The 56887-nt window shown below is 72.7% G+C and carries 49 protein-coding genes, 1 tRNA gene and 1 pseudogene (1 of these 51 cut by a window edge); 34 read left to right on the forward strand and 17 right to left on the reverse strand.

Translation table 11 applies throughout. From position 1 onward, the window contains the following. The first annotated feature begins 483 nt into the window (after positions 1–483). Complete coding sequence (locus tag IG88_RS0115825; RefSeq protein WP_031040703.1) at positions 484–1284, forward strand: sugar phosphate isomerase/epimerase family protein; 801 nt, start codon at positions 484–486, stop codon at positions 1282–1284. A gap of 39 nt (positions 1285–1323) precedes the next feature. On the opposite strand, the gene IG88_RS0115830 is transcribed toward IG88_RS0115825, so the two are convergent. Continuing rightward, entirely contained in the window at positions 1324–2304 is a 981-nt protein-coding gene (locus tag IG88_RS0115830) for an EamA family transporter (protein WP_031040706.1), read from the reverse strand. Positions 2305–2413: 109 nt separating this feature from the next. Here IG88_RS0115830 and IG88_RS0115835 point away from each other — a divergent pair, with 109 nt between their 5' ends. The 5 genes and pseudogenes from IG88_RS0115835 to IG88_RS0115855 all read left to right on the forward strand — a co-directional run bounded on the left by IG88_RS0115835 (position 2414) and on the right by IG88_RS0115855 (position 6909). Next, positions 2414–3355, forward strand: a complete 942-nt coding sequence (locus IG88_RS0115835; RefSeq protein WP_031040711.1) for a LysR family transcriptional regulator — start codon at positions 2414–2416, stop codon at positions 3353–3355. A gap of 26 nt (positions 3356–3381) precedes the next feature. Next, positions 3382–3525: a GntR family transcriptional regulator gene (locus tag IG88_RS43390; RefSeq protein WP_158853962.1), complete on the forward strand. Its 144-nt coding sequence runs from the start codon at positions 3382–3384 to the stop codon at positions 3523–3525. 192 nt (positions 3526–3717) lie between these two features. Next, entirely contained in the window at positions 3718–4053 is a 336-nt protein-coding gene (gene trxA, locus IG88_RS0115845; protein ID WP_031040713.1) for a thioredoxin, read from the forward strand. Between the two features lie 270 nt (positions 4054–4323). Next, positions 4324–6169: pseudogene (locus tag IG88_RS38710) on the forward strand (glycoside hydrolase family 3 protein). A 119-nt stretch (positions 6170–6288) separates the two neighbouring features. Next, positions 6289–6909 (forward strand): hypothetical protein, encoded by a 621-nt coding sequence (locus IG88_RS0115855; protein WP_031040717.1) that lies wholly within the window; start codon positions 6289–6291, stop codon positions 6907–6909. Positions 6910–6932: 23 nt separating this feature from the next. On the opposite strand, the gene IG88_RS0115860 is transcribed toward IG88_RS0115855, so the two are convergent. The 4 genes from IG88_RS0115860 to IG88_RS0115875 form a co-directional block, all read right to left on the reverse strand. Beyond that, a complete protein-coding gene (locus tag IG88_RS0115860; protein ID WP_031040719.1) occupies positions 6933–8357 on the reverse strand; it encodes a S28 family serine protease in 1425 nt (474 codons plus the stop codon). A gap of 64 nt (positions 8358–8421) precedes the next feature. Beyond that, positions 8422–8817: a hypothetical protein gene (locus IG88_RS0115865; RefSeq protein WP_031040720.1), complete on the reverse strand. Its 396-nt coding sequence runs from the start codon at positions 8815–8817 to the stop codon at positions 8422–8424. 127 nt (positions 8818–8944) lie between these two features. Then, the gene (locus IG88_RS0115870) at positions 8945–12676 is read right to left on the reverse strand and encodes an ABC transporter ATP-binding protein (protein WP_031040722.1); all 3732 of its coding nucleotides are present in this window, start codon (positions 12674–12676) and stop codon (positions 8945–8947) included. A 110-nt stretch (positions 12677–12786) separates the two neighbouring features. After that, the gene (locus tag IG88_RS0115875; RefSeq protein WP_031040724.1) at positions 12787–13785 is read right to left on the reverse strand and encodes an esterase-like activity of phytase family protein; all 999 of its coding nucleotides are present in this window, start codon (positions 13783–13785) and stop codon (positions 12787–12789) included. Positions 13786–13875: 90 nt separating this feature from the next. Here IG88_RS0115875 and IG88_RS0115880 point away from each other — a divergent pair, with 90 nt between their 5' ends. Both IG88_RS0115880 and IG88_RS0115885 read left to right on the forward strand, forming a co-directional pair. Then, positions 13876–14250, forward strand: a complete 375-nt coding sequence (locus IG88_RS0115880; RefSeq protein ID WP_031040726.1) for a hypothetical protein — start codon at positions 13876–13878, stop codon at positions 14248–14250. 114 nt (positions 14251–14364) lie between these two features. Beyond that, complete coding sequence (locus tag IG88_RS0115885; protein ID WP_031040729.1) at positions 14365–15177, forward strand: endonuclease I family protein; 813 nt, start codon at positions 14365–14367, stop codon at positions 15175–15177. 325 nt (positions 15178–15502) lie between these two features. Here the strand turns inward: IG88_RS0115885 and speB are convergent, their stop codons facing one another. Continuing rightward, positions 15503–16471: an agmatinase gene (gene speB, locus IG88_RS0115890; RefSeq protein ID WP_031040734.1), complete on the reverse strand. Its 969-nt coding sequence runs from the start codon at positions 16469–16471 to the stop codon at positions 15503–15505. A gap of 221 nt (positions 16472–16692) precedes the next feature. On the opposite strand from speB, the gene IG88_RS0115895 reads away from it, so the two are divergent. Continuing rightward, the gene (locus IG88_RS0115895; RefSeq protein ID WP_031040737.1) at positions 16693–17481 is read left to right on the forward strand and encodes a phosphatase; all 789 of its coding nucleotides are present in this window, start codon (positions 16693–16695) and stop codon (positions 17479–17481) included. Between the two features lie 22 nt (positions 17482–17503). Here the strand turns inward: IG88_RS0115895 and IG88_RS0115900 are convergent, their stop codons facing one another. From IG88_RS0115900 to IG88_RS0115910, 3 genes are all read right to left on the reverse strand, one after another. Next, positions 17504–18376: an acyl-CoA thioesterase gene (locus IG88_RS0115900; protein WP_031040740.1), complete on the reverse strand. Its 873-nt coding sequence runs from the start codon at positions 18374–18376 to the stop codon at positions 17504–17506. A gap of 30 nt (positions 18377–18406) precedes the next feature. Continuing rightward, the gene (locus IG88_RS0115905) at positions 18407–19564 is read right to left on the reverse strand and encodes an acyl-CoA dehydrogenase family protein (protein ID WP_031040741.1); all 1158 of its coding nucleotides are present in this window, start codon (positions 19562–19564) and stop codon (positions 18407–18409) included. Positions 19565–19662: 98 nt separating this feature from the next. Next, a complete protein-coding gene (locus IG88_RS0115910) occupies positions 19663–20328 on the reverse strand; it encodes a TetR/AcrR family transcriptional regulator (RefSeq protein WP_051851925.1) in 666 nt (221 codons plus the stop codon). A gap of 97 nt (positions 20329–20425) precedes the next feature. Here IG88_RS0115910 and IG88_RS0115915 point away from each other — a divergent pair, with 97 nt between their 5' ends. From IG88_RS0115915 to IG88_RS0115960, 10 genes are all read left to right on the forward strand, one after another. Then, positions 20426–22042, forward strand: coding sequence for a carboxyl transferase domain-containing protein (locus IG88_RS0115915; protein ID WP_031040748.1), 1617 nt, complete (start codon positions 20426–20428; stop codon positions 22040–22042). A 25-nt stretch (positions 22043–22067) separates the two neighbouring features. Continuing rightward, entirely contained in the window at positions 22068–24008 is a 1941-nt protein-coding gene (locus tag IG88_RS0115920) for an acetyl-CoA carboxylase biotin carboxylase subunit (RefSeq protein WP_031040751.1), read from the forward strand. Continuing rightward, a complete protein-coding gene (locus IG88_RS0115925) occupies positions 24005–24952 on the forward strand; it encodes a hydroxymethylglutaryl-CoA lyase (RefSeq protein WP_031040754.1) in 948 nt (315 codons plus the stop codon). The genes IG88_RS0115920 and IG88_RS0115925 overlap by 4 nt, the downstream gene beginning before the upstream one ends. 5 nt (positions 24953–24957) lie before the next feature. Further along, positions 24958–26118: an acyl-CoA dehydrogenase family protein gene (locus IG88_RS0115930; RefSeq protein ID WP_031040757.1), complete on the forward strand. Its 1161-nt coding sequence runs from the start codon at positions 24958–24960 to the stop codon at positions 26116–26118. A 128-nt stretch (positions 26119–26246) separates the two neighbouring features. Next, the gene (locus IG88_RS0115935) at positions 26247–27287 is read left to right on the forward strand and encodes an ABC transporter substrate-binding protein (RefSeq protein ID WP_031040759.1); all 1041 of its coding nucleotides are present in this window, start codon (positions 26247–26249) and stop codon (positions 27285–27287) included. Positions 27288–27312: 25 nt separating this feature from the next. Beyond that, positions 27313–28173 (forward strand): siderophore-interacting protein, encoded by an 861-nt coding sequence (locus IG88_RS0115940; protein ID WP_031040763.1) that lies wholly within the window; start codon positions 27313–27315, stop codon positions 28171–28173. A gap of 162 nt (positions 28174–28335) precedes the next feature. Continuing rightward, on the forward strand, positions 28336–29778 hold the full coding sequence (desA, locus tag IG88_RS0115945) for a lysine decarboxylase DesA (RefSeq protein WP_031040766.1): 1443 nt from the start codon (positions 28336–28338) through the stop codon (positions 29776–29778). After that, positions 29762–31042, forward strand: a complete 1281-nt coding sequence (locus tag IG88_RS0115950; RefSeq protein WP_031040767.1) for a lysine N(6)-hydroxylase/L-ornithine N(5)-oxygenase family protein — start codon at positions 29762–29764, stop codon at positions 31040–31042. Before desA ends, IG88_RS0115950 begins: the two co-directional genes overlap by 17 nt. Continuing rightward, positions 31039–31590, forward strand: a complete 552-nt coding sequence (locus tag IG88_RS0115955; RefSeq protein ID WP_031040770.1) for a GNAT family N-acetyltransferase — start codon at positions 31039–31041, stop codon at positions 31588–31590. Before IG88_RS0115950 ends, IG88_RS0115955 begins: the two co-directional genes overlap by 4 nt. Then, the gene (locus IG88_RS0115960) at positions 31587–33359 is read left to right on the forward strand and encodes an IucA/IucC family protein (protein ID WP_031040773.1); all 1773 of its coding nucleotides are present in this window, start codon (positions 31587–31589) and stop codon (positions 33357–33359) included. The genes IG88_RS0115955 and IG88_RS0115960 overlap by 4 nt, the downstream gene beginning before the upstream one ends. A gap of 64 nt (positions 33360–33423) precedes the next feature. Here IG88_RS0115960 and IG88_RS0115965 read toward each other — a convergent pair whose 3' ends face one another. Beyond that, positions 33424–35040: a beta-N-acetylhexosaminidase gene (locus IG88_RS0115965; RefSeq protein ID WP_031040776.1), complete on the reverse strand. Its 1617-nt coding sequence runs from the start codon at positions 35038–35040 to the stop codon at positions 33424–33426. A 116-nt stretch (positions 35041–35156) separates the two neighbouring features. Here IG88_RS0115965 and IG88_RS0115970 point away from each other — a divergent pair, with 116 nt between their 5' ends. The 3 genes from IG88_RS0115970 to glmS all read left to right on the forward strand — a co-directional run bounded on the left by IG88_RS0115970 (position 35157) and on the right by glmS (position 38264). Continuing rightward, a complete protein-coding gene (locus IG88_RS0115970; protein ID WP_031040778.1) occupies positions 35157–36068 on the forward strand; it encodes a DUF4429 domain-containing protein in 912 nt (303 codons plus the stop codon). A gap of 88 nt (positions 36069–36156) precedes the next feature. Then, positions 36157–36414 (forward strand): hypothetical protein, encoded by a 258-nt coding sequence (locus IG88_RS0115975; RefSeq protein ID WP_003976012.1) that lies wholly within the window; start codon positions 36157–36159, stop codon positions 36412–36414. Between the two features lie 32 nt (positions 36415–36446). Then, the gene (glmS, locus tag IG88_RS0115980) at positions 36447–38264 is read left to right on the forward strand and encodes a glutamine--fructose-6-phosphate transaminase (isomerizing) (RefSeq protein ID WP_031040780.1); all 1818 of its coding nucleotides are present in this window, start codon (positions 36447–36449) and stop codon (positions 38262–38264) included. A gap of 15 nt (positions 38265–38279) precedes the next feature. Here the strand turns inward: glmS and IG88_RS0115985 are convergent, their stop codons facing one another. Continuing rightward, positions 38280–38807: a universal stress protein gene (locus tag IG88_RS0115985; protein ID WP_030400077.1), complete on the reverse strand. Its 528-nt coding sequence runs from the start codon at positions 38805–38807 to the stop codon at positions 38280–38282. 295 nt (positions 38808–39102) lie between these two features. Here IG88_RS0115985 and IG88_RS38715 point away from each other — a divergent pair, with 295 nt between their 5' ends. The 4 genes from IG88_RS38715 to IG88_RS0116005 all read left to right on the forward strand — a co-directional run bounded on the left by IG88_RS38715 (position 39103) and on the right by IG88_RS0116005 (position 41917). Further along, the gene (locus tag IG88_RS38715) at positions 39103–39381 is read left to right on the forward strand and encodes a hypothetical protein (protein ID WP_037835999.1); all 279 of its coding nucleotides are present in this window, start codon (positions 39103–39105) and stop codon (positions 39379–39381) included. 386 nt (positions 39382–39767) lie between these two features. Further along, positions 39768–40958 (forward strand): helix-turn-helix domain-containing protein, encoded by a 1191-nt coding sequence (locus IG88_RS0115995; RefSeq protein WP_031040784.1) that lies wholly within the window; start codon positions 39768–39770, stop codon positions 40956–40958. A 162-nt stretch (positions 40959–41120) separates the two neighbouring features. Continuing rightward, a complete protein-coding gene (gene orn / locus IG88_RS0116000) occupies positions 41121–41723 on the forward strand; it encodes an oligoribonuclease (protein ID WP_031040787.1) in 603 nt (200 codons plus the stop codon). A gap of 121 nt (positions 41724–41844) precedes the next feature. Continuing rightward, a tRNA-His gene (locus tag IG88_RS0116005) sits at positions 41845–41917 on the forward strand. Between the two features lie 121 nt (positions 41918–42038). Here IG88_RS0116005 and IG88_RS0116010 read toward each other — a convergent pair. Then, positions 42039–43094, reverse strand: coding sequence for a LacI family DNA-binding transcriptional regulator (locus IG88_RS0116010; protein ID WP_031040790.1), 1056 nt, complete (start codon positions 43092–43094; stop codon positions 42039–42041). Positions 43095–43458: 364 nt separating this feature from the next. Here IG88_RS0116010 and IG88_RS0116015 point away from each other — a divergent pair, with 364 nt between their 5' ends. The 4 genes from IG88_RS0116015 (at position 43459) to IG88_RS0116030 (ending at position 48338) form a co-directional block, all read left to right on the forward strand. After that, positions 43459–44784, forward strand: coding sequence for an extracellular solute-binding protein (locus IG88_RS0116015; protein ID WP_031040793.1), 1326 nt, complete (start codon positions 43459–43461; stop codon positions 44782–44784). Positions 44785–44789: 5 nt separating this feature from the next. Further along, positions 44790–45803, forward strand: a complete 1014-nt coding sequence (locus IG88_RS0116020; RefSeq protein ID WP_031040796.1) for a carbohydrate ABC transporter permease — start codon at positions 44790–44792, stop codon at positions 45801–45803. Between the two features lie 12 nt (positions 45804–45815). Continuing rightward, complete coding sequence (locus tag IG88_RS0116025; RefSeq protein ID WP_031040798.1) at positions 45816–46733, forward strand: carbohydrate ABC transporter permease; 918 nt, start codon at positions 45816–45818, stop codon at positions 46731–46733. Between the two features lie 165 nt (positions 46734–46898). Continuing rightward, positions 46899–48338, forward strand: a complete 1440-nt coding sequence (locus tag IG88_RS0116030) for a GH1 family beta-glucosidase (RefSeq protein WP_031040801.1) — start codon at positions 46899–46901, stop codon at positions 48336–48338. A 129-nt stretch (positions 48339–48467) separates the two neighbouring features. On the opposite strand, the gene IG88_RS0116035 is transcribed toward IG88_RS0116030, so the two are convergent. Continuing rightward, on the reverse strand, positions 48468–49916 hold the full coding sequence (locus tag IG88_RS0116035) for a sensor histidine kinase (protein WP_031040804.1): 1449 nt from the start codon (positions 49914–49916) through the stop codon (positions 48468–48470). Beyond that, positions 49913–50617 (reverse strand): response regulator transcription factor, encoded by a 705-nt coding sequence (locus IG88_RS0116040; RefSeq protein ID WP_031040806.1) that lies wholly within the window; start codon positions 50615–50617, stop codon positions 49913–49915. Before IG88_RS0116040 ends, IG88_RS0116035 begins: the two co-directional genes overlap by 4 nt. A 119-nt stretch (positions 50618–50736) precedes the next feature. Here IG88_RS0116040 and IG88_RS0116045 point away from each other — a divergent pair, with 119 nt between their 5' ends. Further along, on the forward strand, positions 50737–51306 hold the full coding sequence (locus tag IG88_RS0116045; protein WP_031040809.1) for a hypothetical protein: 570 nt from the start codon (positions 50737–50739) through the stop codon (positions 51304–51306). 22 nt (positions 51307–51328) lie between these two features. Here IG88_RS0116045 and IG88_RS0116050 read toward each other — a convergent pair whose 3' ends face one another. After that, entirely contained in the window at positions 51329–52198 is an 870-nt protein-coding gene (locus IG88_RS0116050; protein ID WP_031040811.1) for a spermidine synthase, read from the reverse strand. Between the two features lie 187 nt (positions 52199–52385). After that, complete coding sequence (locus IG88_RS0116055) at positions 52386–52766, reverse strand: hypothetical protein (protein ID WP_051851931.1); 381 nt, start codon at positions 52764–52766, stop codon at positions 52386–52388. Between the two features lie 282 nt (positions 52767–53048). On the opposite strand from IG88_RS0116055, the gene IG88_RS0116060 reads away from it, so the two are divergent. Beyond that, positions 53049–54470, forward strand: a complete 1422-nt coding sequence (locus tag IG88_RS0116060; protein ID WP_031040814.1) for a hypothetical protein — start codon at positions 53049–53051, stop codon at positions 54468–54470. A 146-nt stretch (positions 54471–54616) separates the two neighbouring features. On the opposite strand, the gene IG88_RS0116065 is transcribed toward IG88_RS0116060, so the two are convergent. Next, positions 54617–55213 carry a histidine phosphatase family protein gene (locus tag IG88_RS0116065; RefSeq protein WP_031040816.1) on the reverse strand — a complete coding sequence of 199 codons (597 nt, stop codon included), beginning with the start codon at positions 55211–55213 and terminating at the stop codon, positions 54617–54619. 204 nt (positions 55214–55417) lie between these two features. On the opposite strand from IG88_RS0116065, the gene IG88_RS0116070 reads away from it, so the two are divergent. Then, complete coding sequence (locus IG88_RS0116070; RefSeq protein ID WP_031040818.1) at positions 55418–56407, forward strand: phosphatase PAP2 family protein; 990 nt, start codon at positions 55418–55420, stop codon at positions 56405–56407. Continuing rightward, a protein-coding gene (locus IG88_RS0116075; protein ID WP_078861506.1) for a hypothetical protein crosses the window boundary here: on the forward strand, positions 56304–56887 show its 5' portion. The gene runs 760 nt beyond the window's last position; the window shows 584 of its 1344 coding nt (coding positions 1–584); the start codon lies at positions 56304–56306; its stop codon lies beyond the right edge, outside the window. Before IG88_RS0116070 ends, IG88_RS0116075 begins: the two co-directional genes overlap by 104 nt.

The raw sequence follows: 56887 nt of genomic DNA on the forward strand, positions 1-56887 counted from the left end.
GGGCGGGTCGCGATGGGGCGGGAGGACGCGCCGGTGGGGGGAATCGCCACGGTGCGGGGGGAGTTGATGGTGCGGGGGTCCTCCGGACGGCCGCGGGGGTGAAACGGACCGTTGGTGACGCGGTGGGCCCGCGTCGGTGTGGGCCGCCCTGGGGGCTGCGCCCCCAGACCCCCCTTTCGGCCTGAACGGCCTCGTCCTCAAACGCCGGACGGGCTGAGAGTAGCGGCCCGCGTCCATCGGCGACCGGGCTGAGGGTGGCGGCTCGTGTCAGCAGTCGGTGCGGGCCGGCCCTCGGGGCTGCGCCCCCAAACCCCCTTTCGGCCTGAACGGCCTCGTCCTCAAACGCCGGACGGGCTGAGAGTGGCGGCCCGTGTCGACGGGCGACCGGGCTGAGGGTGGCGGCCCGTGTCCCCGGGCGACCGGGGTGGATTCGCGGCACGCGTCGACAGGTGAACGCGGTCATCGCGGGTACGCTCCGTGGGCATGAAGCTGGCGTTCTCCACTCTCGGTGTTCCCGGAATGCCCCTGGCCGACGTGCTGGGGCTCGCGACCGCGCACGGCTACCACGGGGTCGAACTGCGCGCCCACCCGGAGGAACCGGTCCACCCGGGCCTGGGCCCCGACGAACGGGCCGCCGTGGCCGCCCGGTTCAAGGCGGCCGGGGTCGAGCCGCTGGGGGTCGCGGGGTACGCGCGGGTCGCCGCGCCCGGGGACGACGACGCCGTACTCGCCGAGATCCGGGGGCTGCTCGACCTCGCCCGCGACCTGGGCGCCCCGTACATCCGCGTCTTCCCCGGCGGCGGCAGCGAGCAGAGTCCCGAAGAGGCCGACGCGACGGCCGCGCGGCGGCTGGGCACGGCCGCCGAGTACGCCGCCGGAGTCGGCGTGCGCATCCTGCTGGAGACCCACGACTCGCACCGCACGGGCGCCGACGCGATGCGCGTCCTCGGGCTGGTCGGACACCGGCAGGCGGGCGCCCTGTGGGACGTGATGCACACCTGGCTGGGCGGGGAGCAGCCCTTCGAGTCGTACGCGGCGCTCGCCCCGCACCTGGGCTACGTCCAGGTCAAGGACATCGCCTCCGCCGAGGACACCACGCCGCTGGCGCTGGGCGCCGGGGTGCTGCCGCTGACCGAGGTGGTCGACGTGCTGTCCCGGCACGGGTGGGACGGCTGGCTGTGCTGGGAGTACGAGAAGCGGTGGTACGAGTCGGCCGCCCCGCTGCCCGGGCTGCTCACCGAGGGCCGCGAGCACCTCGCCCGGCTGCTCACGGACGCGGCGTGAGCGGACCTTCCAGACCCGGCCTGCCCGGCGGCGCGGACGTCACCCGACGGATTCTTCGGCCGGGACGGGGGGCCGTCCAGCTTCGGGCTGCGGGCGGGCCCCGGTGATCACCTTCCGGGTCCCGTGGGGGGAGCGGGCCGCGAGCCGGTCCGGCGTGCGCACGCGGCCGGCGCGGGTGAGTGTCGTCAGCGCCACCCCGCCCACCAGCAGCGCCGCCGCGCACCAGCGCAGGGGCGTCACCGGCTCGCCGAGGAAGAGGGCCGCCGAGGACATGCCGAAGACCGGGACCAGGAGGGAGAACGGCGCGACCGTCGAGGCGGGGTGACGGCGCAGCAGCAGACCCCAGGCGCCGAAGCCGAAGACGGTCGAGACCCAGGCGACGAAGAGGATCGTGCCCGCCCCCTGCCAGTCGAGCGAGCGCAGGGCGGCGAGGTCCGCGGTGGGACCCTCGGTGAGCAGGGAGAGGGCCAGCAGGGGCAGCACGGGGACGGTGGAGACCCACACCATGAAGTTGAGCGCGTCGGGCGGGGACGCCTTGCGGGTCAGGACGTTGGACACGCCCCAGGCCGCCGCGGCGCCGACCACCATCAGGAACGCTCCCAGGGGTCCCGAGGTGCCCTCGTCGACCGCCGCCACGCCGATGCCGGCCAGCGCGACCAGCATGCCCAGGGCCTGGACGCGGGAGGGGCGTTCCCGCAGGACCGCGGCGGCGATCACCGCGGTGAACACCGCCTGGATCTGCAGCACCAGGGAGGACAGCCCGGCCGGCATGCCGGCGTCCATGCCCACGAAGACCAGGCCGAACTTGGCCACGCCGAGGACCAGTCCCACCGCCACGGTCCACTTCCAGGCCACCTTGGGAGGGCCCACCAGGAAGACGGCGGGCAGCGCGGCGGCCAGGAAGCGCAGGGCGGAGAAGAGGAGCGGCGGGAAGTGGTCGAGGCCGATCTCGACGACCGTGAAGTTGACGCCCCAGACGGCGGCGACGAGCACGGCGAGGAGGAGGTGGGAAGGTCGCATGGGTCGAGGATCGGCCCGAGGGACCGTGTAGCACCAGCGATGATTGCTGCATGGTTGGATGAAGCACCGCTAATGCTTCCCCACCCTCGTCTCGCCCCGGGAGCCCCTCGTGCTCGACCTCCAGCGACTGCGCGCCCTGCACGCCGTGTCCGTGCACGGGACCGTCGGGGCGGCCGCCGCCGCGCTCGGTTTCACCCCGTCCGCCGTGTCCCAGCAGATCGCCAAGCTGGAGCGGGAGACCAGGACGGTGCTCCTGGAGCGGGAGGGGCGCGGGGTGCGGCTCACCGACGACGCCTGGCACCTGGTCGCCACGGCGGGTGAGCTGCTGGCCATCGTGGAGCGGGCGGAGACCCGGCTGGAGGAGCGGCGCGGGGTGCCCTCGGGGCGGCTGACGATCGCCGCGTTCGCGTCGGCGGCGCGCGGACTGATGCCGTCCGTCCTGGCCGACCTGGCGGCACGCCACCCCGCGCTCGACGCACGGCTCACCGAGGTCGACCCGCACCTGTCCGTGGACCTGGTGGCCAAGGGCGCGGTCGACCTGGTGGTCGCGCACGACTGGGACATCGCCCCGCTGCCGGCCCCGGCCGGGGTGGAGCAGGCGCCGATCGGGGAGGACCTGTGCGACCTGCTGGTGCCCGAGGGACACCGCCTCGCGGAGCGGAGGGCGGTACGGCGATCGGAGCTGGGCGGGGAGCGGTGGATCTGCCAGCCGCCCGGGCGCGTGTGCCACGACTGGCTGATGCGGACGCTGCGGGGCGCCGGACACGAGCCGGACATCGTCCACCAGGCGGACGAGAACCCCACGCTCGTCGCACTGGTCGCCGCCGGTCTCGGCGTCGCGCTCATCCCCCGGCTGGGGCGCGGCCCGCTGCCCGCGGGGGTGGTGGAGGTGCCGCTCGACCCGATGCCGGTACGGCGGCTGTACGCCCTGTGGCGCACGGGCGCCGCACGCCGCCCGGCGATCGCGGAAACGGTGCGCACCCTGCGGTCCCACTGGCCGGCGGTCTCCGCCCACGACACCCCGGGCCCCCGACCCCTGGCCTCCAACTGACCCGGCGCTGCCCCCTGCCCCGGTCGGTGCCCACCGCGCGGATCGCCGACGAGTTCGGCGTCTCCCGGCCGACGGCTCGCGCCGCCGTGCAGTTGCTCGTCGACCGCACCCTGGTCCGGACCGTCCGGGACAAGGGCTCGCACGTGGTTGACGAGCCGCCCCGAGCATGACTCCGAGTGGGCTGCGGACTACGCGGGCCAGGTCCTGGCGGTGTTGGAGGAGGGGAAGCCGGGCACGGTGCGGAAGCTTGGCCGTCGGCTGCGTGTGGCCTGACGGCCAGTCCGTGACGACGCGACTACTCTCTGTCCCCCAAGCCTCTTCTCTCTGGGGGAGAGGTTCATCGCCGAGCGGCAAGGAGTCTCATGCCTTCTTCTCCCGACAAGTTCAAACCGGTCACCGATGCATCGTTCCAGGGCGATGTCCTGGATGCTCCGGGCCCTGTCCTCGTGGACTTCTGGGCGCCGTGGTGCGGTCCCTGCAGAGTCCTTGCCCCGACGTTGGATGCTCTTGCCGCGGACTACGACGGGAAGGTGGCCATGGTGAAGATGAACGTCGATGAGAACCCGGCGACCGTGGCCAGGTACGGCGTGCGCAGTATCCCCACCCTCCAGCTCTTCAAGGGCGGCCAGACGGTAGACGTCGTGGTCGGAGGTGCCCCCAGATCTCACCTCACGGCCATGCTCGAGAAGCACGTCTGATCGAAGGCGTAGGCGTGGACCGCCGAATGCGTCCCGACTACCCCAGAACTGCCCCGGGACCGGCGTACGTTGCACAGGGGGCCGAAGGACTACCCCGGGGCGGTCACCTTCGCCCCGGCGCCCCGGCGCCCCGGCGCCCCGGTGTCTCCAGCCCCTCGCCTCCGGCCGCCCCTCGTGCGACTCCTGTGCGGTCCCTTGACTGGCAGAAACTTCCCGGATATTGGTGACCCCTTGGCAGTTTCCTTCACCAGCCCTCCGGAAGGAGCGCACGTGCACCACAGCAGCACGGCCGGCACGGGAAGCACCGCACAGCCCTCCAGACGCACCGTCCTCACCGCCACCGCGGTCGTCACCGCGGCCCTCGCGGCCGGGGGCGGCACGGCGTACGCCGACGCCCGCAGGCCCGACGACGACAAGCTCCGCGCCCTCATCTCCCGCATGACGCTGGAGGAGAAGGTCGGCCAGCTCTTCGTCATGCGGGTCTACGGCCACTCCGCCACCGACCCGGACCAGGCGGACATCGACGCCAACCTCAAGGAGATCGGCGTCCGCACCGCGGCCGAGCTGATCGCCAAGTACCGGGTCGGCGGCATCATCTACTTCGCCTGGGCGCACAACACCCGCGACCCGCACCAGATCGCCGACCTGTCCAACGGCATCCAGAAGGCGTCCCTGGAGCAGCCGCGCGGTCTGCCCGTGCTGATCTCCACGGACCAGGAGCACGGCATAGTGGCCCGCGTGGGCGCCCCCGCCACCCTCTTCCCCGGCGCGATGGCCGTCGGGGCGGGCGGGTCGCACTCCGACGCCCGTGCCCTCGGCAGGATCGCGGGCGCCGAGCTGCACGCCCTGGGCATCCGCCAGGACTACTCCCCCGTGGCCGACGTGAACGTCAACCCGGCCAACCCCGTCATCGGCGTACGGTCCTTCGGTGCCGACCCGGACGCGGTGGCGGGGCTGGTGGCCGCCGAGGTGACGGGGTACCAGGGCTCCGGCGTCGCCGCGTGCGCCAAGCACTTCCCCGGACACGGCGACACCGCCACCGACAGCCACACCGGTTTCCCGGTCATCACGCACAGCCGTGAGCAGTGGGAGAAGCTGGACGCCCCGCCCTTCCGCGCGGCGATCGAGGCCGGCATCGACGCGATCATGACCGCCCACCTGATGGTCCCCGCGCTCGACGACTCCGGCGACCCCGCCACCCTCTCCCGCCCCATCCTCACCGGCATCCTCCGCGAGGAGCTGGGCTACGACGGGGTCGTGGTGACCGACTCGCTCGGCATGGAGGGCGTGCGCACGAAACGGCGACGCGCGGGTGCCGGTGCTGGCGCTGCGGGCGGGCGTCGACCAGTTGCTCAACCCGCCGGACCTGCCGCTCGCCTGGAACGCCGTGCTGACGGCCGTGAAGGACGGCGAACTCACCGAGGCGCGGCTGGACGAATCGATCCTGCGCGTGCTGCGCCTGAAGGCCAAGCTGGGCCTGTTCCGGGACGCGTACACCAGCCGCCGGGACGTCGACCGGACCGTCGGCACCCGGGGCCACCTGGCCGCGGCCGACCGCATCGCCGAGCGGACCACCACCCTGCTGGTCAACGAGGGGCGGCTGCTGCCGCTGTCGCGCCGGACCCACCGCAAGCTGCTGGTGGTGGGCGCCGATCCGGCCTCGCCGTCCGGCACGACCGGGCCGCCCACCCAGGTCCTCGCGGACGCGCTCGCGGAGCTGGGCTTCACGGCCACCGCCCTGTCCACCGGCACCGCCCCCTCCGCCGCCGTGACCGACCGCGCCGTCGCCGCGGCGGGGGACGCCGACGCGGTGGTCGTCGCCACCTACAACGTGACCGCGGGCAGCAGCCAGCGCACGCTGGTCACGCGGCTGCTGGAGACGGGGAAGCCGGTCGTCGCGGTCGCCGTGCGCAACCCGTACGACGTCGCGCACCTCCCCGGCGTCCCCGCCGTCCTGGCCGCCTACTCCTGGACCGACGTGGAGGTGCGGGCGGCGGCCCGCGTGATCGCCGGGCGGGTGCGGCCGCGCGGGAAGCTGCCGGTGCCGGTGGTGCGCGCGGACGACCCGGACACGGTGCTCCTCCCGCTCGGGCACGGGCTCACCTACCGGTCGTAGCGCGGCCCGCGGCACGCGCCGGGGGCGCTCCCGTCCCCCGTGCGCGGCGCCTCCCGCGCGTCTGGCGTGCGCCCGCCCCGGCGGGTCACGCTGGGCCGGGGAGCGCAGGGGGGGCGGCGATGCGTGTGCGAAGGGCCGGCGGGGTGCCGTGCGCGGTCTCGGTGGCGCTGGCGGGCGCGGTGCTGGCGGGCTGTCGTGGACTGCCGGGGCCGGGGCACGGGGGAACGGACACCGCCGGGGTCCGACCGTCCGGATACGGGGCGGTGTTCCTGGCGGCCGGTGAGTGCAGTTCGTCCGGTCCGGCCGGGGTGGGCGAGGTGCCGTGCGGGAGCGAACGGGCGGTGGCCCGGGTGGTGGCGCGGGAGGACGGCCGGGCGAGCGACGGACCCCCGTGCCCCGGCACCACCGACTTCGTCCTGCACCTCAGCGAGCACCGGCCGTCCGCCGACGAGGACGGCGACGGGATCGTGCCCCGGGGCTACGCCTGCATGCGCCGGCTGCGGCCCCCGCACCCCGGCGATCCGGGCGCCGGGGGCGGCCCGCGCACCGTCGTCGGCGACTGCGTCCGCGACGTCGGCGGCGGCAGGGTCCGCGAGGTGGCCTGCGCCGCCCCGGGCGGGCGCGGGCGCGGGTTCCAGGTGGTCGAGGCGGTCGCCGTCCGCGCGGACTGCCCCGCCTCGACCGTGCTCTACGTCCGGCTCGGCGGGGACCGCCCGGTGGGCTGTGCCCGGCCCCGGTGAGCGGCCGGGCACAGACCGCCGTGCTACGGGCGCAGCGCCGGCTCGCGTTCGATGTCCCGCTTGTCCAGCCTGGCGTCGAACGCCGCCAGCGGCTCGGCCGCCGACGGGTTCTCCCGGACCTCGGCAGAGGCGACGCCCGCCCACTCCAGGATGCGGGCGGTGGCGAACGCCTTCTGGTCGGGCACCAGGCCGGCCACGTTCGCCCCGTGGTTCATGCCGGGCGCGGTCATGACGTAGGAGTCGCGCGCGCCGTGGCCGAGCCGGAAGGGCTCGGCGCCCCACGGGTCGTTCTCGCCGTAGACGAACAGCATCTGGCGGGCGTTGTACCGCACCCACGTGTCGACGTCCCGCATCGCCGACGGCTCGAACTTCATCGGGATCGAGCGGGGCACGAAGTTGCGCGGCGGCTGGTAGCCGTAGCGGACGTACTTCTTCTCGATGTGCGGGAAGTGGATGGTGGGCGCGCCCAACTGGGTGCCCGCCTGGTAGTAGTACGGCGTGTACGTCTCCAGGCCCTGGTCGGTGTAGGCGGAGAAGCCGGAGATGGTGTCGACGGAGTCCCAGATCGCCTCGTCGGTGGCGTTCTCGGCGTCGGCCGGGATGCCGTCGCAGTCGGCGAGGGTGCTGTACTGCCAGAAGCCCCACACGTAGTCGAGGACGACGGCCTCGTAGGCGCGGTCGAGGCTGCCGATGGTGGAGAAGGTGTAGCCGTTCTCGGCCGCGTACGCCGCGTACTTCTTCTCCAGCGGCGCCCGGCGCACCAGTGCCTCGCGCTGCACGCCGTTCAGCTTGTCGCGGCACTCCTTGGTGCCGACGCGGGCGAAGAAGCGGTCGTAGGCCGAATCCTCCTTGTTCACCACGTCGTTGGGGGCGACGTAGGCGACGACGCCGTCCATGTCGCGCGGGTAGAAGCGCTCGTAGTAGGTGGCGGTCATGCCGCCCTTGGAGCCGCCGGTGGAGATCCAGTTCTTCGGGTAGACGGGCTTGAGGGCCTCGAAGATGCGGTGCTGGTCGCCGGCGGCCTGCCAGATGTCCAGCTTGGACCAGTCGGCCGGGGCGGGCCGGGACGGTGTGAAGTAGCGGTACTCCATGGAGACCTGGTTGCCGTCCACGATCTGGGTCGGCTCGCGCCGGCCGGGGTTCGTGGAGACGTTGTAGCCGCCGGTGTAGAAGACCGTCGGGCGGTTCACGTCCTTGTGCAGCACGGTGATCCGCTGCTGGAACGTGCCCTTGGACGGGTGCCGGTGGTCCACCGGCTGGGTGTAGTTGAGGACGAAGAAGCGGTAACCGGTGTACGGCTTCTCCTCGATCAGGCTCATGCCCGGTATGGACAGCAGCCGGTCCTTGATGTCGACGGCCTTCGGCTCGGCGGCGGTGGCCGCGCCCGCCGTGCTGACGGTGCCGATGAGCACCACGAGCGCCAGCAGCCATCTGAGCGCCTTGCGCATGCACCCTCCCTCTGAAACGGATGTCCGCCGGAAGCTATCGGAGCAACTCCCGCGAACACCAGGGTCAGCAGAGGATCCACCCGGAACTGACGGAGCTCTTGGCCACCTTGCCGGTCACCCACACGCAGCGGTTCCCGGCGTGGACGGTCACCGGACCGGCGTGCTGCGCGAACCGGCCCGAGTCCACGACCGCCCGGCCGCCCCGGGCCCGTACGCCGACGGACATCTCCCGCTTGATGCCGGGCTTCTTGGGGACGGTGAGGGCGCACACGTAGCCGCCGCGCTTGTGGACGAGGACGGACCCGGTGGCGAAGTGCAGGGTGCGCACCGTCCGGCCGCCGCACCCCGCGGCGGCGGCCCCGGCGTCCTGCGGCAGCCCGACGGCGAGCAGCGCGGCCGCGCTCAGCACGGCCGTGCCGAGCGCCAGCCGACGGCGGGTTGCGGCACCGGCCCGGCCCACTGCGGTCCCCTTCCGTCGGGCGAACACTGTCGACGTACGGATGCGCGTACGAATGCGCGTACGGACGCATGCACGCATGTACGGACGCAGGGCGCCTGTCGCACGGTTGCGCGCACGCGGCGGCGCCTCAGCGCGTCGCCCCGACCGGCTCCTCCGGTTCCGGGGCGCCGACGAAGGTCCGCCACAACCGCGCGTACCGCCCGTCCAGGGCCAGCAGTTCGTCGTGGGTGCCGTCCTCGGCGACCCGCCCGCCGTCCATGACGACGACCCGGTCGGCGCGGGCGGCCGTGGTGAGCCGGTGGGCGACGACGAGCGTGGTGCGGCGGCCCGCGACGCGGTCGGTGGCCTGGTTGACCTGCGCCTCGGTGGCCAGGTCCAGGGCCGCCGTGGCCTCGTCGAGCAGCAGCACGTCGGGGTCGACCAGCTCGGCGCGGGCCAGCGCGATCAACTGCCGCTGCCCGGCGGAGAGGTTGCGGCCCCGCTCGGCGACCTCGTGGAGGTAGCCGCCCCGGAGCGTGGCGATCATCTCGTGGGCACCGACCGCCCGTGCCGCCGCCTCCACCTGGGCGTCGGTGGCGTCGGGACGGCCGTAGGCGATGGCGTCCCGGACGGTGCCCGGGAAGAGGTACGCCTCCTGCGGGACGACGCCCAGCCGGTGCCGGTAGGAGGTGAGGTCGAGGCTGCGCAGGTCCCGCCCGTCGACGGTGACCCGGCCGCCGGTCGGGTCGTAGAACCGGGCCACCAGCTTCACCAGCGTCGACTTCCCGGCGCCGGTCTCGCCGACGAAGGCGACGGTCTGCCCGGCCGGGATGCGCAGGTCGATGCCGGTGAGGGCCTCTTCGTCGTCGCCGTACTTGAAGTGCACGTCCTCGAAGGCGATCTCGCCGCGCAGCGAGGCGACCTCGGAGGGCTGCTCGGCGGCGCGGGTGGAGGTCGGCTCGCGCAGCAGTTCCTGGATGCGGCCCAGCGAGACGGACGCCTGCTGGTAGCCGTCGAAGACCTGGGAGAGCTGCTGGACGGGCGCGAAGAACAGGTCGATGTAGAGCAGGTACGCCACCAGCGCGCCGGTCGTCAGCGTCGCGTCGTCGATCCGCGCGCCGCCCACGACCAGCACCGCCGCCGCGGCCACCGACGACAGCAGTTGCACGAAGGGGAAGTAGACCGAGATCAGCCACTGTCCGCGGATGCGGGCCTGCCGGTAGCTGTCGCTGCGCTCGGCGAAGCGCCGCCCGCCGTCCCGTTCGCGCCGGAAGGCCTGCACGATCCTGAGGCCCGCCACCGACTCCTGGAGGTCGGCGTTGACCGCGGACACCCGCTCGCGGGCCAGTTCGTACGCCTTCACGCTGGCCCTGCGGAAGTAGTAGGTGGCGACGATCAGCGGCGGCAGCGTCACGAAGACGATCAGCGCGAGCTGCACGTCGATGACCAGCAGCGCGACCATGATGCCGAAGAAGGTGACGACCGAGACGAAGGCGGTGACGAGTCCGGTCTGCAGGAACGTCGACAGCGCGTCCACGTCCGTCGTCATCCGGGTCATGATCCGCCCGGTCAGCTCGCGCTCGTAGTAGTCGAGGCCGAGCCGCTGGAGCTGGGCGAAGATCTTCAGGCGGAGCGCGTACAGGATCCGCTCGCCGGTCCGGCCCGTCATGCGGATCTCGCCGGTCTGCGCCGCCCACTGGGCGAGTACGGCGAGCAGCCCGAGCAGCGAGGACGCCCAGACCGCGCCGAGGGCGACCCGGGTGACGCCGTCGTCGATGCCGTGCCGGATCAGCACCGGCAGCAGCAGTCCCATGCCCGCGTCCACGGCGACGAGGGCGAGGCTGACCAGCAGCGGCGTGCGGAAGCCGCGCAGCAGACGGCGCAGGCCGTAGGACGACTCGGGCCGCACCGCCGCCGTCTCGTCGACGTCCGGGGTGCCGTTCGCCGGGGGCAGCGCGTCGACCTGGGCGAGCAGTTCGGGGGTGGCGGGGGTGCCGGCGAGCGCGGTGTCCTTGGGCGTGCGGTCGCCGGTCCACAGCCGGGGCGTGACCCCGCGCTCGGCGTCGAACTCGGCGTCCAGCTCGTCCCGGACGGAGGTGTCCTCGGCCGGTGCCGCGGGGGGCGTGTGGCCGGGCGAGACGCCGCCCAGCTCGTCGGGGTCGGTGAGCAGGCGCCGGTAGAGGGCGGAGCGCTCCTGGAGTTCCTCGTGGGTGCCGAGGTCGGCGAGGCGGCCGCGGTCGAGGACGGCGATGCGGTCGGCGAGGCCCAGGGTGGAGCGGCGGTGCGCGATGAGGAGCGTGGTGCGGTCCCGCATGACCTGCTTCAGCGCCTCGTGGATCTCGTGCTCCACGCGGGCGTCCACGGCGGACGTGGCGTCGTCCAGGACCAGCAGCCGGGGGTCGGTGAGGATCGCCCGGGCGAGCGCGACGCGCTGGCGCTGGCCGCCGGAGAGGGTCAGGCCGTGCTCGCCGACGGTCGTGTCGTAGCCCTCGGGCAGCTCGGTGATGAAGCCGTGCGCCTGCGCGGCCCGTGCCGCGGCCTCGACCTCCTCGTCGGTGGCGTCCGGACGGCCGTAGGCGATGTTGGCGCGGACGGTGTCGGAGAAGAGGAAGGAGTCCTCGGGCACCAGACCGACGGCGGACCGCAGCGAGTCGAGGGTCAGCTCGCGCACGTCGTGCCCGCCGACGAGGACGGCGCCGCGCGTCACGTCGTAGAAGCGCGGCAGGAGCAGCGAGACGGTGGACTTGCCGGAGCCGGAGGAGCCGACGACGGCGAGGGTCTCGCCGGCGCGGATCTCGAAGGAGAGCCCGTCGAGCACGGGCCGTCCCTCGCCGTCGCCCGTGTCGTAGGCGAAGGCGACGTCGTCGAACTCGACGGTCGCGGGCGCGTCGGCCGGCAGGGTCCTGGTGCCGTCCTCGATGGCCGGTTCGGTGTCGATCAGTTCGAGGACGCGTTCGGTGCCGGCGCGGGCCTGCTGGCCGACGGTGAGCACCATGGCGAGCATGCGGACCGGGCCGACGAGCTGCGCGAGGTAGGTGGAGAAGGCGACGAAGGTGCCGAGGGTGATGTGCCCGCGCACGGCCAGCCAGCCGCCGAGGGCGAGCATGGCGACCTGTCCGAGCGAGGGGACGGCCTGGAGCGCCGGGGTGTAGGTGGCGTTCAGCTTGATCGTACGCAGCCGCCCGGCGAATAGCCGGCGCCCGACCTCGCGGAGCTTGCCGGTCTCCTGCTCTTCCTGCCCGAAGCCCTTCACCACCCGTACGCCGCTGACCGAGCCGTCGACCACCCCGGCGACGGCGGCGGCCTGCGCCTGCGCGTACCAGGTGGCGGGGTGCAGCCGGGCGCGGCTGCGGCGGGCGATGAACCACAGGGCGGGGGCGACGGCCAGCGCGACCAGGGTGAGCGGCAGGGAGAGCCACGCCATGATCACGAGGGAGATCAGGAAGAGCAGGACGTTCCCGATGGTCATCGGGAGCATGAAGAGCAGGCCCTGGATGAGCTGGAGGTCACTGGTCGCCCGCCCGACCACCTGCCCCGTGGACAGCTCGTCCTGCCGTCGCCCGTCGAGCCGGGTGATCGTGCCGTACATGTCGGTGCGCAGGTCGTGCTGGACGTCGAGGGCGAGCCGGCCGCCGTAGTAGCGGCGGACGTACGTCAGGGCGTACACGGCGAGCGCGGCGCCGATCAGGAGGCCGGCCCAGACGGCCATGTCCCGGGTCTTGTCGCCGATCACGTCGTCGATGATCACCTTGGTGATCAACGGGACGAAGGCCATGACGGCCATGCCGCCCAGCGAGGCCCCGAGCGCCAGCACGACGTCCTTGGGATACCGCCAGGCGTACCCCGCCAGTCGTCGCACCCAGCCCCGTTGCGCGTCCACGCCGTGCCCTCCGGTCGGTCGTCCTGCTCACCTGATCTGCCGGAAGGCACCAACACGGGCGAGCGGGGATTTCATCCCGCCGTAACAATGCGGAGCCGGCCCGGGGCCAATCAGGCGCGGACGCGGAGCCTGAGGAAGCGGGTGGTCTGGACGTCGCTCTGGTTGTCGTCGCTCACCACCAGGACCTCCAGACGGCCCCCGGAGCGGCCGGTCACCGCCATCCCCTCGAAGTTGTCGAGGAGCGGGTTGGGCTGGGGCTGCTTGGCGGTGGCGCCGAGGGAGGGGCAGTCGGCGAGGTCGGCGAGGAGCCGCTTGTGGAGCACGGTGCCGTGGACGGGCCGGTCGGCGAGGTGGAGGCGGACCGTGTTGCCGACGCCGGCGGTGAAGCCGCGCTCCAGGACGAGGAGGCGGCCGTCGGGCGTCGCGGTGACCTCGGAGACGCCGAGGCCGGGGTCGGTCCGGTAGGCGTAGCGGGCGCCGGTGCGGAAGTCGCCGTGCCCCGTCCGCCGCCAGGTCTGGAAACGGACCAGGTCGGCGGGGTCGCCGTCGAGCGGGTACTCCATCGAGGCGAGCAGGGTCCGCCCGCCGGGCAGCAGCGTCAGCCCCTCGAAGCTGCCGTTGGCCCGCGCGCGGCCCTCGGGAGCGGTCCGCAGGTCGCCGGGTACGGGCAGGCGGCCGAGCAGCTCGCCGGTGCGGGAGTAGCGGCGCACGGACGGCTCGGTCTCGGAGGAGACGAGGTACGTGCCGTCCCGGTCGGCGACCAGACCCTCGGAGTCGAGCGCGGCGCCCTTCTCGTCGGCGAGGGTGATCACGCCGCGCGGCTCCAGGGTGCGGGCGTCCAGCCGGAACAGCTCCGACCGGTCGGAGAGGGCGGCCGGGGAGCCGTCCCGGCCGGGGGCGAGGGCGGAGAGGTTGCCGACGTAGGTGCCGTCGTACGTCGTCTTGTCGAGGACGTCGGTGAAGCCCGTGAGGGAGACGGAGGGCGAGCAGGCGTCGGCCGGGTGCCGCCCGCCCTGTGCGGCGGCCGGTCCGGCGGCGGTCAGGCAGCCGGCCGCCGCGAGGACGGCGGTGAGGGCGACGAGGGCGGTTCGAAGGGTTCCTGGGCGCATGCCGGACACCCTAGAGGCGGGAAATGGACGGAAGTTGGCCGTTTTCCGAAAGCCGGGATGCGAAGGCCCCGGGAGGGCAAGTAATGCCCCGTGCCGGAACAGAGGGAAAGCGACGCGAGGCTGGCCGGGCGGCTCTACGCGACACTTCGGGTGCTCAAGTTCGTCGCGGACCCCCACAGTGGCCAGAGACCGACGGCGGAGGACGAGTTCGGGGGCAAGGACAGTCCGCACGCACGGATCAGGGCCCTGAAGCTGGATCTCTTCGAGGACCTGGTGAGCGCCGTGCAGAAGGGGCGGCACGCGGAGGCGGCGGCCGAGGTGCTCCGCGCGCTGCCCTCCGTGGTGCCGTCGCAGCGTGCCGCCCTCGACGCCAACCTGGGCGAGCGTCCGCTGGCCGAGTTCAACGCCGGGTACCGGGCCCAGCTCGCGGGCCTCCGGGAGGCGCTGCCGGAACTGCTGGGCTGAGCCGGTTCCGCCTACCGTCACTGAATCGTCACCCTCCGTACACCCCACCTCCAACATGTCCATGTCACGCTCGTGGAACCACACAACTCCACACGCGTAGATCGGACACCCCACATGCTCGCGATACGCATCCGGCGCCCGAAGGCGGCGGCCCTCGCCGCGGTCGTCGTACTCGCCGGGCTCACCGCCCCCTCACTGACGGCGGGCCCGGCCACGGCGGCCACGACGGCGGACACGGACTACGACTCGACGTACTACAAGGACGCGATCGGCAAGACGGGCACGAGCCTCAAGTCCTCGCTCCACACGATCATCAGCGACCAGACGAAGCTGTCGTACTCGGCGGTCTGGGACGCCCTGAAGGCCACCGACGAGGACCCGGACGACACCGGCAACGTGATCCTGCTGTACTCGGGCGTCTCCCGCAGCAAGTCGCTCAACGGCGGCGACACCGGCGACTGGAACCGCGAGCACGTGTGGGCCAAGTCGCACGGCGACTTCGGCACCGCCACCGGCCCCGGCACCGACCTGCACCACCTGCGCCCCTCCGACGTCCAGGTCAACAGCGCCCGCGGCAACAAGGACTTCGACAACGGCGGCAGCGCGGTCAGCGGAGGCGGCGGCAGCCTCACCGACTCCGACTCCTTCGAACCCCGGGACGCGGTCAAGGGCGACGTGGCCCGCATGATCTTCTACATGGCCGTCCGCTACGAGGGTGGCGACGGCTTCGCCGACCTGGAGGTCAACGGCCAGGTCGGCAACGGCAGCAACCCGTACATCGGCAAGCTCTCCGTGCTGAAGGCGTGGAACGACGAGGACCCGCCGGACGCCTTCGAGGAGCACCGCAACCAGGTGATCTACGACGACTACCAGCACAACCGCAACCCGTTCGTCGACCACCCGGAGTGGGTGGAGGCGATCTGGTAGGCCCCGCCGTGTCCGGTTTCGGCCGGGTCGGGTGCCGGGAGCCGAGCACCGTGAAGGAACCCACCACCCCCAACGCCTCCTTGCCGCACGGCTGGCGCAAGTCGACGTACGGCGGCAACGAGGGCGGCAGTCGCATCTCCCGCCGGCCAGTTGGTCACCGTCCGTCACAGCAGTCCGGGACGGCCGCCTCCCCGCCTGACCGCCCACCCGCCACGACCCGTCCGGCCCGCACCCCTCGGGCGGGCCGGACACCGGTTCCCTCAGGCCGCCACGCCGGTTGGAGGTCGCAGCACAGACCGGCGGAGCACCAGGTCGTGGTCGTGGGTCACCGGGAACGGTCCGCGGCGATCCGGCGGGACATGAGGGTGGTCAGTTCGTAGGCGGTGTGGGACGCGGCCACCGACGTGATCTCCGCGTGGTCGTAGGCGGGGGCGACCTCGACGACGTCGGCCGAGACCAGGTTGCAGGAGGCGAGGCCGCGCAGGACCTCCAGCAGCTCGCGGGAGGTCATGCCGCCGGCCTCGGGCGTGCCGGTGCCGGGGGCGTGGGCGGGGTCGAGGCAGTCGATGTCGATGGAGATGTACAGCGGACGGTCCCCGATGCGCTGGCGGAGCTGGTCGGCGACCTCGTCGGCGCCGCGCCGGTAGACGTCGGCGGAGGTGACGATGCCGAAGCCCATCTTCTCGTCGTCGGTGAGGTCCTTCTTGCCGTACAGGGGACCGCGCGTGCCGACGTGGGAGAGGGCGGAGGTGTCGAGGACGCCCTCCTCGACGGCGCGGCGGAAGGGGGTGCCGTGGGTGTACTCGGCGCCGAAGTAGGTGTCCCAGGTGTCCAGGTGGGCGTCGAAGTGGAGCAGGGCGACCGGGCCGTGCTTCTTGGCGACCGAGCGCAGCAGCGGGAGGGCGACGGTGTGGTCGCCGCCCAGGGTCATCAGGCGGGCGCCGGTGTCCAGGAGGTCGTCGGCGGCGGCCTCGATCGTCTCGACGGCCTCGTGGATGTTGAAGGGGTTCACGGCGATGTCGCCGCCGTCCGCGACCTGGGCGAGGGCGAAGGGGGAGGCGTCCTGGGCCGGGTTGTAGGGGCGCAGCAGGCGGGACGCCTCGCGGATGGCGTTGCCGCCGAAGCGGGCGCCGGGGCGGTAGGAGACGCCCGAGTCGAACGGCACGCCCACGACGGCGACGTCGGCGGTTCCGACCTCGTCCAGGCGCGGGAGCCGGGCGAAGGTCGCGGGTCCGGCGTAACGCGGGACCCGGGAGGAGTCGACGGGACCGCGGGGCGTCTCGTTGCTGCTCATGCACTGCCTTCCTTCGTACGCTTCGTCGCGTATGTACTGCTGCCGCACGACTGTACTGACGCGTCGGCCGGCCGGTCGTCGCAGACTAGAGGGCCGCAATACCGCCGCGACATGTACATTCCGTCCATACGCGCTGCCGGGACTGGTGGAATCGGCTACCCGTCGGCCGTCCCGCCGGGGACCGGCTGCTGTCCGCGGCCCGGCTGCTACACAATGGAGCCATGCCGATACCCGGGACACCCAGCCGCGCCGAACTCGCCGAGCACCTCGTCAGAACGCGCATCGCGGGCGATGTCGCCACTCCCCGCGAGAACAATCTTTCCCACTACCGGAAGCTGGCGAACGGCGACCGGCACTACTGGCTCGGTCTGGAGCTGGGCGAGCGCTGGAGCGACGAGCAGGACGTGCTCGCGGTGATGGCGGAGCGGGTCGGGGTCAACGACGACCCGGAGTACCGGTACGGCCAGGACACGATCGACCCGGAGCTGACCGTCTCCGCGCTGGAGCGGATGGCGGGGCGGCTGCGCAAGGCGGCCGACGGCGGGCAGCGGGTGCTGTTCGCGACCGGCCACCCCGGCGGGCTGCTCGACGTGCACCGCGCCACGGCCGCCGCGCTGCGGGAGGCGGGCTGCGAGATCGTGGTGATCCCGGAGGGACTGACGACCGAGGAGGGGTACGTCCAGCAGTTCGCGGACGTCTCGGTGCTCGAACACGGGGCCTCGCTGTGGCACACCCACTCGGGCGAGCCGATGAAGGCCATCCTGACCGGCCTGGAGCGCGAGGGCCGCCCCCTGCCGGACCTGGTGGTCGCCGACCACGGCTGGGCCGGGTACGCCGCCCAGCACGGGGTGGACTCCGTCGGCTACGCGGACTGCAACGACCCGGCCCTCTTCCTCGCCGAGTCCGAGGGCACCCTCCAGGTGGCGGTGCCGCTGGACGACCACGTGGTCAGCCCGCGCCACTACGACCCGATGACGGCGTACCTGCTGACGGAGGCGGGGCTGCGGTAGCCGCCCCGGCCCCGCGCGTCCCTCAGCGCTCCCGGGGGACGCGCACCACGCCCTCCTGGACGACCGACACGGCGAGGCGCCCGTCCCGGGTGTGGATGCGGGCCTGTCCGAGTCCCCGGCCGCCGGACGCGGACGGCGACTGCTGGTCGTACAGCAGCCATTCGTCGGCGCGGAAGGGGCGGTGGAACCACATGGCGTGGTCCAGCGAGGCCCCGACGACGTCGCCGACGGCCCAGCCGCCGCGGCCGTGCGCGAGCAGGACCGAGTCGAGCAGGGTCATGTCGGAGACGTAGGTGGCGAGGACGACGTGCAGCAGGGGGTCGTCCCCGAGTTTGCCGTTGGTGCGGAACCACACCTGGGAGTGCGGTTCGCGCGGGGTGCCGAAGTCGCCGAAGGGCGGGTCGTCGACGTGGCGCAGGTCGACGGCGGCCCGGGTCTCCAGGATGCGTTCGACGGTGTCGGCGGGCAGGTGCGGGTAGCCGCGCAGCCGGTCCTCGCCGGTGGGGAGGGTCGCCGGGTCCGGCGCGGGCGGCATGGGCGCCTGGTGGTCGAGGCCCTCCTCGTACGTCTGGAAGGACGCCGACAGGGTGAAGACCGGCTTGCCGTGCTGGACGGCGACGACGCGGCGGGTGGTGAAGGAGCGGCCGTCGCGCAGCCGGTCGACGTTGTAGACGATGGGGGCGCCGGGGTCGCCGGGGCGCAGGAAGTACGCGTGCAGGGAGTGCGCGTGCCGGTCGCCGGGGACCGTGCGGCCCGCGGCGACCATGGCCTGCGCCGCCACCTGTCCGCCGAAGACCCGGGGGACGACGGCGGACCGGGAGCGTCCGCGGTAGATGTCCTCCTCGATCCGCTCGAGGTCGAGCAGGTCGAGGAGGGACTGGAGTGCTTCGCTCATGGCGGGTGGCTTCGCGGCCGGGGGACCGGTCTACAGCCCCATGTTCTTCGCGATGATCATCTTCATGACCTCGCTGGTGCCGCCGTAGATGCGGTTGACGCGGTTGTCCGCGTACAGGCGGGCGATCGGGTACTCGTTCATGTAGCCGTAGCCGCCGTGGAGCTGGAGGCAGCGGTCGATGACACGGTGGGCGACCTCGGTGCAGAACAGCTTGGCGCTGGCGGCCTCGGCGGGGGTGAGTTCCCCGGCGTCCAGGGCCTCGGTGGCGCGGTCGGCGACGGCCTCGGCGGCGTCCACCTCGGCCTGGCAGGCGGCCAGCTCGAACTTGGTGTTCTGGAAGTGGGCGACCGGCTTGCCGAAGACGGTGCGCTCCTGCACGTACCGCTTGGCGAACTCGACGGCGGCCTTGGCCTGGGCGTAGGCGCCGAAGGCGATGCCCCAGCGCTCGGAGGCGAGGTTGTGGCCGAGGTAGGAGAAGCCCTTGTTCTCCTCGCCGAGCAGGTCCTCGGCGGGGACCTTGACGTCGACGAAGGCCAGCTCGGCGGTGTCGGAGGTGCGCAGGCCCAGCTTGTCCAGCTTGCGGCCGACCGAGTAGCCCTCGGACTTGGTGTCCACGGCGAACAGGGAGATGCCGTGGCGGCGGTCCTCGGCGGTGGGCGCGGCGGTGCGGGCGCAGACGATGACGCGGTCGGCGTGCACGCCGCCGGTGATGAAGGTCTTGGCGCCGTTGAGGACGTAGTGGGTGCCGTCCTCGGAGAGCTTGGCGGTGGACTTCATGCCGGCGAGGTCGGAGCCGGTGCCGGGCTCCGTCATCGCGATGGCCCACATCTCCTCGCCGGTGACGAACTTCGGCAGGTAGCGCTTCTTCTGCTCGTCGGTGGCCAGCATGTTGATGTAGGGCAGCGCGAGCAGCACGTGGACGCCGGAGCCGCCGAACTGCACGCCGGCGCGGGCGGTCTCCTCGTAGAGGACGGCCTCGAACTTGTGGCTGTCCATGCCGGCGCCGCCGTACTCCTCGGGCACGTTGATGCCGAAGATGCCCAGCTCGCCGAGCTTGTAGTAGAAGTCGCGCGGCGCCTGGCCCGCGGCGAACCAGTCGTCGTAGACGGGGACGACCTCGGCCTCGATGAAGGCGCGCAGGGTCTCCCGGAACGCCTCGTGGTCCTCGTTGAACACCGTACGGCGCACCGCGCCACCTCCAGGGTACGAATATCTAAGCGCTTGCTCAGAGTCACGGTACCGGCGGGTAGCCAGAGGCGTCCAGACCGGGACGCGGGTAACCCTCGTCACTCCCGCTCCGGCGAGGAAGCACCCCCTGCGCCCTCCTCCGCCCCCGCCTGCGTCTCCCCCACCGCCGCGAACGCCCCCCGCGCCATCCGGTGCAGCAGGGACGCCGTCGCCGCGCGCCCCGGGCGGCCCAGGTGGGGGGTGGAGTTCAGGAGGCCGAAGACCGAGTGGACGGCGGAACGGGCGGCGGGCTCGGCGAGGGCCGGGTAGACCTCCCGGAGCACCCCGACCCACAGCTCGACGTACTGCCGCTGCAACTGCCGCACCAGCTTGCGGTCGGCGTCCCGCAGGCGGTCCAGCTCACGGTCGTGCAGGGTGATGAGCGGACGGTCGTCGAGCGCGAAGTCGATGTGCCCCTCGATGAGCGAGTCGAGGACCGCCTCGGGCCCCCTCGCACCGGCGCCCGCCCCGGAGCCGGCCGCGCCGTCCGCCTCCGCCAGCCGCCGCTTCGCCCCGGTCAGCAGCGAGTCGCTGATCCCGACCAGCAGCTCGGCGAGCATCGCGTCCTTGCCGGGGAAGTGACGGTAGAGACCGGGGCCGCTGATGCCGACCGCGGCACCTATCTCGTCGACGCCGACCCCGTGGAAGCCGCGCTCGGCGAAGAGCCGGGCGGCCTCCTTGAGGATCTGCTCGCGGCGGGTGGGGGCGTCGGTTCTCGTGGCCATGGAGTCGATTCTAGACAGGGAGGTTAGCGGTCGTTAACCTGAGGGAAATGCGTTAACGCTCATTAACTGGTCGATCACTGGGTGAGGGGACCGCAGGATGCAAGAGGCACCAGAGCTGACGACGGCGGCCGACCCCGCCTCCGAGGCCTTTCGGGCCAACGAGGAGGCGCACGCCGCCCTCGTTCGGGAACTGCGCGCCAAGCTCGCCGCCGCCCGGCTCGGCGGCGGCGAGCGGGCGCGGGCCCGGCACACCGCGCGCGGCAAGCTGCTGCCGCGCGACCGCGTGGACACGCTGCTCGATCCGGGCTCGCCGTTCCTGGAGCTGGCGCCGCTCGCGGCCGACGGGCTCTACGACGGAGCGGCCCCGGCGGCCGGGGTCGTCGCCGGGATCGGGCGGGTCAGCGGCCGGGAGTGCGTGATCGTGGCGAACGACGCCACCGTCAAGGGCGGCACGTACTACCCGATGACCGTGAAGAAGCACCTGCGGGCGCAGGAGGTGGCGCTGGAGAACCGGCTGCCGTGCCTCTACCTGGTGGACTCGGGGGGCGCCTTCCTGCCGATGCAGGACGAGGTCTTCCCCGACCGCGAGCACTTCGGGCGGATCTTCTACAACCAGGCCCGCATGTCCGGCGCCGGCATCCCGCAGATCGCCGCCGTCCTCGGTTCCTGCACGGCGGGCGGGGCGTACGTCCCGGCGATGAGCGACGAGGCGGTGATCGTCCGGGGCCAGGGCACGATCTTCCTGGGCGGCCCCCCGCTGGTGAAGGCGGCCACCGGTGAGGTGGTCACGGCGGAGGAGCTGGGCGGCGGCGAGGTCCACTCGCGGGTGTCCGGCGTGACCGACCACCTCGCCGAGGACGACCCGCACGCCCTGCGCATCGTGCGGCAGATCGTCTCCACCCTGCCCGAGCGCGGCCCGCTCCCCTGGGGCGTTCGGGCGGCCGTCGAGCCCAAGGCGGACCCCGAGAGCCTGTACGGCGTGGTGCCGGTCGACTCCCGCACCCCCTACGACGTCCGCGAGGTCGTCGCCCGCGTGGTGGACGGCTCCCGCTTCGCCGAGTTCAAGTCCGAGTACGGACAGACCCTGGTCACCGGCTTCGCCCGGATCCACGGGCACCCGGTCGGCATCGTCGCCAACAACGGCATCCTGTTCTCCGAGTCGGCCCAGAAGGGCGCCCACTTCATCGAGCTGTGCGACCAGCGCGGCATCCCGCTGGTGTTCCTGCAGAACATCTCCGGGTTCATGGTGGGCCGCAACTACGAGGCCGGCGGCATCGCCAAGCACGGCGCCAAGATGGTCACGGCGGTGGCGTGCACGCGCGTACCGAAGCTGACGGTGGTGATCGGCGGGTCGTACGGCGCGGGGAACTACTCGATGTGCGGGCGGGCCTATTCGCCGCGCTTCCTGTGGATGTGGCCCAACGCCAAGATCTCCGTGATGGGCGGCGAGCAGGCCGCGTCCGTGCTGGCCACGGTCAAGCGGGACCAGATGGAGGCCCGCGGGGAGGACTGGCCGGCCGAGGAGGAGGAGTCCTTCAAGGCGCCGGTGCGCGCCCAGTACGAGCACCAGGGCAACGCCTACTACGCGACCGCCCGCCTGTGGGACGACGGCGTGATCGAGCCCGCCGACACCCGGCAGGTGCTGGGCCTGGCCCTGACCGCGTGTGCCAACGCGCCGCTGGGCGAGCCCCAGTTCGGCGTCTTCCGGATGTGAGGAGGGGACTTCGATGGGGAGCTCGATGTTCGACACGGTACTGATCGCCAACCGGGGCGAGATCGCCGTCCGCGTCGTGCGGACCCTGCGCGCGATGGGCGTGCGCTCGGTGGCGGTCTTCTCCGACGCCGACGCGGACGCGCGGCACGTGCGGGAGGCCGACGAGGCGGTACGGATCGGCCCGGCACCGGCGGCGGAGAGCTATCTGTCCGTCGAGCGGCTGCTGGCGGCGGCGGCCCGGACGGGCGCGCAGGCGGTCCACCCCGGGTACGGCTTCCTCGCCGAGAACGCGGGCTTCGCGCGGGCCTGCGAGGAGGCCGGGCTGGTCTTCGTCGGGCCGCCCGCCGACGCGATCGCGCTGATGGGCGACAAGATCCGTGCCAAGGAGACGGTGCGGGCGGCCGGGGTGCCGGTCGTGCCCGGCTCCAGCGGCAGCGGGCTCACGGACGCGCAGCTCGCCGACGCGGCGCGCGAGATCGGCACCCCGGTGCTGCTCAAGCCGTCGGCGGGCGGCGGCGGCAAGGGCATGCGGCTGGTGCGCGAGGAGTCCCTGCTGGCCGACGAGATCGCCGCCGCGCGCCGCGAGGCCCGCGCCTCCTTCGGCGACGACACGCTCCTGGTGGAGCGGTGGATCGACCGGCCCCGGCACATCGAGATCCAGGTGCTGGCCGACGGCCACGGGAACGTGGTGCACCTGGGCGAGCGCGAGTGCTCGCTCCAGCGCAGGCACCAGAAGGTGATCGAGGAGGCGCCGAGCGTCCTGCTGGACGAGGCGACGCGGGCGGCGATGGGCGAGGCGGCCGTGCAGGCGGCCCGCTCCTGCGGCTACCGGGGCGCGGGCACGGTGGAGTTCATCGTGCCGGGCGGCGACCCCTCGCAGTACTACTTCATGGAGATGAACACCCGCCTCCAGGTCGAGCACCCGGTGACCGAGCTGGTGACCGGCCTGGACCTGGTGGAGTGGCAGCTCAGGGTGGCGGCCGGTGAGCGGCTCGGGTTCGCCCAGGAGGACGTACGGCTGACCGGCCACGCGATCGAGGCCCGCCTGTGCGCGGAGGACCCCTCGCGGGGCTTCCTCCCCTCCGGCGGCACGGTACTGCGGCTGCGCGAGCCCGAGGGCGACGGCGTGCGCACCGACTCGGGGCTCAGCGAGGGCACCGAGGTGGGCAGCCTGTACGACCCGATGCTGTCCAAGGTGATCGCGTACGGCCCCGACCGGGAGACCGCGCTGCGCAGGCTCCGGGCGGCGCTGGCCGGGACGGTCACCCTGGGCGTGCCGACCAACGCCGGGTTCCTGCGGCGGCTGCTCGCGCACCCGGCGGTGGTGGCGGGCGAGCTGGACACCGGGCTGGTGGAGCGCGAGGTCGACTCGCTGGTCGCCACCGGCGTACCGGAGGAGGTGTACGAGGCGGCGGCGGCCGTACGGCTGGAGGCGCTGCGCCCGCGCGGGGACGGCTGGACAAACCCGTTCTCGGTGCCGAACGGCTGGCGGACGGGCGGCGAGCCGAAGCCGCCGGCCTTCCCGCTGCGGGTGCCGGGAAGCGAACCCGTCACCCACACCCCCCGCGGCACCCACACCGTCACCGCGGACCGGGTGGCGGTGACCCTGGACGGCGTGCGGCACACCTTCGACCGGGCCGGCGACTGGCTGGGCCGCGACGGCGACGCCTGGCAGGTGCGCGACCACGACCCGGTCGCCGCCTCCCTCGACCGGGCCGCCCACGCGGGCGCCGACTCGCTGACCGCGCCGATGCCGGGCACCGTGACGGTGGTGAAGGTCGCCGTCGGCGACGAGGTGAGCGCCGGGCAGAGCCTGCTGGTGGTGGAGGCGATGAAGATGGAGCACGTCGTCTCCGCCCCGCACGCCGGCACCGTCGCCGAGCTGGACGTGGCGCCGGGCACGACGGTCGCCATGGACCAGGTGCTCGCCGTCATCACGCCCGTCGAGGAGGAGGAGAGGGCATGAACACCCCGGAGCTGGGCCTCCCGATGCCCGTACCGGCGAACGGCCTGCCCGCCCGCGTCCGCATCCACGAGGTCGGCGCCCGCGACGGGCTGCAGAACGAGAAGGCGACCGTGCCGACGGCCGTGAAGGCGGAGTTCGTCCGCCGGCTGGCCGGCACCGGCCTGACCACGATCGAGGCGACGAGCTTCGTCCATCCCAAGTGGGTCCCCCAACTGGCGGACGCGGAGGAGCTGTACCCGGAGATCTCCGGGCTGCCGGTGGCGCTGCCGGTGCTGGTGCCGAACGAACGCGGCCTGGACCGGGCCCTCGCGCTCGGCGCGCGCCGCGTCGCGGTGTTCGCCAGCGCCACGGAGTCCTTCGCCAGGGCGAACCTCAACCGCACGGTGGACGAGGCGCTGGCCATGTTCGAGCCGGTGGTGACCCGGGCGAAGGGCCGGGACGTCCACGTGCGCGGCTACCTCTCGATGTGCTTCGGCGACCCGTGGGAGGGCCCGGTCCCGGTCCCCCAGGTCGTGCGGGTCTGCCGGGCCCTGCTGGACATGGGCTGCGACGAGCTGAGCCTCGGCGACACCATCGGCGTGGCCACCCCCGGCCATGTGACGGCCCTGCTCGGCGCGCTGACCGGGGCCGGTGTGCCCGTCTCCGCGCTGGGCGTCCACTTCCACGACACCTACGGCCAGGCCCTGGCCAACACGCTGGCCGCGCTCCAGCAGGGCGTCACCACGGTCGACGCATCCGCCGGGGGCCTCGGCGGCTGCCCCTACGCGAAGTCCGCCACCGGCAACCTCGCCACCGAAGACCTCGTGTGGATGCTGCGCGGCCTCGGCATCGACACCGGGGTCGACCTCGGCCGTCTCGTCGCCACAAGCGTCTGGATGGCCGCCCACCTGGGCCGGCCCAGCCCGTCCCGCACCGTTCGAGCCCTCTCCCACCAGGAGTCGTGAACAGCATGGACCACAAGCTCTCCCCGGAACTGGAAGAACTGCGCCGCACGGTCGAGGCGTTCGCCCACGACGTGGTGGCGCCGAAGATCGGCGACTTCTACGAGCGGCACGAGTTCCCCTACGAGATCGTCCGCGAGATGGGCCGCATGGGCCTGTTCGGACTGCCGTTCCCCGAGGAGTACGGCGGCATGGGCGGCGACTACTTCGCCCTCGGCATCGCCCTGGAGGAGCTGGCCCGGGTCGACTCGTCGGTGGCGATCACCCTGGAGGCGGGCGTCTCGCTGGGCGCGATGCCGGTCCACCTCTTCGGCACCGAGGAGCAGAAGCGGCAGTGGCTGCCCCGGCTCTGCTCGGGCGAGATCCTGGGCGCGTTCGGCCTCACCGAGCCCGACGGCGGCAGCGACGCGGGGGCGACCCGGACGACGGCCCGCCTGGACGAGGCGACGAACGAGTGGGTGATCAACGGCACCAAGTGCTTCATCACCAACTCCGGCACCGACATCACGGGCCTGGTCACGGTCACGGCGGTCACCGGCCGGAGGCCCGACGGCAGGCCCCTGATCTCGTCGATCATCGTCCCGTCGGGCACCCCGGGCTTCACGGTGGCCGCCCCGTACTCGAAGGTCGGCTGGAACGCGTCGGACACCCGTGAGCTGTCCTTCGCCGACGTCCGGGTCCCGGCCGCGAACCTGCTGGGCGAACAGGGGCGCGGCTATGCGCAGTTCCTGCGCATCCTGGACGAGGGCCGGGTGGCGATCGCCGCGCTGGGCACGGGGCTCGCGCAGGGCTGCGTGGACGAGTCGGTCGCCTACGCGAAGGAACGTCACGCCTTCGGCAGGCCCATCGGCGCCAACCAGGCCATCCAGTTCAAGATCGCCGACATGGAGATGAAGGCCCACACGTCCCGCCTCGCCTGGCGGGACGCGGCCTCGCGGCTGGTGGCGGGCGAGCCGTTCAAGAAGGAGGCGGCGCTGGCGAAGCTGTACTCGTCGACGGTGGCGGTGGACAACGCCCGGGAGGCCACCCAGATCCACGGCGGCTACGGCTTCATGAACGAGTACCCGGTGGCCCGCATGTGGCGGGACGCGAAGATCCTGGAGATCGGCGAGGGCACCAGCGAGGTCCAGCGGATGCTGATCGCGCGGGAGCTGGGGCTGGTGAGCTGACCCGGAGGGCCGGGGCGGGGCGGGGCCGCGGGGCCCCACCCCTGGACAAGATCTGAGGTTAGGCTAACCTACCTTCGAATTGTCCCGCAGAGCGCGACGCTCCGCACCGTTCGAAGGCAGTCACCACCATGTCCAACGCCAGCGCCCTTCACCCCACCCGCCGCGGAATCCTCGCCGCCGGTGGCGCCCTCGGCCTCGGTGCCGTGCTCGCGGCCTGCGGGGACGACGACAAGGACGGCGGCGGGACGGACAAGGGCGCCGCCAAGTCGGGCCCCTGGTCCTTCAAGGACGACCGCGGCACCACGGTGAAGCTGGACAGGGTGCCGACGGACATCGTCGCCTTCACCGGCGTCGCCGCCGCCCTGTTCGACTACGGCGTCCAGGTCAAGGGCGTCTTCGGCCCGACCACGACCAAGGACGGCAAGCCCGACGTGCAGGCCGGCGACCTCGACGTGGACAAGGTCACCGTCCTCGGCAACGAGTGGGGCAAGCTCAACGTCGAGAAGTACGCCTCCCTCGCCCCCGAGGTGCTCATCACCACGACGTTCGACACCGCGGGCACCCTGTGGTCCGTCCCGGAGGAGTCGAAGGACAAGATCGCCAAGCTCGCCCCGAGCGTGGCGATCTCCGTCTTCGACCGGCAGCTCACCCAGCCGCTCCAGCGCATGTGGGAGCTGGCCGAGTCGCTCGGCGGGGACATGAAGGCCAAGAAGGTCACCGACGCCAAGGCCGCCTTCGACAAGGCCGCAGCCCGGCTGCGCGCCGCCGCCAAGGCCCGGCCCGAGATCCGGGTGCTGGCCGGCTCCGCGAGCCCCGACCTGTTCTACGTCTCCGGCACCAACCTCTCGGTGGACCTGGAGTACTTCAAGGCCCTCGGCGTGAACTTCGTGGAGCCCTCCGAGGCGGCCAAGAAGGCGACCGGCGGCTGGTTCGAGTCCCTGAGCTGGGAGAACGTCGACAAGTACCCGGCCGACGTCATCATCATGGACGACCGCGCCTCCACCATCCAGCCCGCCGACATCACCGAGGGCACCTGGAAGAAGCTCCCCGCGGTCAAGGCCGGCCAGGTCATCTCCCGCTCCCCCGAGCCGATCCTGTCCTACGACAAGTGCACGCCCCTGCTGGACAACCTGGCCGAGGCGATCGAGAACGCCAAGAAGGTCGGCTGACCCACCCCCTCCCCCGGAGCCCCTCATGACGACGGCCGTGGCCGCCCCGTTCCGTTTCTTCCCCCTCCAGGTCGTACGGACGAGGCGGCTCGGCCCGTCCCTGGCCCGGGTCACCCTCGCGGGGCCCGCACTGCGCGCCTTCCACTCCGACGGCCTCGACCAGTCGCTGTCCCTGTTCCTGCCGCACCCGGGTCAGGCGGAGCCCGCGGTCCCCGTGGAGCTGGGCGACGGCTGGTGGCAGGGCTGGCGCGAACTCCCCGAGGACGTACGGGCGGTGATGCGCTCGTACACGCTGCGGGCGCTGCGCCGGGACGACGAGGGGCACACCGCCGAGATCGACGTCGACTTCGTCCTGCACGGCGTGGAACCGGGGTCGGGGATCCAGCCGGGCCCCGCCGCCCGCTGGGCCGCCGACGCCTCCCCCGGCGACCGCGTGCTGGTGCTGGGCCCCGCCGTCGCCGACAACCGGGCGATCCGCTTCCGGCCGCCCGGGGACACCGACCTGGTGGTGATCTGGGGCGACGAGACCGCCGTACCGGCCGCCTGCGCGGTGGTGGAGTCGCTGCCGGCCGGCACCCGCGCCCGGGTCTGGCTGGAGGTGCCGCACGCCGAGGACGTGCAGCGCCTCGACACGGCCGCCGACGCCGAGGTCACCTGGCTGGTCCGGGAGGCCGGCGGCGGCCCAGGGGCGAGCCTCGCCACCCTCCGCGCCGCGCCGCTCCCGCCCGCCGAGCGGCCCTACGTCTGGATCGCGGGCGAGTCCGGCTGCGTCAAGCGGCTGCGGCGGCACTTCGTGGACGAGCGGGGCGTCGACCGCCGGCGCGTCACCTTCGTCGGCTACTGGCGCCGGGGCCTGACGGAGGAACAACTCCGCGAGCGGGGCTGACATCCGTGCGGTGGGGCGCCCGGGTGCGGGTGCGCCGTGACAGCGGTCACCCACCGGCACATGTTTGATCCACTTGAGTTAGGTTAGGCTCACCTAAGTCGAAGCGAGGAGGGTTCAGCCCTCCCCCGCCCTCTCGGACCGTCCCCACCGGAGGACCCCCACATGCGCTCGCACCTGCTCAACGACACCACCGCGGAGCAGTACCGCCGTTCCGTGACCGAAGGAGTCGAGCGGGTGGCCGCCCGGATCGCCACCGCCGACCGCCCGTTCACCGGTGTCGCGGTCGACGCCCTCTCCCCCCGCATCGACGGGATCGACCTCGACCGGCCCCTGCACGACACGGCCGCGGTCCTCGACGAGCTGGAGGACGTCTACCTCCGCGACGCCGTCTACTTCCACCACCCCCGCTACCTCGCCCACCTCAACTGCCCGGTCGTCATACCGGCGTTGCTCGGCGAGGCGGTCCTGTCCGCCGTCAACTCCTCCCTGGACACCTGGGACCAGTCGGCGGGCGGCACACTCATCGAGCGGAAACTGATCGACTGGACCACCGCCCGGATCGGCCTCGGCCCCGCGGCCGACGGCGTGTTCACCTCCGGCGGCACCCAGTCCAACCTCCAGGCGCTGCTGCTGGCCCGCGAGGAGGCGAAGGCCGAGTCCCTCGCCGACCTGCGCATCCTCGCCTCCGAGGTGAGCCACTTCAGCGTGAAGAAGTCGGCGAAACTGCTCGGCCTGGGCCCCGACGCCGTCGTACCGGTCCCCGTCGACCAGGACAAGCGGCTGCGGACCGTCGCCCTCGCCCGGGAACTGGAGCGCTGCGCGGACGAGGGCCTGGTCCCCATGGCCGTCGTCGCCACCGCCGGCACCACCGACTTCGGCTCCATCGACCCGCTGCCCGAGATCGCCGGGCTGTGCGAGCAGTACGGCGTGTGGATGCACGTGGACGCGGCCTACGGCTGCGGGCTGCTCGCCTCCCGCAGGCACCGGGACCGCCTCGCCGGCATCGAGCGGGCCGACTCGGTCACCGTCGACTACCACAAGTCGTTCTTCCAGCCGGTGAGTTCGTCGGCCGTGCTGGTCCGGGACGCGGCCACCCTGCGCCACGCCACCTACCACGCGGAGTACCTCAACCCGCGCCGGGCGGCGCGGGAACGCATCCCCAACCAGGTGGACAAGTCCCTGCAGACCACCCGCCGCTTCGACGCGCTCAAGCTGTGGATGACACTGCGCGTGATGGGCGCCGACGGCATCGGCGAACTCTTCGACGAGGTCTGCGACCTGGCCGCCGAGGGATGGAAGCTGCTCACCGCCGACCCGCGCTTCGACGTGGTCGTCGAGCCCTCGCTCTCCACCCTGGTCTTCCGCTACGTCCCGGCGGCCGTCACCGACCCGGCCGAGACCGACCGCGCCAACCTCTACGCCCGCAAGGCCCTGTTCGCCTCCGGCGACGCCGTGGTCGCGGGCACCAAGGTGGCCGGACGCCACTACCTGAAGTTCACCCTGCTCAACCCCGAGACGACCACGGCCGACATCGCCGCCGTCCTCGACCTGATCGCCGGCCACGCCGAGCAGTACCTGGGAGACTCCCTTGACCGCGCTTCCTGACGCCAGTGCCGCCTACGACTTCGTGGGGATCGGCCTCGGCCCCTTCAACCTCGGCCTGGCCTGCCTCACCGAGCCGATCGCCGAGCTGAACGGCGTCTTCCTGGAGTCCAAGCCCGACTTCGAGTGGCACGCCGGCATGTTCCTGGACGGCGCCCACCTCCAGACCCCGTTCATGTCGGACCTGGTCACGCTCGCCGACCCGACCTCGCCGTACTCCTTCCTCAACTACCTGAAGGAGCGGGGCCGCCTCTACTCGTTCTACATCCGCGAGAACTTCTACCCGCTGCGCGTCGAGTACGACGACTACTGCCGCTGGGCCGCGCACAAACTGAGCAGCGTCCGCTTCTCCACCACGGTCACCGAGGTCACCTACGACGAGCGCGAGGAGCTGTACGCCGTCGCCACCACCTCCGGCGACACCTACCGCGCCCGCCGCCTGGTCCTGGGCACCGGCACCCCGCCGTACGTCCCGGACGCCTGCCGGGGACTGGCCGGCGACTTCCTGCACAACTCCCGCTACGTCCAGCACCGGGCGGAGCTGGTGAAGAAGAAGTCGATCACGCTGGTCGGCAGCGGGCAGTCCGCCGCCGAGATCTACCAGGACCTGCTGGGCGAGATCGACGTCCACGGCTACCGGCTCAACTGGGTCACCCGCTCCCCGCGCTTCTTCCCCCTCGAATACACCAAGCTCACGCTGGAGATGACCTCGCCGGAGTACGTGGACTACTACCACGCGCTGCCCGAGGAGACCCGCTACCGGCTCACGGCCGAGCAGAAGGGCCTGTACAAGGGGATCGACGGCGACCTGATCGACGACATCTTCGACCTGCTCTACCGGAAGCGGCTCGGCGGCCCCGTCCCCACCCGCCTGCTCACCAACTCGGCGCTCATCTCGGCCCGTTACGCGGACGGCACCTACACGCTCGGCTTCCGCCAGGAGGAGCAGGGCAAGGACTTCGAGATCGAGACCGAGGGCCTGGTGCTGGCCACCGGCTACCGCTACACCGAGCCGGAGTTCCTCAAGCCCGTCCGCGACCGGCTGCGCCGCGACTCCCGGGGCAACTTCGACATCGCCCGCAACTACGCCGTGGACATCACGGGAAGCGGCGTGTTCCTGCAGAACGCCGGGGTCCACGCGCACAGCGTCACCAGCCCCGACCTCGGCATGGGCGCCTACCGCAACAGCTGCATCGTCCGGGAGCTGCTGGGCCGCGAGTACTACCCGGTCGAGAAGACGATCGCGTTCCAGGAGTTCGCCGCATGAGCACCACCACCGCCACCGCCGTCGGGACGCTGACCCTGCGCCCCCTCGACCCGCTGAACGACGCCGTACTGCTGCACGGCTGGCTCACCCACCCCAAGTCCGCGTTCTGGATGATGCAGGACGCGAAACTGGTGGACGTCGAGCGGGCGTACATGGAGCTGGCCGCCGACGAGCACCAGCAGGCCCACCTCGGCCTGCACGACGGCGTCCCGGCCTTCCTGATGGAGCGCTACGACCCCGCCCACCGCGAGCTGGTCGGGCTGTACGAGCCCGAGCCGGGCGACGTCGGCATGCACTTCCTGGTCGCGCCGACCGACCGGCCCGTGCACGGTTTCACCCGCGCCGTGATCACCGCCGTGATGACCGAGCTGTTCGCCGACCCGGCCACCCGCCGGGTCGTCGTCGAACCGGACGTCGCCAACACCGCCGTCCACGCCCTGAACGCAGCCGTCGGATTCGTGCCCGAGCGCGAGATCCAGAAGCCGGAGAAGAAGGCGTTGCTGAGCTTCTGCACCCGCGAACAGTTCGAGAGGGCGGTGTCCGCGTGAGCCTCGCCGACGCCGTCGCCCACCTGAGCCCCGAGCGCTGGGAGCGGGCCAACCGCCTCCTGGTCCGCAAGGCGCTGGCCGAGTTCGCCCACGAGCGGCTGCTGACCCCCGAGCCGGACGGGGCGGCGTACGTCGTCCGCAGCGACGACGGCCAGACCGCCTACCGCTTCACGGCGACCCTGCGCTCCCTGGACCACTGGCAGGTGGCCGCCGACTCGATCACCCGCCACCGCGACGGTGCCGAACTCCCGCTCGCCGCGCTGGACTTCTTCATCGAGCTGCGGCAGACCCTGGGCCTGAGCGACGAGATACTGCCGGTCTACCTGGAGGAGATCTCCTCCACCCTCTCCGGCACCTGCTACAAGCTGGCCAAGCCGCAGCGCACCTCCGCCGAGCTGGCCCGGAGCGACGACTTCCAGGCCGTCGAGACCGGCATGACCGAGGGCCACCCCTGCTTCGTCGCCAACAACGGGCGGCTCGGCTTCGGCGTCCACGAGTACCTGTCGTACGCGCCGGAGACGGCGAGCCCGGTCCGGCTGGTGTGGCTGGCCGCGCACCGCTCGCGGGCGGCGTTCACGGCGGGCGCGGGCATCGAGTACGAGTCCTTCGTCCGGGACGAGCTGGGCGACGCCACCGTGGACCGGTTCCACGGGGTGCTGCGCGAGCGCGGCCTGGACCCGGCCGACTACCTGTTCGTCCCGGTCCACCCCTGGCAGTGGTGGAACAAGCTCACCGTCACCTTCGCCGCCGAGGTCGCCCGCGGGCACCTGGTCTGCCTGGGCGAGGGCGACGACGAGTACCTGGCCCAGCAGTCCATCCGCACCTTCTTCAACGCCTCGCACCCCGGGAAGCACTACGTGAAGACGGCCCTGTCCGTCCTCAACATGGGCTTCATGAGGGGCCTGTCGGCGGCGTACATGGAGGCCACCCCGGCCATCAACGACTGGCTGGCCCGGCTGATCGAGGGCGACCCGGTGCTCAAGGCGACCGGGGTGAGCATCATCCGGGAGCGGGCGGCCGTCGGCTACCGGCACCTGGAGTACGAGCGGGCCACCGACCGCCACTCGCCGTACCGCAAGATGCTGGCGGCGCTGTGGCGGGAGAGCCCGGTGCCGTCGCTGCGGGAGGGCGAGACGCTCGCCACCATGGCCTCCCTGGTCCACGTCGACCACGAGGGCGCCTCCTTCGCGGGCGCGCTGATCGAGCGGTCGGGGCTCGCGCCCGCCGAGTGGCTGCGGCACTACCTGCGGGCCTACTACGTCCCGCTGCTGCACAGCTTCTACGCCTACGACCTGGTGTACATGCCGCACGGCGAGAACGTGATCCTCGTGCTGGAGGACGGCGTGGTGCGGCGGGCGGTCTACAAGGACATCGCCGAGGAGATCGCGGTGATGGACCCGGACGCCGTGCTGCCGCCGGAGGTCTCCCGCATCGCGGTGGACGTGCCGGACGACAAGAAGCTCCTGTCGGTCTTCACGGACGTCTTCGACTGCTTCTTCCGCTTCCTCGCCGCGAACCTCGCGGAGGAGGGGATCGTGGAGGAGGACGTCTTCTGGCGGACGGTCGCGGAGGTCACCCGGGAGTACCAGGAGTCGGTGCCGGAGCTGGCGGAGAAGTTCGCGCGGTACGACATGTTCGCGCCCGAGTTCGCGCTGTCCTGCCTCAACCGGCTCCAGTTGCGCGACAACCGGCAGATGGTGGACCTCACCGACCCCTCCGGCGCGCTCCAGCTCGTCGGCAGCCTGCAGAACCCCCTGGCGGGCCGGTAGCCACCCGGCCCCCGCGGACGGGCGGGCACCCCGGAGACGGTCCTCCGGGGTGCCCGTCGGGCGTTCAGCCCGCGGCGGGCCAGGGCACCTGCGGCGAGCGGTAGTAGTCGATCCCCGCGGCCTCCCAGTACGGCGCCTGCGCGGCGAGCCGCACCTTGTAGGTGTCCCAGTCGTGCGTCGAGGCCGGGGACCAGCCCAGCTCGGCGACGCCCGGCAGCCTCGGGAAGGCCATGAAGTCGAGCTGGTCGGGGTCGGAGAGGGTCTCCGTCCACAGCGGGGCCTCGACCCCGCGGACCGCCTCGGCCGGGGCGCCCGGCAGATAGGCGGCCGGGTCCCAGTCGTAGGACCGCTGCACCTCGACGTAGCCGGCCCAGGACAGGCCGAGCGGGGTGTCCTTGGTGTACTTCATGTCCAGGTAGGTCCGGTCGGCCGGGGAGAGGATCAGCCCGGTGCCGTTCCTGGCGGCCTCGGCGACCTCGGCCTTCTCCGTGTCGCTGGTGCGGTCCAGGCCCCAGTACTGGACCAGCGCGCCCTCGGCCGGCTCGGCCCCGGCGAGCTGGTGCCAGCCGACGACCGTCTTGCCGTACTTGGCGACGACCGGCTGCACGCGCTTCATGAACGTCACGAAGTCCTCGTGCGGCGTGGAGTGCGCCTCGTCGCCGCCGATGTGCAGGTAGCGGCCGGGGGTGAGCGCGGCGAGTTCGCGCAGGACGTCGTCCACGAAGTCGTAGGTGACGTCCTTGTCCACGCACAGGGTGCTGAAGCCGACCTTGGTGCCGGTGTAGAGCGGGGGCGCCACGCCGTCGCAGTTCAGCTCCGCGTAGGAGGCCAGGGCGGCGTTGGTGTGGCCCGGCATGTCGATCTCGGGGATCACCTCCAGGTGGCGGGAGGCGGCGTAGCGGACGATCTCCTTGTAGTCCGCCTTGGTGTAGTGGCCGCCGGGCCCGCCGCCGACCTCGGTGGAGCCGCCGTAGGCGGCCAGCCGCGGCCAGGAGTCGATGGCGATGCGCCAGCCCTGGTCGTCGCTGAGGTGGAGGTGGAGCTTGTTGTACTTGTAGCGGGCGACGCGGTCGATGTAGCGCTTGACCTCGTCGACGGTGAAGAAGTGCCGGGAGACGTCGAGCATGGCGCTGCGCCAGGCGTAGCGCGGGGTGTCCTCGATGGTGCCGCCGGCGACCGGCCAGGGTCCGGGCTGCGCGGAGTCCTTCTCGACGGCCGGGGGCAGCAACTGGCGCAGGGTCTGGACGCCGTGGAAGAGGCCGGCGGCCTTGCGGGCGGTGATGGTGACGCCGGAGCGGCCGCTGTCCAGGCGGTAGCCCTCGTCCCCGTACGGGCCCTTGGCCAGGCGCAGTTGTATGCCGCCGTGGCCGTGGGTGGTGACGGGGAGCGGGTATCCGGTGGCGGGCCGCAGGAGGTCCGCGAGGTAGTCGCCGACGCGGCGGGCCTCGCGCGAGTCGTCGACGCGGATGTGGGTGCCGCGGGTGATGCGGTACGGGGCGCCGCCGGGGTCGACCGAGGCGGGGGCCGGGATCACCCGGTCGAGGGGCGTGGGTTCCGCGGCCGTGCTCCGGCCCGCCGAGGCTCCGGTGGTCATGGCGCCGACCGCCGCCACCAGCAGCAGCGAACCCAGCAGCCGGGTGATGCGGGGAGTCGTTCTGTGGTGCCGTCGATGAGGTCTCACGTGCGCGCTCCCTTCGCGATGAGTGCAATCAAGGTCTGCGCCCTGGGTGTTGGAGACAGGTGCGGACCACTCTCCCGCACCATCACCGCCCGCGGGAGCGATGAAACAATCCCCGCATGGCGGAAATCATCCAGAAGGACGGAACGTGGGTCTTCGACGGCGACACCCTGCGGCTGACCCCCGGGCGGGACAAGAACGTCGGTCTGCTCCGCAGGGAGCTGGGTGAACTGCTCGTGCCGCTGGCCGCGTTGGCGGGCATATCGTTCGAGCAGGGGAAGAAGGCGGGACGGCTCAGACTCCGGCTGCGGGACGGCGCCGACCCCCTGCTGCAGGCGACGGGCGGCCGGCTGACCGAGCCGCACGACCCGTACCAGCTCCTGGTGGAGCCCGACCGGTACGGCGTGGCCGAGTACGTCGTGGACGCGGTGCGCAACGCGCTGCTCCTCGAACAGGTCCCGTCCGGCCCCGTGGACGCCTACCTGCTGCCGGGGCCGTCGGTGCCGCTGTCGGTGTCGGCCGGGGACGGTGTCGCGAGCTTCGACGGGGAGCGGGTGCGCCTGGAGTGGAAGTGGCAGGCGGAGGACTCCAAGTCGGCCGCCGGGCCGCGCACCCTGCCGCTCGCCGACATCGTCGCCGTGGAGTGGCAGCCGACGGTGGGCCTGGAGAACGGCCACCTCCGCTTCACCGTGCGGGCGGCGCCGAGCAAGGTGCCGCCGAAGTACGACCCCAACGCGGTGGAGCTGTGGGGCTTCAAGCGGGACCCGCTGATGGCCCTGGTGGCCGCGGCCGTCCAGGCCCGCCTCCCGCACCCGGCCGCCCGCGCCGCCCAGGCGGACGCCCGCCCGGACGGGGAGCCGCCCGCGCCCGCTCCGTCCCCCGCCCCGGCCCCGGCCCCGGCCCCGGCCGCCGAGGACGACCACGACGCGCTGCTGCGCCGGCTGCGGGAGCTGGGCGAGCTGCACCGCTCCGGGGTACTCACGGACGAGGAGTTCACCCTGGCGAAGCAGGCGGTACTGAAGCGGATGTAGACACAGCGGCGCCGCGGACATCCTCACCCCTGCCCGATATCGGGCAGGATTCTTGCGCAAGAGTGTCCCTTGCCCCAGGATCTACCGGGTGCACGACGAACTCGTTGATCATCTGACGCGGTCCACCCCCCTGAGCCGGGGCGAGGCGCTGCGTGTGGTCCAGGACGTGCTCGCCTACTTCGACGAGACGACCGAGGAGTACGTCCGTCGCCGCCACCGCGAGCTCCAGGCCCAGGGTCTGGTGAACGCGACGATCTTCGAGCGGATCGAGGCGGAACTGAAATACCGCGCGGTCGCGCCCCCGGAGCTGTCGCTCCGTCAGCTACGCCGCATCGTCTACGGCTGAGCCGGCCGAGAAGGACACGAGGACACGTATACATGTGCGGAATCGTCGGATACATCGGCAAGCGTGACGTCGCCCCCCTGCTCCTGGAGGGCCTGCAGCGCCTGGAGTACCGCGGCTACGACTCGGCGGGCATCGTCGTCACCTCCCCGAAGGCGGCCGGCCTGAGGATGGTCAAGGCCAAGGGCCGGGTACGCGACCTGGAGGCCAAGGTCCCGGCGCGCTTCAAGGGCACCACCGGCATCGCCCACACCCGCTGGGCCACCCACGGCGCCCCCTCCGACGTGAACGCCCACCCGCACATGTCGGCCGACAACAAGGTCGCCGTCGTCCACAACGGCATCATCGACAACGCCGCCGACCTGCGCCGCAAGCTGGAGGCGGACGGCGTCGAGTTCCTCTCCGAGACCGACACCGAGGTCCTCGTCCACCTGATCGCCCGCTCCGAGGCCGTCAAGCTGGAGGACAAGGTCCGCGAGACCCTGCGGGTCATCGAGGGCACGTACGGCATCGCCGTGATGCACGCCAACTTCCCCGAGCGCATCGTCGTCGCCCGCAACGGCTCGCCGGTCGTCCTCGGCATCGGCGAGAAGGAGATGTTCGTCGCCTCGGACATCGCCGCGCTGGTCGCCCACACCCGGCAGATAGTCACGCTCGACGACGGCGAGATGGCCACCCTCAAGGCCGACGACTTCCGCACCTACACCACCGAGGGCACCCGCACCACGTCCGAGCCCACCACCGTGGAGTGGGAGGCCGCCTCCTACGACATGGGCGGCCACGACACCTACATGCACAAGGAGATCCACGAGCAGGCCGAGGCCGTGGACCGCGTGCTGCGGGGCCGGATCGACGACCGCTTCTCCACCGTGCACCTCGGCGGCCTCAACCTGGACGCCCGCGACGCCCGCGCCGTGCGCCGCGTGAAGATCCTCGGCTGCGGCACCTCGTACCACGCGGGCCAGATCGGCGCCCAGATGATCGAGGAGCTGGCCCGCATCCCCGCCGACGCCGAGCCGGCCTCCGAGTTCCGCTACCGCAACGCGGTCGTCGACCCCGACACCCTGTACATCGCCGTCTCCCAGTCCGGCGAGACCTACGACGTGCTGGCCGCCGTGCAGGAGCTGAAGCGCAAGGGCGCCCGGGTCCTCGGCATCGTCAACGTCGTGGGCTCGGCGATCGCCCGCGAGGCCGACGGCGGCATGTACGTGCACGCCGGACCCGAGGTGTGCGTGGTGTCCACCAAGTGCTTCACCAACACCTGCGTGGCCTTCGCGCTGCTCGCCCTGCACCTGGGCCGCACCCGCGACCTGTCGGTGCGCGACGGCAAGCGGATCATCGAGGGCCTGCGCAAGCTGCCCGCGCAGATCGAGGAGATGCTGAAGCAGGAGGAGGACGTCAAGAAGCTGGCCGCGCAGTACGCCGACGCCCGCTCGATGCTCTTCATCGGCCGTGTGCGGGGCTACCCGGTCGCCCGTGAGGCCTCCCTGAAGCTGAAGGAGGTCTCCTACATCCACGCCGAGGCCTACCCGGCCTCCGAGCTGAAGCACGGCCCGCTCGCCCTGATCGAGCCGGCCCTGCCGACGGTCGCGATCGTGCCGGACGACGACCTGCTGGAGAAGAACCGCGCGGCCATGGAGGAGATCAAGGCCCGCAGCGGTCCGATCCTCGCCGTCGCCCACCAGGAGCAGGAGAAGGCCGACCACACGATCGTCGTCCCGAAGAACGAGGACGAGCTGGACCCGATCCTCATGGGCATCCCGCTCCAGCTCCTCGCCTACCACACGGCGCTGGCCCTGGGCCGGGACATCGACAAGCCCCGCAACCTCGCCAAGTCGGTGACGGTGGAGTAGCCGGCGCCCGCCCGGTCAGGGAATGACCACCACGGGCCGCTTCGCCCGCTTGGCGAGGCGGCCCGCCACGGAGCCGAAGAGGCGGCCGACCAGACCGTGGCTGGAGCCCACGACGATGGCGTCCGCCTCGTACTCCCGCCCCACCTCCTCGAGTTCGTGGCAGATGTCGCCGCCGCGCTCGACCAGGATCCAGGGCACCTCGGCGAGGTAGTCCGCGCACGCCAGCTCCAGACCGAGCACCTCGGTGCGGTGGTCCGGCACGTCGACGAAGACCGGGGGTTCGCACCCGGCCCACACCGTGGTGGGCAGCCGGTTGGCGACGTGCACGATGACCAGGCCGGAGCCCAGTCGACAGGCCATGCCGATGGCGTAGGCGAGGGCGCGCTCGCTGGAGGTGGAGCCGTCGAAGCCGACGACGACGCCGTGCTTGAAGGCTGGGTCGCACGACTGGCGTGGCTCTTCGGCCGCCAGGGGCTCGGCCGCCGTAGGTTCGGCGACGGGCCGCTTGCGGTCCGCGGGTTCGAAGAATTCGTGACCGGCCATGGCTGTCTCGGCGTTTTTATCCTCTATGGGGGACAACAGTGTGCGGCGGAGCTGTGTGTCCGGGAATCGTCTTCCCAACCCCATACCCGGAAGGGTACGGCGGCACGCCTCCTTCGCCCAGATCCCGCGGAGGGTCCGCCGCGGGATTCCCCGGAGCATGCCCGAGAGGGCGCCCGTAACGCAATGGTTGCTGCTCTGTACAGGCGGTTTGCACGGGATTCAACTGTCCGTCACCGGTCGTGACCGAAGCGCCGCGCGGACGTTGATCTCCTTGCCGCCGTCCCAGGGAGCACCCGTGACCCGACCGCACCGCCCCGCCGAGCCGCCCTCCGGCCCGCCCCGCCGCGACGGCGCCACCGACCTCGTCCGCTGGGCGGCGTTCAGTTGCGTCCTCGTCCCCGTCGCACTCCTGTGGTACGGCGCCTCGTTCGCGGGCGCCGCCGGCACGGCCCTGGGCCTGGCCGCCGTCACCGGCGCGTGCCGTCTGCTGCTGCGGCGCTCCGAGCGTCGCGTCGCCCGGTCGCGCGCCTGCGGGGACGGGCGCCGCACGGGAAAAAACACACCGGTCGACTGACCGGTTTCCGCGCACAGTTCCGCTTCTTTTCAGCCAACTTCTGCGGGTGGCGCATCACCACCTCCCACCACCCCCCAACCCCCGTTCCACCTGCACGGACAGGGTCTCCGGACCCCTCCGCACCCTACGTGGATTGGCCACCGGCACAAGGCGCACTTCACAGGGGCGCCCCGGAGTGCAACGCTTCGTGATCGACTGCTTCACGCCAAGTTGCCATGTCGACAATGTCCCAAGTGCCGAACCAGCCACCTCGGCGCGACGGGACGCAGTAGATTCGATCTTGACCGTCTACGGCGGGGGACTCGTGCAGGACCGAGGGGAAACGTGTTGGAGCGACAGACCCGAAGGGTGAAGGGCGCCGCGACCACCGAGGGGGGCTTAGCAGGATGAGCCACGACTCCACCGCCGCGCCGGAAGCCGCGGCCCGGAAGCTCTCCGGGCGACGCCGCAAGGAGATCGTCGCGGTGCTGCTGTTCAGCGGCGGCCCCATCTTCGAGAGTTCCATACCGCTGTCGGTGTTCGGCATCGACCGCCAGGACGCCGGCGTGCCCCGCTACCGGCTGCTGGTGTGCGCCGGCGAGGAGGGTCCGCTACGGACCACGGGCGGCCTCGAACTCACTGCGCCGCAGGGCCTGGAGGCGATCTCCCGCGCGGGCACCGTCGTCGTGCCGGCCTGGCGGTCGATCACCTCGCCGCCGCCGGACGATGCGCTCGACGCCCTGCGCCGGGCGCACGAGGAGGGGGCGCGCATCGTCGGACTGTGCACGGGCGCCTTCGTCCTCGCGGCGGCGGGCCTGCTGGACGGCCGCCCCGCCACCACGCACTGGATGTACGCACCGACGCTGGCCAAGCGCTACCCGTCGGTGCACGTGGACCCGCGCGAGCTGTTCGTGGACGACGGCGACGTGCTGACGTCCGCGGGCACCGCGGCCGGGATCGACCTGTGCCTGCACATCGTGCGCACGGACCACGGCAACGAGGCGGCCGGTGCGCTGGCCCGCCGCCTGGTGGTCCCCCCGCGCCGCAGCGGCGGCCAGGAGCGCTACCTGGACAGGTCTTTACCGGAGGAGATCGGCGCCGACCCGCTCGCCGAGGTCGTCGCCTGGGCGCTGGAGCACCTCCACGAGCAGTTCGACGTGGAGACGCTGGCCGCGCGCGCCTACATGAGCCGCCGCACCTTCGACCGCAGGTTCCGCTCGCTGACGGGCAGCGCCCCGCTCCAGTGGCTGATCACCCAGCGGGTCCTGCAGGCGCAGCGGCTCCTGGAGACGTCGGACTACTCGGTGGACGAGGTCGCCGGCCGCTGCGGCTTCCGCTCGCCGGTCGCCCTGCGCGGCCACTTCCGCCGCCAGTTGGGTTCGTCCCCGGCCGCCTACCGCGCCGCCTACCGGGCCCGCCGGCCCCAGGGCGACCGCCAGCCCGACCAGGACACCGCGGGCGCCGCACGCCCCCTGCCCCCGTCCGACCCGCCGGCCGCCCTCCCCCCGGAGACCGCGGTCCCGTTCCAGTCCCGCCGCACGGCGACGCCGCTGCCGGCGGGCACGGCCGGCGTCCCCGGGCAACGCAGCGCACCGTGACGTGACGCCGCCCTCGAACGCCGGGCGGGGCGGCTCAGCCCGTCCGGCGTTCGAGGACGAGGCCCGTTCAGGGCCGAAGCGGGGGCCCGGGGGCGGCAGCCCCCGTGACGTCCGCACCGACGCCGGGGACCGGCGAACGGGCACCCCCCGTACAGTGGCCGCATGAACGATCGCATGGTGTGGATCGACTGCGAGATGACCGGCCTCTCGCTGTCCGACGACGCGCTCATCGAGGTTGCCGCCCTCGTCACCGACTCCGAGCTGAACATCCTCGGCGAGGGTGTCGACATCGTCATCCGCCCGCCGGACCGCGCCCTGGAGACGATGCCGGAGGTGGTGCGCGAGATGCACACCGCGTCCGGACTGCTCGCCGAGCTGGACGGCGGCACGACCCTCGCGGACGCCGAGGCCCAGGTGCTGGCCTATGTGCGCGAGCACGTGAAGGAACCCGGCAAGGCGCCCCTGTGCGGCAACTCCGTCGGCACCGACCGCGGCTTCCTGCTGCGCGACATGGCCGCGCTGGAGAGCTACCTGCACTACCGGATCGTCGACGTCTCATCGATCAAGGAGCTGGCCCGCCGCTGGTACCCGCGGGCGTACTTCAACAGCCCCGAGAAGAACGGCAACCACCGCGCGCTCGCCGACATCCGCGAGTCCATCGCCGAGCTGCGCTACTACCGCGAGGCGGTGTTCGTCCCGCAGCCCGGCCCCGACTCCGACACGGCCAAGGCGATCGCCGCCAAGCACGTCGTACCGGCCGGGTAGGGCGGCGGGACCGTCGGCGGCGGCGTGCGGAAAGCCGGGCGCGAGCACCCCTTCGGACCCTGTACACTTTTTCTCAGCCGGTCGGGAAACCCCGCTACGCGGGATTCGAGCACCGGCCTTGGTGGGTGTAGCTCAGCTGGTAGAGCACCTGGTTGTGGTCCAGGTGGCCGCGGGTTCAAGTCCCGTCACTCACCCTGAGTGATCAGCCGGTGATTCTCGTAAGAGAGTCACCGGCTGATCGCGTTGGAGCCCGTACAAGGGCACATGCGCCGACGGCACCGCACCGCCCAAGGCACGGCCCCGCCGGTCCTCACCTCACGACGACCGCCGCTCCACCAGCTCCGTCGCCAGCACCACCTGGTGCCGCCCCAGCCCGCGCGAGGCGACCGGCCTGCGGTCGGCGATCTCGGCCAGCAGCAGGTCGATCATCGCGCGGCCCATCTCCTCGATCGGCTGGCGCACGCTGGTGAGCGGCGGCTCCATGTGCCGGGCGATCGCCGAGTCGTCGTAGCCGACCAGCGCCACGTCGTCCGGGATGCGCCGGCCCGCCTCGCGCAGGACCTGGCCCGCACCGGCCGCGGTGACGTCCGAGGCCGCGAAGACCGCGTCGACGTCGGGGTGGCGGCGCAGCAGCTCCGCCATCGCGCGGCGCCCGCCCTCCTCGGTGAAGTCGCCCGGTTCGATCAGCCCCTCGTCCACCTCGTGGCCCGCGTCGCGCAGGGCGTCGCGGTAGCCGTCGACGCGCCGCTGGGCGCCGTAGACGGCGAGGTGACCGGTGATGTGGGCGATCCGGCCGCGCCCGCCGGACAGCAGGTGCTCGACGGCCGAGCGTGCGCCGCCGTAGTTGTCGGAGTCCACCGACGCCAGCGGCTCGGCGGCCGAACGCGGGCCGCTGATCACCGCGGGGATCTCGAGCTGGGTCAGCAGGTCGGGCAGCGGGTCGTCGGCGTGCACCGACACCAGCAGGACGCCGTCCACCCGGTGCGCCGCGAGGTACTGGGCGAGGCGCGCCCGCTCCCGGTCGCTGCCCGCGAATATCAGCAGGAGCTGCATCTCGGTGTCGGACAGCTCGGAGCCGACGCCCTTGAGCATGTCCGAGAAGTACGGCTCGGCGAAGAACCGGGTCTCCGGCTCGGGCACCACCAGGGCGATCGCGTCCGTGCGGTTGGCCGCCAGCGCGCGGGCCGCCGTGTTCGGGACGTAGCCGAGTTCCTCGACCGCCGCCTCGACCGCCGCCCGGGTCGCGTCACTCACCCGGGGGGAGCCGTTGATCACGCGGGAGACCGTGCCGCGGCCGACGCCCGCGCGTGCCGCCACCTCTTCGAGGGTGGGCCGGCCACCGCTCCGCCCACGCACTCCGTGGCTTGCCATCGGCTCCGCCTCCCGTCGTTCCCCGCACTCTGCGGCTGGCCTGGAATTTAACAGGCCGGTCGGGTGTAATGACCGACTCCGGCCGCCCCGCCGACCGCACGGGAGTGTCTCCGTGCCGCGCGCAACGTCCAGTTAACAGGCCGATAACTGAACGCAATTCGTCGCGTCCGCTCCCTTGACACCCCCGCCCGGACCCGCGAATCTTCAACACATCACTTGTGGGAGCGCTCCCACACTACCTGGCACATACATATCCCGCACGTTCCCCGCCCGAGCCGCAGCGACGAACGAAACACATGAAGCAGCGGGCCCAACCATGTAGTTGGCCGGGGGGTCGGCACGTCAGGGCAACAGGAGGACGCACATGCGAGCAGCACGCAGAGGATCGGCCCGCAAGGTGGTGGTCATGGCGGCCATCGCGTCGCTGGGCGCCGGGCTGCTGGCCGGCTGCGCCGACGACGGGAAGGACGAGGACAGCTCGTCGTCGGGCGACAGCAGCGGCAAGACCACGATCACCCTCGGTCTGTTCGGGACGATGGGCTTCAAGGAGGCCGGTCTCTACGAGGAGTACGAGAAGCTCAACCCGGACATCAAGATCGAGGAGAACGTCACCGAGCGGAACGAGAACTACTACCCCGCTCTGGTCAACCACCTCACCACCAACAGCGGCCTCCAGGACGTGCAGGCGATCGAGGTCGGCAACATCGCCGAGGTCGTCGCCACCCAGGCGGACAAGTTCGTGGACATGTCCAAGGCCGAGGGCGTCAAGAAGGACAACTGGCTGGACTGGAAGTGGCAGCAGGGCACCACCAAGGACGGCGCCACGATAGGTCTCGGCACGGACATCGGCCCGATGGCCATCTGCTACCGCAAGGACCTCTTCGAGAAGGCGGGCCTGCCGACGGACCGCGAAGAGGTCTCCAAGCTGTGGGCCGGGGACTGGAAGAAGTTCGTCGCGGCCGGCGAGCAGTACAAGAAGGGTGCCGGCAAGGACACCTACTTCATGGACTCCCCCGGCGGTCTGATCAACGCCATCCTCAGCAGTGAGAAGGAGAAGTTCTACAACGCCGCCGGCGAGGTGGTCTACAAGACCAACCCGGCCGTGAAGAGCGCCTTCGACCTGACCGCCGAGGCCGCCGAGAAGGGCCTGGTCCAGTCGCAGACCCAGTTCCAGCCGGCCTGGGACCAGACCGTCTCCAACAGCCTGTTCGCCACCGTGGCGTGCCCGCCGTGGATGCTCGGCACCATCAAGGGCAAGTCGAAGCCCGAGTCGGCCGGCAAGTGGGACGTGGCCCAGGCCCCCAAGTCCGGCAACTGGGGCGGCACCTTCCTGGGCGTGCCGAAGAGCGGCAAGCACGTGAAGGAGGCCCAGAAGCTGATCACCTGGCTGACGGCGCCCGAGCAGCAGGCCAAGCTGTTCGCCGTGCAGGCCAGCTTCCCGAGCGCCCCGGCCACGTACACGATGTCCGAGGTCACCGGCGGCAAGAACGAGATGACCGGTGACGCGCCGATCGGCAAGGTCTTCGCCAAGGCCGCCGAGGCCATCCCGAGCCAGGTCATCGGCCCGAAGGACCAGATCATCCAGCAGGGTCTGACCGACAACGGCGTCATCCTCGTCACCCAGGGCAAGTCGGCCAAGGCGGCCTGGGACAACGCCGTGAAGACCATCGACAACAACCTGGAGAAGTGACCGGAATGACCACCCGGCACGACACCGCCGCGTCCCCCGTCGAGGGGGGCGCGGCCCCGGGCCGCCCGCCCGGCGGCAGGGCGGCCGCCGAGGCCGACCACAAGAGGCGGGAGAAACTCTCCCGGCGCTGGCAGCGGGACATCCGCTGGAGCCCGTACGCGTTCGTCTCGCCGTTCTTCCTGCTCTTCCTCGCCTTCGGCCTCTTCCCGCTGATCTACACCGGCTGGGCCTCGCTGCACACGGTGGAGCTGACCGCGCCCACCGACATGAAGTGGACGGGCCTGGACAACTACACCCGCATCTTCGACGACGAGTTCTTCTGGAACGCGGCGAAGAACACGCTGTGGATCGGCATCCTCTCCACGGTGCCGCAGTTGCTGATGGCGATGGGCCTCGCGCACATCCTCAACTACAAGCTGCGCGCCTCGACCTTCTACCGGGTCGTGATGCTGGCGCCGTACGCGACCTCGATCGCGGCGGCCTCGCTGGTCTTCGTGCTGCTCTTCGGCCGTGACTACGGCATGATCAACTGGTTCCTCGACCTGGTGGGACTGGACAAGATCGACTGGCAGAACGGCTCGTGGGCGTCGAAGTTCGCGGTGTCCTCCATCGTCATCTGGCGCTGGACGGGCTACAACGCGCTGATCTACCTGGCCGCGATGCAGGCGATCCCGCAGGATCTGTACGAGTCGGCGGCGCTGGACGGCGCCAGCCGCTGGCGGCAGTTCATCCACGTCACGCTCCCCTCGCTGCGCCCGACGATCCTGTTCACCGTCGTCGTGTCGACCATCGGTGCCTCGCAGGTCTTCGGCGAGCCGCTGCTGTTCGACGCGAACAAGGGTGCCTCGGGCGGTTCCCAGCACCAGTTCCAGACGCTCGGCCTGTACCTGTACGAGCAGGGCTGGGTCAACCAGCACCTGGGCCGCGCCTCCGCGATCGCCTGGGCGATGTTCCTGATCCTCATCGTGATCGGGATCCTGAACGCCGTCATCTCGCGCCGGCTGCGCGCCAGTAGTTAAGGAGAACCGGCCGTGACGACGACCATGACGAAACCCCCGGCCGACGCGGCACCCGAGCCGTCCCGCAAGGGCAGGGGCCGACGCGGCTCCAAGGCCTCCCGGGCCGGCGGGCACCTGCACGCGGGGCCGATCGCCTACATCATCCTCGCCCTGTTCACCATCGGCTCGCTGTTCCCGCTGGTGTGGACGGCGATCGCCGCCTCGCGCGACAACCAGCGGCTCGCCCAGACGCCGCCGCCCTTCTGGTTCGGCGGCAACCTGTTCGACAAGCTGGAGATCGCCTGGAACGACGCCAACCTCGGCGAGGCGTTCTTCAACACCACCATCGTGGCGGGCACTTCGGCGCTCACCATCGTGTTCCTGTCGACGATCGCCGGGTTCGCCTTCGCCAAGCTCCGCTTCCGCGGGCGGGGCGCGCTGATGCTGATCGTGATCGGCACGATGATGGTGCCGCCGCAGCTCAGCATCATCCCGCTGTACATGCTGGTCGCGAAGCTGGACTGGTCCGACCAGCTCCAGGCGGTGATCCTGCCGTCCCTGGTGAACGCGTTCGGCGTGTTCTTCATGCGGCAGTACCTGCTCCAGGCACTGCCCGACGAGATCATCGAGGCCGCGCGCGTCGACGGCGCCAGCAGTTGGCGCGTGGTGTGGCACGTGGTGTTCCCGGCGGCGCGGCCCGCGATGGCCGTGCTCGGCATGCTGATGTTCGTGCAGGCCTGGAACGACTTCCTGTGGCCGTTCCTCGTCCTGACGCAGAACGGCAGTCCCACCGTGCAGGTCGCCCTCGCCGGACTCGGCCGCGGCTACACCCCGGACCAGTCCCTGATCATGGCGGGCGCGCTGCTGGGCACGCTGCCGCTGCTCCTGGTGTTCGCGATCTTCGGCAAGCAGATCGTGGGCGGCATCATGCAGGGCGCCGTCAAGGGCTGACAGCCCGCCTCCTCGCCCTCGGGGGCCGGGTCACCGCCGCCCCGGCCCCGGTACGGGTGGTCACCGCCCGGCTTCCCCCCTCGTCCCTCCACCCCGTCGGTCCCACCGGCCGGACTTGCCCCGGCCGGGACGACCCCGCCACGAACCCTCTATGGGAGCGCTTCCATGCCTGAGTCCGCAACGCCGGTGACCCCGGTGACCTTCCCCCCCGCCTTCCTGTGGGGCGCCGCCACCTCGGCGTACCAGATCGAGGGCGCGGTGCGGGAGGACGGCCGTACCCCCTCGATCTGGGACACCTTCAGCCACACCCCCGGGAAGACGGCCGGCGGGGACACCGGTGACATCGCTGTCGACCACTACCACCGCTACCGCGACGACGTGGCGCTGATGAAGGACCTGGGTCTCGGCGCCTACCGCTTCTCGATCTCCTGGCCCCGGGTGCAGCCGACCGGCCGCGGGCCCGCCGTCCAGCGCGGCCTGGACTTCTACCGCCGCCTGGTGGACGAGCTGCTGGCCGCCGGGATCAAGCCGGCCGTCACCCTCTACCACTGGGACCTGCCGCAGGAGCTGGAGGACGCGGGCGGCTGGCCCGAGCGGGAGACGGCCTACCGCTTCGCCGAGTACGCGCAGATCGTCGGCGAGGCGCTCGGCGACCGGGTGGAGCAGTGGATCACGCTGAACGAGCCGTGGTGCGCCGCCTTCCTGGGCTACGCCTCCGGCGTGCACGCCCCCGGCCGCACCGACCCGGCGGCCGCGCTGCGCGCCGCGCACCACCTGAACCTGGCGCACGGCCTGGGCACGGTGGCGCTGCGCTCGGTGATGCCGGCCCGCAACTCGGTGGCGATCAGCCTCAACACCTCCGTGGTGCGGCCGCTGTCGCAGAGCCCGGCGGACCTGGCGGCGGCGCGGAAGATCGACGACCTGTCGGGCGGGATCTTCCACGGCCCGATCCTGCACGGTGCCTACCCGCAGACCCTCCTGGAGGCGACCGCCCCGGTGTCGGACTGGTCGCACGTCCAGGACGGCGACCTGGGCCGGATCCGCCAGCCGATCGACGCCATCTGCCTCAACTACTACACGCCCACCGTGGTGTCGGCCGCCGACGCCGACTCCCGCGCCCCGCGCGCCGACGGCCACGGGGCCAGCGACCACTCGCCGTGGCCCGCCGCGGACGACGTGGCGTTCCACCAGCCGCCGGGCGAGCGCACGGAGATGGGCTGGAGCGTCGACCCGTCCGGCCTGCACGAGCTGATCATGCGCTACCACCGCGAGGCCCCCGGCACCCCGCTGTACATCAGTGAGAACGGCGCGGCCTACGACGACAAGCCCGGCGCGGACGGCTCGGTCCACGACCCCGAGCGGGTCGCCTACCTGAACGGCCACCTCACGGCGGTCCGGCAGGCCATCGCCGACGGCGCCGACGTCCGCGGCTACTACCTGTGGTCGCTGCTGGACAACTTCGAGTGGGCGTACGGCTACGAGAAGCGCTTCGGCGCGGTGTACGTCGACTACGCGTCACAGCAGCGCACCCCGAAGTCGAGCGCCCTGTGGTACGGGCGGGCGGCCCGCACCGGAACGCTGCCGCCGGTGGACGCGGCCGAGTAGGCCCCGCGGCGGGCACGGGGACGAAGGCTGCGGGGCGCGGCGCCCGGGGGGACGCCGCGCCCCGCGCACGGGACCGGTGGCGCGGGAGTGACCGGGCCGCTGGGCAGGCCCCGCGGCCCGCCCGGGGATTCAGTGGCCGCGGCCCGCCCGGGCCGCCGGTGTCCGCTCCTCCCCCGGTGTCCGCTCCGCCCCCGGCGCCTGCGTACGGCCCTGCCTGCGCCGGCGTACGGCTCCCCGGTGGCCGCGCCGCTCCGGTGCCGTCCGCCCGTCGAGCTGGATCCAGATCCGCACCTCGGTCCCGCCCAGCACGGAGGAGCCGACTCGTACGTCGCCGCCGGTCGACTCCGCCATCCGGCGCACGATGTCCAGGCCGAGCCCGGTCGAGCCGTCGGTGCCCGAGCCCCGGCCGCGGGCCAGCGCCGCCTCGGGGTCGGCTATGCCGGGGCCCGCGTCCGAGACCAGCACGATCACCGCGTCCTCGCCGTTGTGCAGGTCGACCGCGAAGGCGGTGCCCTCGGCGGTGTGCCGGAAGACGTTGCCGAGCAGCGCGTCGAGCGAGGCGGCCAGGTCGGCACGGGCCACGGGTATGCGCACCGGCCGGTCGGCCCCGGCCACCCGCCACTTGCGGCCCTCGTCCTCGGCCAGCGCCGACCAGAACCCCATGCGCTCCCGGACCACCTCGGCCGCGTCGCACCCGGCGCCGGGACCGGCGGCCGCCGTCTGCGGCTTGGCGTCCCGGGCGGTACGGATGATGGTGTCGACCTCACGCTCCAGTTGCTCGACGGCGGCCCGGGTCTGCTCGGCGGCCGGACCCTCGCCCAGCGAGGCGGCGTTGAGCCGCAGCACGGTGAGCGGAGTGCGCAGCCGGTGGGACAGGTCGGCGGCCAGTTCCCGCTCGTTGGCCAGGAGTTGGACGACCTGGTCGGCCATGGAGTTGAACGCGACGGCGGCGCGCCGCAGTTCGTCCGGCCCTTCCTCCGGGACCCGCGCCCCCAGCCTGCCCTCCCCCAGTTCGTGCGCCCCGTCGACCAGGCGCCGCGCGGGCTGCACCATCCGTACGCCCAGCCGGTCGGCGACCGCGACCGAGCCGACGATCAGGGCGGCGCCGACCGCCGCGAGCACCGCCCAGGCCGTGCCCACGCCGTTGGTCACCGCGGACTCGGGGACGAACACCTCGACGACGGCGATCTCGCCGGAGCTGAGGGCGACCGGCTGCAGCAGGCTGAAGCCGCCGTCCACCTCGGTGGTGGAGGCCCGTCCCATCTCCCGCACGGCGGCGATGTCCCGGTCGGTGGCACGCTGCCGGCCGAGGTCGGTGGCGTCCCCGCGCCGGTCCCCGGGCGCCGGTATGTGCACGGCCATCCCGCTGTCCGAACCGGCGGAGGCGACGACGCGTTCCAACTGTTCGCGGTCGGTGGTGATGGACAGGGCCGGCGCGACGGCGGCGGCCTCCCGTTCGGCGCCCGCGAAGGCGCGGTCGCGGGCCATCTCGCGGATGACGAGTCCGAGGGGCACGGCGAAGGCAACCACGACCATCGCGGTGACCGCGAGCGAGACCTTGACCAGGGCCCATCTCATCGGAGCGGCTCCCGTCGCGGTGGCTCCAGCTTCACGCCGACGCCGCGCAGGGTGTGCAGGTAACGCGGCCGGGCGGCGGTCTCGCCCAGCTTGCGGCGCAGCCAGGACAGGTGGACGTCGATGGTCTGGTCGTCGCCGTAGGACTGCTGCCAGACCTCGGCGAGCAGCTCCCTGCGGGGGACGACGACGCCGGGCCGCCCGGCCAGGAAGGCGAGCAGGTCGAACTCGCGGCGGGTCAGGTCCAGTTCACCCCCGTCCAGTTCGGCCCGGCGGCGCAGCGGGTCGACGGTGAGGCCGCCGACCCTGAGGACGGCCGGCGGTGCCGCCTCGGCCGGGCCGCCGCGCGCCCGGCGCAGTACGGCCGCCATCCGGGCCGAGAGGTGCTCGGCGGAGAACGGTTTGGTGAGGTAGTCGTCCGCGCCCGCGTTCAACAGCCGTACGACCTCCGCCTCGTCGTCCCGGGCGGTGGCGACGATCACCGGTACGTCGGTGATGCCGCGCAGCATCTTCAGCGCCTCGGAGCCGTCCAGGTCGGGCAGTCCGAGGTCCAGGACCACCACGTCGAACCGGACATGGGCGACCTCGCGCAGCGCCTCCAGTGCCGTGCCGACGCTGCGCACGGTGTGCGAGGCGTCGGTGAGCTGCCGGATGAGCGCCGAGCGTACGAACTGGTCGTCCTCGACCACGAGCACACTTGCCATGGGCGGCACCGTACGCCATGCGGGCCGAGCCGTCCGGAGCCTGTGGACAACTCCGCCGGGGCCCGGATCACACGGCGTTGGGGCGACACGCGTGGGGCGGGTGGGGCAGGATGACCGCGATGCGCAGAGGACTCGTCCACGTGATCGCCTGGCTGCTCGCCACCGGCGCCGCGGTCACCCTGTCGTGGTGGGGCGTCCACACGGTGATGGCGGGCACGGCCTACGACCCGCCCCGCGCGCTGCCCATCACGGCCGCCGACGCGAACGTGCGGGACGGCGGGGGCGAGGGCGAGGAGGGGAAGTCCCTGGCCTCGTCCACCAGCCGGCCCTCGCCCCCGCCCCCGCCGTCGGACAGCGCCTCGCCGGCGCCGGGCGGAACGCCGCGTGCGCCCGGCCCCGCCCCGTCGCGCACCGCGCCCTCCACCGCACCGGCCGCGGAACCGGCGGCCCCCTCCCCCGCCCCTTCGGGCCGGGTCAGGAGCTACGACACGGACGGGGGCCGCGCGGTCTTCGAGTTCGGCGCGTCGTCCGCGTCCCTGGTGTCGGCGACGCCGGGCGCGGGCTGGTCGATGCAGGTGTGGAAGACGGAGTCGTGGATCCGGGTGGAGTTCACCTCGGGCGCCGACCGGGTGTCGGTGTTCTGCACCTGGCACGACAGCCCGCCGCGGGTGGAGATCGGCGGCTACTGAGCCGACGCGCCCGCCCGGGGGCTCACGTGAAGACCGACTCGGGCGGCGCCGGCGAGTCCACCGCCGCCGCGTCCGTCACGGGCCGGGCGCCGCCGGTGAAGTCGGTGAGCGCCCGGCCGTGTTCCACGCGCGCGGGGTGCGGGTCGGAGGCGGCACGGCGGGTGAGTTCGGCGACCGGCAGCGGGTGGTCGGCGGCGACCAGGATCGCGTTGCCGAAGCGCCGGCCGCGCAGGACGGCCGGGTCGGCGACGAGCGCGAGTTCGGCGAACCGGGCGGCGGCGGTGGCGATCTGGCCGCGCAGGTGGGCGAGCGGCGGGCCGTCGGCGAGGTTGGCGGCGTAGACACCGCCGGGCGCGAGCGCGCGCCGCACCTCGTCGAGGAACTCGGCGGAGGTCAGGTGGGCCGGCGTACGGGCCCCGTCGAAGACGTCCGCGACGACGAGGTCCGCCCAGCCGTCGGGCACCTTGGCGAGTCCCGCGCGGGCGTCGGTGGAGCGCACCCGTATCCGCGCGCCGGGGTCCAGGGGAAGCTCCCGGCGCACCAGTTGGACGAGGGCGGCGTCGCGCTCGACCACCTGCTGGGTGGAGCGGGGGCGGGTCGCGGCGACGTAGCGGGCGAGGGTGAGGGCGCCCCCGCCGAGGTGCACGGCCCGCACCGGCCTGCCCGCGGGGGCGGCCAGGTCGATGACGTGGCCGATGCGGCGCTGGTAGTCGAAGGACAGGTACGCCGGGTCGTCGAGGTCGACGTGCGACTGCGGGGCGCCGTCGATCAGCAGCGTCCGGGCCCGGGGCCGGTCCCGGTCGGGCACCAGCTCCGCGCGCCCTCCGTCGACGTCCTGGGCGACGGTTTCCGCGGCAGCGCGCCCACGCCGGGCGTTCCTGGACTTTCCCATCGGCCCATTGTCGGACATCGCACGGGCGGACGAACGCCCGGCCGCCCGGCAGACGACCGTCCGGCAGACGACCATCCGGCAGACGGCGGATGCGCCCCAGCCACCCGGCAGACGGGCGGAACGCCCGTGCGGCAGACGGCGGGCGCCCGCAGGCGGCGGAACGCCCGTCCGGCAGGCGGCCGGATGCTCAGCGGCAACTGTCCGCGGCCCTGATCAGCCGGGCCGCCTCGTCGAGCGCGGCCCGCAGGACGGCGGGGTCGGTCGCCAGGTCCGCGTCGCCGGGCGGCAGCAGCCAGTCGGAGCCCTCCAGGGGCGGTTCGGGCTCCGGGACGATGCCCAGTCCCCGGCCGTCCGTCTCCGTGCAGGTGCTGCCCGGCACGTCCCAGGCGGCGGCGGTGCCCGGCGGCACCAGGAAGCCGAGGGTGTCGCAGCCGTCGTCGTGGAGCACCGAGCCCACCCCCTCACCGGCTCCCCGCCTGATGATGTCGACCGCCTCCAGACCCTGCCGGGCCGGCACGGTGACGACGTCACAGGCGTCGCAGGGGGGAACGCTGATGCTGGTGTCCATCCCGGCCTCCACCACGGAACTCCTCCTCGGACGAGCGGATCGGGAGTCGGGGGCCTCCCGGTCCGTCCGGTTCAACGCGGCGGAGCGTCAACGGCTACGGCACACGGCCGTCACAAAGGATGGCACTTCATGGCAGATCGTGGATGAGATATCCGGTTTGTAGCCAAACAGCGCGTGGCGGATCCGTCACAGCCGGTACGTTCTTGCTCGCCGGACACAGGGACCGCGCGCTCGCGCCGTCCCCCCGGCATGGTTCGACGGTTCGCACGAGAGGACCCGGCCATGGCGTCGTCAACGGTGACCTCCGCCCAGCCAGAACGGCCCCCGCGGCCGAACCTCGCCTTCAGGCGGTTGCGCGGCAAGCGCTCCCCGGCGGAGTTCGCGGCGGCGGTCCGCCGGGCCGCGCGCGAGATCGGTGAGCGGGTGAGCTGTGACGCCCGCTACGTCGGCCGGGTCGAGGCGGGCGAGATCCGCTGCCCCAACTACGCCTACGAGCGGGTGTTCCTGCACATGTTCCCCGGCCGCACCCTCACCGACCTGGGGTTCGCGCCCCGCTCGTCGGTACGCGGCCGGCAGGCGCGCCCCACCGGTGAGTCGCGGGGGGCCGGTGAGCCGTACGAGAGGCACGACACGCGAGACGTCCCAGACACGCAAGACCCGTACGAAGAGCACGACAACACCGAGGAGAGCGACGTGCTGCGTCGCGCATTCATGACGGGCGGTGCCACGATGGCAGCCGCCTCGCTGGCCCCCCTGGGGCTCGCCCTCGACGCCGCTGCGGCCGGCCGCCCCACGCGCCGGGCGGGCGCGGGCCAGGCCGGGGCCCTCGAAGAGGCCGTCCGCCGGATCAGGCTGCTGGACGACCGGCACGGCGCGGACGGCCTCTACCGGCGCGCGGCGGCCCCGCTGCGTACCGCGTACGCGCTCCTGGACGCCGGCGCGTCCCGGCAGGCGACCGCGGACCGGCTCTGCACGGGCGCCGGTGAACTGGCGATCTCGGTGGGCTGGCTGGCGCACGACTCGGGGCGCTTCGACGACGCGCGCTCCCACTACGCCGAGGCCCTCGCCACCTCCCGGATGAACGGCGACGCGGGCCTGGAGGCGCACGCCTTCTGCAACATGGCGTTCCTGGCCCGGGACGCCGGCCGCCCCCGCGAGGCGGTACGGGCGGCCCAGGCCGCGCAGCGTGCCGCCCGTCCGCTCGGCTCCGACCGGCTGATGTCCCTGCTCGCGCTGCGCGAGGCGGGCGGCTGGGCGGGGCTCGCGGACCGGACCGGCTGCGAGCAGGCGCTGATCCGCGCGCAGACGTTCTTCGCGCGGGGCTCCTCGGACGCCGACCCCGAGTGGATGAGCTTCTACGGCGAGGCCGAGCTGGAGGGACTGGAGGCCCAGTGCTGGTCCACCCTGGGCGACTGGCCCCGGGCCGCCCGGCACGCGCGGCGGGCGGCGGACCTCCAGGACCCGCACTTCGCCCGGAACCTCGCGCTGTACTCGGCGGAGCTGGCGGACGACCTGGCCCGCGGCGGCCGCCCCGACGAGGCGGCGGACGCCGGCATGCGGGTCCTGGACCTGCTGGGCGAGGTCCAGTCCTCCCGCATCCACACGATGCTGGCGGGCACGTCCCGCGTCCTGCTCCCCCACCGCCGCACCCCGACGGTCTCCGCCTTCCTGGACCGCCACGGGGCGCTGCCCAGACCGGCGTGACGGCGAGGGCCGCCGCCGGGTTCGCCGGAGGGGCGCTCGATGCGGCGTGACGGGAGTGCCTCCTGCGCCCGCCGTACCGTCCCCGGGGGCAGCTCCCGGGCCGTTGGGGCACTGGGGAGGCACGACGGCCCGCGGCGGCGGAACCGTCAGCCGGCCAGGTGCCCCACGTCGTTCCAGCTCTCCACGGCCGGCTCCCCGTACGCCCACCCCAGCACCGACAGCGACGTGGGGTTCAGCCGTATCCGCGCCCCGAACGACACCGGCAGCCCCAGCCACCGCGCCCCGATCGCCCGCAGAATGTGCCCGTGGGCGAAGACGAGCACGTCCCGCTCGGCCTCCCGGGCCCACGCCACCACCTCGTCCGCGCGCGCGGTGACGTCCGCCACGCTCTCCCCCTCGGGCACGCCGTCCCGCCAGATCAGCCAGCCGGGCCGCACGGCCTGGATCTCGTCCGGCGTCTTGCCCTCGTACGCGCCGTAGTCCCACTCCATCAGCGTGTCCCACGCGCGTGCGCGCTCGCCGAAGCCCGCCAGCTCGCAGGTCTCGCTCGCGCGCACCAGCGGGCTGGTCCGCACCTCCACGCCGTCCAGCCCGTCCAGCGGCGCCCGGTGCAGCCGCTCGCCGAGCAGTTTCGCGCCCCGCCGGCCCTCCTCCAGGAGCGGCACGTCGGTCCTGCCGGTGTGTCTGCCGGACAGGGACCACTCCGTCTGTCCGTGCCGGGCCAGCAGAATGCGCGGTGCCATGAAGGGGCCTTTCCGGGAGAAATGTCTGGGAGGACGTCTCCATCATCCCGTACCGTCCGTGCGGGCAACCCGAGGGGCGGCGCCCGCGTCTTTCCGGTCCGAGGGCACTTCGCCGCGCGGACCCGGCGAGGCCGTAGAGTGGCTCGCCCGTGTCCGTCCGGGCGCACGAGTGAACGAGAAGCGAGAAGGGGGAGGGCGATCGGATTGGCGCGCACCGAGAAACCGGGCAGCGAGGCGGCCCCGAAGACTCGGCTGCGCTGGTGGACCGAGCTGCCGCTCATCGTCCTCGTGTACGCCTGTTACAGCGCCGGGCGCCTGCTCGTGCGGGGCGACGTCTCCGACGCCGTCGACCACGGGCTGGCCATCCTGGACGTCGAGAAGGCGCTCTTCCTCAACGCGGAGCACCCCCTCAACCGGCTCTTCACCAGGGAACCGTGGATCGGCGTCCCGGCGGACTTCTGGTACGCGTCGCTGCACTACCTGGTCACCCCGGCGGTCCTGGTGTGGCTGTTCCGCTCCCGCGCGGTGCGCTACCGGGCCGCCCGCACCTGGCTGATGACGTCCACGTTCATCGGCCTCATCGGCTTCACCCTCCTGCCGACCTGCCCGCCCCGGCTGCTGGACGCCTCGCACGGCTTCGTCGACACGATGGCCCAGTACAGCTCGTACGGCTGGTGGGGCGGCGCGGCGAGCGCACCGCGCGGCATGGGCGGCATGACCAACCAGTACGCGGCGATGCCGAGCCTGCACGTGGGCTGGGCGCTGTGGTGCGGGGTGATGCTGTGGCGCCACGGCGGCACCCGCCTGTCGAAGGTGGCCGCCGTCGTCTACCCCCTGGGCACCACGATCGTGGTGATGGGCACCGCGAACCACTACTTCCTGGACGCGGTGGCCGGTGCCGCCGTGATGGGCGTGGGGCTGCTGCTGACGCCGTTCGTGCTGCGGACCGCGGAGCGGGTGCGCACCCGGCTTCCGGCCCGGTTCGCCCCGGCCGCGGCCGGCTCCCCGGCCGCCACCGCGACGGTCTCGGCGGCCGCCGCCGGCGGCGCGGGTTCCGCGAATGTCAGTGGCGGATGCCAAACTTCCGCGGGTGAGCGATTTCCACGGCAGCGCGAGCAGCGGTTCGGAGCGGGAGCCGAGCCGGACCCCGCCCCCACGGACGCGGGGGACGAGACTCCGGCACCGGCTCGCTGAGCTGCGCGGCCCCGACGTCCCGGCCAAGGCGCTGGACGCGCGCGCCCTGGCCGCCCTCGCCGCCAACCCGGGATGCCGTCGGCGGGCGATCCTCGACGGCGCCGGGGTGGACAAGGGCGCGCTGGCCAGTGCGCTGGGCTCCCCGTCGGTCTTCGGCCAGTCGCAGTTCGCCTTCGTGCGGGGCAACGCCTTCGAGGCCAGGGTCAAGGCGGACGGCGGCGCCGAGCTGCTGCGGCTCGTGCACGAGCGGCTGGACCGGGGCGCCGAGCCGCCCGCCGAGGCCCCGGTGGCGGTGCCCGACCTGTCCGCCACCGGTCCCGAGGGGCGCGCGGCGCGGACGTCGCTGGCGCTGCGCGAGGCCACCGGCACCCCCGGCGCCTGGACGCTGCTCGACCATCCGATGCTCGCCCTCGAGGTCGCCGGTTCCCCCGCCTTCCTGGAGCCGGACGCCGTGGTGGTGCATCCGGACGGCACCTGGAC

The sequence above is a fragment of the Streptomyces sp. NRRL F-5650 genome (genome assembly GCF_000721365.1).
Lineage (GTDB): Bacteria > Actinomycetota > Actinomycetes > Streptomycetales > Streptomycetaceae > Streptomyces > Streptomyces ardesiacus.

Excerpts from the sequence above, each read along its gene's own strand:
- IG88_RS0115825 (WP_031040703.1), top strand. The coding sequence starts at position 484 with ATGAAGCTGGCGTTCTCCACTCTCGGTGTTCCCGGAATGCCCCTGGCC.
- IG88_RS0115830 (WP_031040706.1), bottom strand. The coding sequence starts at position 2,304 with ATGCGACCTTCCCACCTCCTCCTCGCCGTGCTCGTCGCCGCCGTCTGG.
- trxA (WP_031040713.1), top strand. The coding sequence starts at position 3,718 with ATGCCTTCTTCTCCCGACAAGTTCAAACCGGTCACCGATGCATCGTTC.
- IG88_RS0115855 (WP_031040717.1), top strand. The coding sequence starts at position 6,289 with ATGCGTGTGCGAAGGGCCGGCGGGGTGCCGTGCGCGGTCTCGGTGGCG.
- IG88_RS0115860 (WP_031040719.1), bottom strand. The coding sequence starts at position 8,357 with ATGCGCAAGGCGCTCAGATGGCTGCTGGCGCTCGTGGTGCTCATCGGC.
- IG88_RS0115875 (WP_031040724.1), bottom strand. The coding sequence starts at position 13,785 with ATGCGCCCAGGAACCCTTCGAACCGCCCTCGTCGCCCTCACCGCCGTC.
- IG88_RS0115885 (WP_031040729.1), top strand. The coding sequence starts at position 14,365 with ATGCTCGCGATACGCATCCGGCGCCCGAAGGCGGCGGCCCTCGCCGCG.
- speB (WP_031040734.1), bottom strand. The coding sequence starts at position 16,471 with ATGAGCAGCAACGAGACGCCCCGCGGTCCCGTCGACTCCTCCCGGGTC.
- IG88_RS0115895 (WP_031040737.1), top strand. The coding sequence starts at position 16,693 with ATGCCGATACCCGGGACACCCAGCCGCGCCGAACTCGCCGAGCACCTC.
- IG88_RS0115900 (WP_031040740.1), bottom strand. The coding sequence starts at position 18,376 with ATGAGCGAAGCACTCCAGTCCCTCCTCGACCTGCTCGACCTCGAGCGG.
- IG88_RS0115910 (WP_051851925.1), bottom strand. The coding sequence starts at position 20,328 with ATGGCCACGAGAACCGACGCCCCCACCCGCCGCGAGCAGATCCTCAAG.
- IG88_RS0115915 (WP_031040748.1), top strand. The coding sequence starts at position 20,426 with ATGCAAGAGGCACCAGAGCTGACGACGGCGGCCGACCCCGCCTCCGAG.
- IG88_RS0115920 (WP_031040751.1), top strand. The coding sequence starts at position 22,068 with ATGTTCGACACGGTACTGATCGCCAACCGGGGCGAGATCGCCGTCCGC.
- IG88_RS0115925 (WP_031040754.1), top strand. The coding sequence starts at position 24,005 with ATGAACACCCCGGAGCTGGGCCTCCCGATGCCCGTACCGGCGAACGGC.
- IG88_RS0115930 (WP_031040757.1), top strand. The coding sequence starts at position 24,958 with ATGGACCACAAGCTCTCCCCGGAACTGGAAGAACTGCGCCGCACGGTC.
- IG88_RS0115935 (WP_031040759.1), top strand. The coding sequence starts at position 26,247 with ATGTCCAACGCCAGCGCCCTTCACCCCACCCGCCGCGGAATCCTCGCC.
- IG88_RS0115940 (WP_031040763.1), top strand. The coding sequence starts at position 27,313 with ATGACGACGGCCGTGGCCGCCCCGTTCCGTTTCTTCCCCCTCCAGGTC.
- desA (WP_031040766.1), top strand. The coding sequence starts at position 28,336 with ATGCGCTCGCACCTGCTCAACGACACCACCGCGGAGCAGTACCGCCGT.
- IG88_RS0115955 (WP_031040770.1), top strand. The coding sequence starts at position 31,039 with ATGAGCACCACCACCGCCACCGCCGTCGGGACGCTGACCCTGCGCCCC.
- IG88_RS0115970 (WP_031040778.1), top strand. The coding sequence starts at position 35,157 with ATGGCGGAAATCATCCAGAAGGACGGAACGTGGGTCTTCGACGGCGAC.
- glmS (WP_031040780.1), top strand. The coding sequence starts at position 36,447 with ATGTGCGGAATCGTCGGATACATCGGCAAGCGTGACGTCGCCCCCCTG.
- IG88_RS0115985 (WP_030400077.1), bottom strand. The coding sequence starts at position 38,807 with ATGGCCGGTCACGAATTCTTCGAACCCGCGGACCGCAAGCGGCCCGTC.
- IG88_RS0115995 (WP_031040784.1), top strand. The coding sequence starts at position 39,768 with ATGAGCCACGACTCCACCGCCGCGCCGGAAGCCGCGGCCCGGAAGCTC.
- orn (WP_031040787.1), top strand. The coding sequence starts at position 41,121 with ATGAACGATCGCATGGTGTGGATCGACTGCGAGATGACCGGCCTCTCG.
- IG88_RS0116010 (WP_031040790.1), bottom strand. The coding sequence starts at position 43,094 with ATGGCAAGCCACGGAGTGCGTGGGCGGAGCGGTGGCCGGCCCACCCTC.
- IG88_RS0116015 (WP_031040793.1), top strand. The coding sequence starts at position 43,459 with ATGCGAGCAGCACGCAGAGGATCGGCCCGCAAGGTGGTGGTCATGGCG.
- IG88_RS0116020 (WP_031040796.1), top strand. The coding sequence starts at position 44,790 with ATGACCACCCGGCACGACACCGCCGCGTCCCCCGTCGAGGGGGGCGCG.
- IG88_RS0116030 (WP_031040801.1), top strand. The coding sequence starts at position 46,899 with ATGCCTGAGTCCGCAACGCCGGTGACCCCGGTGACCTTCCCCCCCGCC.
- IG88_RS0116035 (WP_031040804.1), bottom strand. The coding sequence starts at position 49,916 with ATGAGATGGGCCCTGGTCAAGGTCTCGCTCGCGGTCACCGCGATGGTC.
- IG88_RS0116040 (WP_031040806.1), bottom strand. The coding sequence starts at position 50,617 with ATGGCAAGTGTGCTCGTGGTCGAGGACGACCAGTTCGTACGCTCGGCG.
- IG88_RS0116045 (WP_031040809.1), top strand. The coding sequence starts at position 50,737 with ATGCGCAGAGGACTCGTCCACGTGATCGCCTGGCTGCTCGCCACCGGC.
- IG88_RS0116050 (WP_031040811.1), bottom strand. The coding sequence starts at position 52,198 with ATGGGAAAGTCCAGGAACGCCCGGCGTGGGCGCGCTGCCGCGGAAACC.
- IG88_RS0116055 (WP_051851931.1), bottom strand. The coding sequence starts at position 52,766 with ATGGACACCAGCATCAGCGTTCCCCCCTGCGACGCCTGTGACGTCGTC.
- IG88_RS0116060 (WP_031040814.1), top strand. The coding sequence starts at position 53,049 with ATGGCGTCGTCAACGGTGACCTCCGCCCAGCCAGAACGGCCCCCGCGG.
- IG88_RS0116065 (WP_031040816.1), bottom strand. The coding sequence starts at position 55,213 with ATGGCACCGCGCATTCTGCTGGCCCGGCACGGACAGACGGAGTGGTCC.